The organism is Rhizobium sp. 57MFTsu3.2 (assembly GCF_012932765.1).
GTDB classification, from domain to species: Bacteria; Pseudomonadota; Alphaproteobacteria; order Rhizobiales; family Rhizobiaceae; genus Rhizobium; species Rhizobium altiplani.
This window is the reverse complement of the sequence record NZ_JDWI01000035.1, coordinates 1-55,623: the sequence shown is the minus strand read 5'-3', so window position 1 is coordinate 55,623 and position 55,623 is coordinate 1. Positions and strand designations below refer to the sequence as shown.

58 protein-coding genes and 1 pseudogene (1 of these 59 only partly in view) are annotated in these 55,623 nt (G+C 59.9%); 37 read left to right on the top strand and 22 right to left on the bottom strand.

Annotated elements, in window-relative coordinates; translation table 11 throughout:
• Positions 1–1,883 carry the 3' portion of a carbamoyl-phosphate synthase large subunit gene (gene carB, locus AF71_RS27105; RefSeq protein ID WP_018857191.1) on the top strand. The gene continues 1,603 nt to the left of window position 1, outside the view, so the window shows 1,883 of its 3,486 coding nt (coding positions 1,604–3,486); the start codon falls outside the window, past its left edge; it ends in the stop codon at positions 1,881–1,883.
• 57 nt (positions 1,884–1,940) lie between these two features.
• Here carB and AF71_RS31940 read toward each other — a convergent pair whose 3' ends face one another.
• Positions 1,941–2,390, bottom strand: coding sequence for a hypothetical protein (locus AF71_RS31940; protein ID WP_246733833.1), 450 nt, complete (start codon positions 2,388–2,390; stop codon positions 1,941–1,943).
• 771 nt (positions 2,391–3,161) lie between these two features.
• Here AF71_RS31940 and greA point away from each other — a divergent pair.
• A complete protein-coding gene (greA, locus tag AF71_RS27095) occupies positions 3,162–3,638 on the top strand; it encodes a transcription elongation factor GreA (RefSeq protein ID WP_018857193.1) in 477 nt (158 codons plus the stop codon).
• A gap of 31 nt (positions 3,639–3,669) precedes the next feature.
• Entirely contained in the window at positions 3,670–4,719 is a 1,050-nt protein-coding gene (locus AF71_RS27090; protein WP_162763450.1) for a glycosyltransferase family 4 protein, read from the top strand.
• 9 nt (positions 4,720–4,728) lie between these two features.
• Here the strand turns inward: AF71_RS27090 and AF71_RS27085 are convergent, their stop codons facing one another.
• The 3 genes from AF71_RS27085 to AF71_RS27075 form a co-directional block, all read right to left on the bottom strand.
• On the bottom strand, positions 4,729–5,754 hold the full coding sequence (locus AF71_RS27085) for a glycosyltransferase (protein ID WP_018857195.1): 1,026 nt from the start codon (positions 5,752–5,754) through the stop codon (positions 4,729–4,731).
• 17 nt (positions 5,755–5,771) lie between these two features.
• Entirely contained in the window at positions 5,772–6,581 is an 810-nt protein-coding gene (locus tag AF71_RS27080) for a glycosyltransferase family 2 protein (protein WP_018857196.1), read from the bottom strand.
• Between the two features lie 102 nt (positions 6,582–6,683).
• Positions 6,684–7,151: an Lrp/AsnC family transcriptional regulator gene (locus AF71_RS27075; RefSeq protein WP_018857197.1), complete on the bottom strand. Its 468-nt coding sequence runs from the start codon at positions 7,149–7,151 to the stop codon at positions 6,684–6,686.
• 234 nt (positions 7,152–7,385) lie between these two features.
• Between AF71_RS27075 and trxB the strand changes: the two genes are divergently transcribed.
• The 5 genes from trxB to AF71_RS27050 all read left to right on the top strand — a co-directional run bounded on the left by trxB (position 7,386) and on the right by AF71_RS27050 (position 12,213).
• Positions 7,386–8,360 carry a thioredoxin-disulfide reductase gene (trxB, locus tag AF71_RS27070; protein WP_018857198.1) on the top strand — a complete coding sequence of 325 codons (975 nt, stop codon included), beginning with the start codon at positions 7,386–7,388 and terminating at the stop codon, positions 8,358–8,360.
• A gap of 23 nt (positions 8,361–8,383) precedes the next feature.
• On the top strand, positions 8,384–9,280 hold the full coding sequence (locus tag AF71_RS27065; RefSeq protein WP_018857199.1) for a LysR family transcriptional regulator VtlR: 897 nt from the start codon (positions 8,384–8,386) through the stop codon (positions 9,278–9,280).
• 541 nt (positions 9,281–9,821) lie between these two features.
• Entirely contained in the window at positions 9,822–10,115 is a 294-nt protein-coding gene (locus AF71_RS27060) for a metalloregulator ArsR/SmtB family transcription factor (protein WP_018857200.1), read from the top strand.
• Positions 10,116–10,212: 97 nt separating this feature from the next.
• Entirely contained in the window at positions 10,213–11,337 is a 1,125-nt protein-coding gene (locus AF71_RS27055) for an alkene reductase (RefSeq protein ID WP_018857201.1), read from the top strand.
• Positions 11,338–11,409: 72 nt separating this feature from the next.
• Positions 11,410–12,213, top strand: coding sequence for an aminoglycoside phosphotransferase family protein (locus tag AF71_RS27050; RefSeq protein WP_169683857.1), 804 nt, complete (start codon positions 11,410–11,412; stop codon positions 12,211–12,213).
• A gap of 40 nt (positions 12,214–12,253) precedes the next feature.
• On the opposite strand, the gene AF71_RS27045 is transcribed toward AF71_RS27050, so the two are convergent.
• Entirely contained in the window at positions 12,254–13,264 is a 1,011-nt protein-coding gene (locus AF71_RS27045; protein ID WP_062372892.1) for an NAD(P)H-binding protein, read from the bottom strand.
• A gap of 93 nt (positions 13,265–13,357) precedes the next feature.
• Here AF71_RS27045 and AF71_RS27040 point away from each other — a divergent pair, with 93 nt between their 5' ends.
• Positions 13,358–14,269, top strand: coding sequence for a LysR family transcriptional regulator (locus tag AF71_RS27040; protein ID WP_113471211.1), 912 nt, complete (start codon positions 13,358–13,360; stop codon positions 14,267–14,269).
• Positions 14,270–14,296: 27 nt separating this feature from the next.
• Here AF71_RS27040 and AF71_RS27035 read toward each other — a convergent pair whose 3' ends face one another.
• On the bottom strand, positions 14,297–14,578 hold the full coding sequence (locus tag AF71_RS27035; RefSeq protein WP_007534149.1) for a DUF2188 domain-containing protein: 282 nt from the start codon (positions 14,576–14,578) through the stop codon (positions 14,297–14,299).
• 230 nt (positions 14,579–14,808) lie between these two features.
• Between AF71_RS27035 and AF71_RS27030 the strand changes: the two genes are divergently transcribed.
• Complete coding sequence (locus tag AF71_RS27030; protein ID WP_026371794.1) at positions 14,809–15,903, top strand: calcium:proton antiporter; 1,095 nt, start codon at positions 14,809–14,811, stop codon at positions 15,901–15,903.
• 87 nt (positions 15,904–15,990) lie between these two features.
• Here the strand turns inward: AF71_RS27030 and AF71_RS27025 are convergent, their stop codons facing one another.
• Both AF71_RS27025 and AF71_RS27020 read right to left on the bottom strand, forming a co-directional pair.
• Positions 15,991–17,193: a pyridoxal phosphate-dependent aminotransferase gene (locus AF71_RS27025; RefSeq protein WP_025661730.1), complete on the bottom strand. Its 1,203-nt coding sequence runs from the start codon at positions 17,191–17,193 to the stop codon at positions 15,991–15,993.
• A 126-nt stretch (positions 17,194–17,319) separates the two neighbouring features.
• The gene (locus AF71_RS27020; protein WP_162763449.1) at positions 17,320–17,550 is read right to left on the bottom strand and encodes a hypothetical protein; all 231 of its coding nucleotides are present in this window, start codon (positions 17,548–17,550) and stop codon (positions 17,320–17,322) included.
• Between the two features lie 20 nt (positions 17,551–17,570).
• On the opposite strand from AF71_RS27020, the gene AF71_RS27015 reads away from it, so the two are divergent.
• The 3 genes and pseudogenes from AF71_RS27015 (at position 17,571) to AF71_RS27005 (ending at position 19,574) form a co-directional block, all read left to right on the top strand.
• Positions 17,571–17,945, top strand: a complete 375-nt coding sequence (locus AF71_RS27015) for a hypothetical protein (protein ID WP_113471212.1) — start codon at positions 17,571–17,573, stop codon at positions 17,943–17,945.
• Positions 17,942–18,259, top strand: a pseudogene (locus AF71_RS27010) (class GN sortase); the annotation flags it as partial. The gene AF71_RS27015 and the pseudogene AF71_RS27010, both read left to right, overlap by 4 nt.
• 166 nt (positions 18,260–18,425) lie before the next feature.
• A complete protein-coding gene (locus AF71_RS27005) occupies positions 18,426–19,574 on the top strand; it encodes a PQQ-dependent sugar dehydrogenase (protein WP_018857208.1) in 1,149 nt (382 codons plus the stop codon).
• Positions 19,575–19,582: 8 nt separating this feature from the next.
• On the opposite strand, the gene AF71_RS27000 is transcribed toward AF71_RS27005, so the two are convergent.
• A complete protein-coding gene (locus tag AF71_RS27000) occupies positions 19,583–20,068 on the bottom strand; it encodes a hypothetical protein (protein WP_018857209.1) in 486 nt (161 codons plus the stop codon).
• Between the two features lie 103 nt (positions 20,069–20,171).
• Between AF71_RS27000 and AF71_RS26995 the strand changes: the two genes are divergently transcribed.
• The 3 genes from AF71_RS26995 (at position 20,172) to AF71_RS26985 (ending at position 22,319) form a co-directional block, all read left to right on the top strand.
• Positions 20,172–21,086, top strand: coding sequence for a DMT family transporter (locus tag AF71_RS26995; protein WP_018857210.1), 915 nt, complete (start codon positions 20,172–20,174; stop codon positions 21,084–21,086).
• A 465-nt stretch (positions 21,087–21,551) separates the two neighbouring features.
• Positions 21,552–21,767 carry a cold-shock protein gene (locus tag AF71_RS26990; RefSeq protein WP_007534130.1) on the top strand — a complete coding sequence of 72 codons (216 nt, stop codon included), beginning with the start codon at positions 21,552–21,554 and terminating at the stop codon, positions 21,765–21,767.
• A gap of 141 nt (positions 21,768–21,908) precedes the next feature.
• Positions 21,909–22,319: a BA14K family protein gene (locus AF71_RS26985; RefSeq protein ID WP_018857211.1), complete on the top strand. Its 411-nt coding sequence runs from the start codon at positions 21,909–21,911 to the stop codon at positions 22,317–22,319.
• A gap of 62 nt (positions 22,320–22,381) precedes the next feature.
• Here AF71_RS26985 and AF71_RS26980 read toward each other — a convergent pair whose 3' ends face one another.
• Positions 22,382–23,029 carry an MBL fold metallo-hydrolase gene (locus AF71_RS26980; protein ID WP_018857212.1) on the bottom strand — a complete coding sequence of 216 codons (648 nt, stop codon included), beginning with the start codon at positions 23,027–23,029 and terminating at the stop codon, positions 22,382–22,384.
• 217 nt (positions 23,030–23,246) lie between these two features.
• Between AF71_RS26980 and AF71_RS26975 the strand changes: the two genes are divergently transcribed.
• The 6 genes from AF71_RS26975 (at position 23,247) to AF71_RS26950 (ending at position 28,080) form a co-directional block, all read left to right on the top strand.
• Positions 23,247–23,855: a DUF1236 domain-containing protein gene (locus AF71_RS26975; protein WP_169683856.1), complete on the top strand. Its 609-nt coding sequence runs from the start codon at positions 23,247–23,249 to the stop codon at positions 23,853–23,855.
• A 238-nt stretch (positions 23,856–24,093) separates the two neighbouring features.
• On the top strand, positions 24,094–24,360 hold the full coding sequence (locus AF71_RS26970; RefSeq protein WP_018857214.1) for a hypothetical protein: 267 nt from the start codon (positions 24,094–24,096) through the stop codon (positions 24,358–24,360).
• A 523-nt stretch (positions 24,361–24,883) separates the two neighbouring features.
• Complete coding sequence (locus tag AF71_RS26965; protein ID WP_018857215.1) at positions 24,884–25,381, top strand: MarR family transcriptional regulator; 498 nt, start codon at positions 24,884–24,886, stop codon at positions 25,379–25,381.
• On the top strand, positions 25,382–26,083 hold the full coding sequence (locus AF71_RS26960) for a response regulator transcription factor (RefSeq protein ID WP_018857216.1): 702 nt from the start codon (positions 25,382–25,384) through the stop codon (positions 26,081–26,083).
• Between the two features lie 28 nt (positions 26,084–26,111).
• Positions 26,112–27,491, top strand: a complete 1,380-nt coding sequence (locus AF71_RS26955) for an ATP-binding protein (RefSeq protein WP_018857217.1) — start codon at positions 26,112–26,114, stop codon at positions 27,489–27,491.
• A 7-nt stretch (positions 27,492–27,498) separates the two neighbouring features.
• Positions 27,499–28,080 carry a DUF1349 domain-containing protein gene (locus AF71_RS26950; protein ID WP_169683855.1) on the top strand — a complete coding sequence of 194 codons (582 nt, stop codon included), beginning with the start codon at positions 27,499–27,501 and terminating at the stop codon, positions 28,078–28,080.
• Here the strand turns inward: AF71_RS26950 and AF71_RS26945 are convergent, their stop codons facing one another.
• The 4 genes from AF71_RS26945 to AF71_RS26930 form a co-directional block, all read right to left on the bottom strand.
• Positions 28,081–28,422: a tRNA-binding protein gene (locus AF71_RS26945; RefSeq protein WP_018857219.1), complete on the bottom strand. Its 342-nt coding sequence runs from the start codon at positions 28,420–28,422 to the stop codon at positions 28,081–28,083.
• Between the two features lie 11 nt (positions 28,423–28,433).
• The gene (gene proC, locus AF71_RS26940; RefSeq protein WP_018857220.1) at positions 28,434–29,252 is read right to left on the bottom strand and encodes a pyrroline-5-carboxylate reductase; all 819 of its coding nucleotides are present in this window, start codon (positions 29,250–29,252) and stop codon (positions 28,434–28,436) included.
• Positions 29,253–29,753, bottom strand: coding sequence for a YbjN domain-containing protein (locus AF71_RS26935; protein WP_018857221.1), 501 nt, complete (start codon positions 29,751–29,753; stop codon positions 29,253–29,255). It lies immediately after the preceding gene.
• A 392-nt stretch (positions 29,754–30,145) separates the two neighbouring features.
• Positions 30,146–30,406: an accessory factor UbiK family protein gene (locus AF71_RS26930; protein WP_007534115.1), complete on the bottom strand. Its 261-nt coding sequence runs from the start codon at positions 30,404–30,406 to the stop codon at positions 30,146–30,148.
• A gap of 280 nt (positions 30,407–30,686) precedes the next feature.
• Between AF71_RS26930 and lgt the strand changes: the two genes are divergently transcribed.
• The 7 genes from lgt (at position 30,687) to AF71_RS26895 (ending at position 37,391) form a co-directional block, all read left to right on the top strand.
• Positions 30,687–31,568: a prolipoprotein diacylglyceryl transferase gene (gene lgt / locus AF71_RS26925; protein ID WP_192241936.1), complete on the top strand. Its 882-nt coding sequence runs from the start codon at positions 30,687–30,689 to the stop codon at positions 31,566–31,568.
• A gap of 25 nt (positions 31,569–31,593) precedes the next feature.
• Positions 31,594–32,694 (top strand): class I SAM-dependent methyltransferase, encoded by a 1,101-nt coding sequence (locus AF71_RS26920; protein WP_018857224.1) that lies wholly within the window; start codon positions 31,594–31,596, stop codon positions 32,692–32,694.
• A gap of 95 nt (positions 32,695–32,789) precedes the next feature.
• Complete coding sequence (gene pgeF / locus AF71_RS26915; RefSeq protein WP_018857225.1) at positions 32,790–33,584, top strand: peptidoglycan editing factor PgeF; 795 nt, start codon at positions 32,790–32,792, stop codon at positions 33,582–33,584.
• Between the two features lie 5 nt (positions 33,585–33,589).
• The gene (locus tag AF71_RS26910; RefSeq protein ID WP_113471216.1) at positions 33,590–34,741 is read left to right on the top strand and encodes a Xaa-Pro peptidase family protein; all 1,152 of its coding nucleotides are present in this window, start codon (positions 33,590–33,592) and stop codon (positions 34,739–34,741) included.
• Positions 34,742–34,823: 82 nt separating this feature from the next.
• Positions 34,824–35,654: a hypothetical protein gene (locus tag AF71_RS26905; RefSeq protein ID WP_113471217.1), complete on the top strand. Its 831-nt coding sequence runs from the start codon at positions 34,824–34,826 to the stop codon at positions 35,652–35,654.
• A gap of 106 nt (positions 35,655–35,760) precedes the next feature.
• Positions 35,761–36,693 carry a ribose-phosphate pyrophosphokinase gene (locus tag AF71_RS26900; protein WP_018857228.1) on the top strand — a complete coding sequence of 311 codons (933 nt, stop codon included), beginning with the start codon at positions 35,761–35,763 and terminating at the stop codon, positions 36,691–36,693.
• 47 nt (positions 36,694–36,740) lie between these two features.
• Positions 36,741–37,391 (top strand): Kazal-type serine protease inhibitor domain-containing protein, encoded by a 651-nt coding sequence (locus AF71_RS26895; RefSeq protein WP_312867292.1) that lies wholly within the window; start codon positions 36,741–36,743, stop codon positions 37,389–37,391.
• A gap of 106 nt (positions 37,392–37,497) precedes the next feature.
• Here the strand turns inward: AF71_RS26895 and AF71_RS26890 are convergent, their stop codons facing one another.
• The 4 genes from AF71_RS26890 to AF71_RS26875 form a co-directional block, all read right to left on the bottom strand.
• Positions 37,498–38,175: a peroxiredoxin-like family protein gene (locus AF71_RS26890; protein WP_018857229.1), complete on the bottom strand. Its 678-nt coding sequence runs from the start codon at positions 38,173–38,175 to the stop codon at positions 37,498–37,500.
• Between the two features lie 87 nt (positions 38,176–38,262).
• Positions 38,263–41,520, bottom strand: coding sequence for an adenylate/guanylate cyclase domain-containing protein (locus AF71_RS26885; RefSeq protein ID WP_169683853.1), 3,258 nt, complete (start codon positions 41,518–41,520; stop codon positions 38,263–38,265).
• Positions 41,521–41,642: 122 nt separating this feature from the next.
• Complete coding sequence (locus AF71_RS26880) at positions 41,643–43,094, bottom strand: hypothetical protein (RefSeq protein ID WP_018857231.1); 1,452 nt, start codon at positions 43,092–43,094, stop codon at positions 41,643–41,645.
• An 83-nt stretch (positions 43,095–43,177) separates the two neighbouring features.
• Positions 43,178–45,256 carry an EAL domain-containing protein gene (locus AF71_RS26875; protein WP_169683852.1) on the bottom strand — a complete coding sequence of 693 codons (2,079 nt, stop codon included), beginning with the start codon at positions 45,254–45,256 and terminating at the stop codon, positions 43,178–43,180.
• Between the two features lie 337 nt (positions 45,257–45,593).
• Between AF71_RS26875 and AF71_RS26870 the strand changes: the two genes are divergently transcribed.
• The 5 genes from AF71_RS26870 (at position 45,594) to AF71_RS26850 (ending at position 50,816) form a co-directional block, all read left to right on the top strand.
• Entirely contained in the window at positions 45,594–46,208 is a 615-nt protein-coding gene (locus AF71_RS26870; RefSeq protein WP_018857233.1) for a 50S ribosomal protein L25/general stress protein Ctc, read from the top strand.
• Positions 46,209–46,394: 186 nt separating this feature from the next.
• A complete protein-coding gene (locus AF71_RS26865) occupies positions 46,395–48,755 on the top strand; it encodes an EAL domain-containing protein (RefSeq protein WP_113471221.1) in 2,361 nt (786 codons plus the stop codon).
• Between the two features lie 22 nt (positions 48,756–48,777).
• On the top strand, positions 48,778–49,497 hold the full coding sequence (locus AF71_RS26860; protein ID WP_018857235.1) for a transporter substrate-binding domain-containing protein: 720 nt from the start codon (positions 48,778–48,780) through the stop codon (positions 49,495–49,497).
• A 90-nt stretch (positions 49,498–49,587) separates the two neighbouring features.
• Positions 49,588–50,304 (top strand): aminoacyl-tRNA hydrolase, encoded by a 717-nt coding sequence (gene pth, locus AF71_RS26855; protein ID WP_018857236.1) that lies wholly within the window; start codon positions 49,588–49,590, stop codon positions 50,302–50,304.
• 2 nt (positions 50,305–50,306) lie between these two features.
• Positions 50,307–50,816 (top strand): GNAT family N-acetyltransferase, encoded by a 510-nt coding sequence (locus AF71_RS26850; protein WP_169683851.1) that lies wholly within the window; start codon positions 50,307–50,309, stop codon positions 50,814–50,816.
• On the opposite strand, the gene clpS is transcribed toward AF71_RS26850, so the two are convergent.
• A complete protein-coding gene (gene clpS, locus AF71_RS26845; protein WP_025661709.1) occupies positions 50,762–51,073 on the bottom strand; it encodes an ATP-dependent Clp protease adapter ClpS in 312 nt (103 codons plus the stop codon). The genes AF71_RS26850 and clpS overlap by 55 nt on opposite strands.
• A gap of 181 nt (positions 51,074–51,254) precedes the next feature.
• Here clpS and ychF point away from each other — a divergent pair, with 181 nt between their 5' ends.
• Positions 51,255–52,358: a redox-regulated ATPase YchF gene (ychF, locus tag AF71_RS26840; protein WP_113471223.1), complete on the top strand. Its 1,104-nt coding sequence runs from the start codon at positions 51,255–51,257 to the stop codon at positions 52,356–52,358.
• Between the two features lie 23 nt (positions 52,359–52,381).
• Here the strand turns inward: ychF and AF71_RS26835 are convergent, their stop codons facing one another.
• Positions 52,382–53,461: a hypothetical protein gene (locus AF71_RS26835; protein WP_018857240.1), complete on the bottom strand. Its 1,080-nt coding sequence runs from the start codon at positions 53,459–53,461 to the stop codon at positions 52,382–52,384.
• An 81-nt stretch (positions 53,462–53,542) separates the two neighbouring features.
• Here AF71_RS26835 and AF71_RS26830 point away from each other — a divergent pair, with 81 nt between their 5' ends.
• Positions 53,543–54,013 carry a MaoC family dehydratase gene (locus AF71_RS26830; RefSeq protein WP_026371798.1) on the top strand — a complete coding sequence of 157 codons (471 nt, stop codon included), beginning with the start codon at positions 53,543–53,545 and terminating at the stop codon, positions 54,011–54,013.
• Positions 54,010–54,477 carry a MaoC family dehydratase gene (locus AF71_RS26825; protein WP_018857242.1) on the top strand — a complete coding sequence of 156 codons (468 nt, stop codon included), beginning with the start codon at positions 54,010–54,012 and terminating at the stop codon, positions 54,475–54,477. Before AF71_RS26830 ends, AF71_RS26825 begins: the two co-directional genes overlap by 4 nt.
• A gap of 9 nt (positions 54,478–54,486) precedes the next feature.
• Here the strand turns inward: AF71_RS26825 and AF71_RS26820 are convergent, their stop codons facing one another.
• Together AF71_RS26820 and AF71_RS26815 are read right to left on the bottom strand one after the other, a co-directional pair.
• Positions 54,487–55,029: an adenine phosphoribosyltransferase gene (locus AF71_RS26820; RefSeq protein ID WP_018857243.1), complete on the bottom strand. Its 543-nt coding sequence runs from the start codon at positions 55,027–55,029 to the stop codon at positions 54,487–54,489.
• 116 nt (positions 55,030–55,145) lie between these two features.
• Positions 55,146–55,623: cytochrome c1 (locus tag AF71_RS26815; protein WP_246733831.1), on the bottom strand; the 478-nt coding region annotated here is incomplete at its 5' end.

The following is a 55,623-nucleotide window of genomic DNA, read 5'->3' as shown; positions in this document are numbered from 1 at the left end:
ATGGCCTGCCGACAGACGCCACGAACCTGCGCACGCTGAAGGCAATGGGCTTCTCCGACGCCCGCCTCGCCACGCTGACGGGCAAGCGCCCGAAGGAAGTCGCCGAGCTGCGCAACAGCCTGAACGTCCGCCCGGTCTTCAAGCGCATCGATACCTGCGCTGCCGAGTTCGCCTCGCCGACCGCCTACATGTACTCGACCTACGAAAGGCCTTTTGTCGGTGAACTGCGCTCTGAAGCCGAAGTCTCGGCCGCCAAGAAGGTCGTCATCCTCGGCGGTGGTCCGAACCGTATCGGCCAGGGCATCGAGTTTGACTACTGCTGCTGCCATGCCGCCTTCGCGCTGCGTGACGCCGGCTACGAAGCTATCATGATCAACTGCAACCCGGAAACGGTCTCGACCGACTACGATACGTCGGATCGCCTCTATTTCGAGCCGCTCACGGCTGAAGACGTGATCGAGATCCTCCGCGCGGAGCAGGAAAAGGGCGAAGTCGTCGGCGTCATCGTCCAGTTCGGCGGCCAGACCCCGCTGAAGCTTGCGGAAGCGCTTGAGAAGAACGGCATCCCGATCCTCGGCACTGCGCCCGACATGATCGACCTTGCCGAAGACCGCGACCGCTTCCAGAAGCTCCTGATCAAGCTCGACCTGACCCAGCCGAACAACGGCATCGCCTACTCGGTCGAACAGGCTCGCCTGGTAGCCACCGAGATCGGCTTCCCGCTGGTCGTGCGCCCGTCCTACGTTCTCGGCGGCCGCGCCATGCAGATCCTGCATTCGGAAGGCCAGCTGCAGACCTACCTGCTCGACACCGTGCCGGAACTGGTGCCCGAAGACATCAAGCAGCGCTACCCGAACGACAAGACCGGCCAGATCAACACCCTGCTCGGTAAGAACCCGCTGCTGTTTGACAGCTATCTCTCGAACGCCATCGAAGTCGACGTCGACTGCCTCTCCGACGGCAACGACGCCTTCATCGCCGGCATCATGGAACACATCGAGGAAGCTGGCATCCATTCGGGCGATAGCGCCTGCTCACTGCCGCCGCGCACCCTTTCGAACGAGATGATCGACGAGCTCGAGCGTCAGGCAAAGTCGATGGCCAAGGCGCTGAACGTCGTTGGTCTGATGAACGTACAGTTCGCCATCAAGGACGGCACCGTCTACGTGCTGGAAGTGAACCCGCGCGCCTCACGTACCGTTCCCTTCGTCGCCAAGACCATCGGCGCCCCAATCGCCAAGATCGCCGCCCGCGCCATGGCCGGCGAGAAGCTCGACGCGCTGTTCTCGACCTACGGCCAGAAGCCGGATCCGCGCAACCTCAAGCATATCGCCGTCAAGGAAGCCGTCTTCCCGTTTGCCCGCTTCCCCGGCGTCGACACGCTGCTCGGCCCGGAAATGCGCTCGACCGGCGAAGTCATCGGCCTCGACACCGATTTCGCGCTGGCGTTTGCGAAGTCGCAGCTCGGCGCCGGCGTTGAACTGCCGCGTGACGGAACGGTCTTCGTATCGGTCCGCGACGAGGACAAGCCGCGCGTGCTGCCGGCCATCCGCGTTCTCGTCGGCGAAGGCTTCAAGGTTCTGGCAACCGGGGGCACGCAGCGCTTCCTGGCTGAGAACGGCATCGCGGCTACGAAGATCAACAAGGTCCTGGAAGGTCGCCCACACATCGAAGATGCGATCCGCAACCGCCAGGTCCAGCTCGTGATCAATACGACGGACGGCAACAAGGCGATCTCCGACTCCAAGTCGCTGCGCCGCGCAACGCTGATGCAGAAGGTCCCCTACTACACCACGATGGCCGGCGCCGAGGCGGCCGCCCAGGCGATCAAGGCGCTGCGGGCTGGCAACCTCGAAGTTCGTCCGCTGCAAAGCTACTTCTAATAAAGAATTGGACCGGCGCGCCATCCGCGCCGGTCCGCTCTCGAGGCGTCGGAGCCGTTAGATTCGCGCCCTTGCATCCTGCGCGTCCGCCTTGACGTTCCAGGCATTCTGAAAGGCCGGTCGCCGCCGATCCTGCAAAATCAGCTTTCCGCCTTCTTCACGCCGCGTCGGAATGGCGTGACGATCGATAGCGCCTTCCAGAGTCATCGCAAGGTCGTGGGCGAAAACCCGATTGCCGATATGCCATGAGTGGGTCCATGAACCAATCTGGGGCTGCGAAGCTGGATCGACCGTATTGAAATACTCACCGCAATTGACGTCGACCGCTTTAGCGTTGACCAACGCCGGCAGCCCAACGCGACCGACACGCGGCGCAACGCCGAGCCTCTTCGCGTTGGATACGGCAAGGACGGAATCGAAAGGATTGGAGTAGTTGGTGAGCCGCATGATCCGGCGGAACATCGGCTGATTCCAGTCGCTCGCAAGCGACAGGCTATCCGTGGACACATCGCCGCCAATGAACGCAACTGCCTGATGCGCTTTAGAACGGTCGGAATGTCATTGTTGTAGCCATGCACAAAAATAAGCACATCGCCCCGCGGACCGATCGAATTCGGATTCTCGTCGCCATCCGCGAGCCCCTGCACCTCGGCGACCCAATCCTTCGCACTGGATACTGCCTGGCGCGCATCGTAGCTGTCGAGCACATCAGGCACCTTCAGGAACTTGATCGGCCCGGGTTCCGCGATCAATGCATCACCCGTTCGCTTTCTGGCACTGATGATGTAGTTGTCGCCCATCTTCCCCTCCTGCGCCAACAAGCCCTACGCCCAAGACGATCGTACAGCTTACAGATTCAACCCAAAGACGCCAATGCAGCGCCGATGCGGGCAGTATCTCGGCCGGCGTTCTTCCTGACGGCGATAGAGCCAACAAAGACGCCTCAGCCCATTGGAGCCTGTACCAACGGTCGAATCACGCTTTGCGATCCCGAGGGAACGGCGAAATATGCATCATTTTTTGCGCCATCGAGAGAATTGCCAGTCAGTCCTTCAGAGGCGTTCTCAGCGAACCGTCCACCTCAAAGTCAATATTGCTCAGGTTTGCGGTCGTAACGGAGCGCCTCCGGGTAGCGATACGAATTTTATGGAAATCAGCGGTGGCGATCTGCTATAACCACAACAGTTAGGATTGTTACACGGTTCCGAAGTTCCCCTTCGGGACCTGTTTTCTTTTGTGTCTGCGGCTAAGCGGACACGGGGAGTGAAGGACAGAAAAATGGTTGATAAGGTACCGATGACGCAGGGTGGTTTCGTCAAGCTGCAGGAAGAACTGCGCTGGCGTCAGCAGGAGGAGCGCCCCCGCATCATCGAGGCAATCGCCGAAGCCCGTGCCCATGGTGACCTCTCGGAAAACGCCGAATACCATGCGGCCAAGGAAGCGCAGAGCCACAACGAAGGCCGCATCAGCGAGCTTGAAGACCTGACCGCACGCGCGGAGGTCATCGACCTGTCGAAGATGTCCGGTGACAAGATCAAGTTCGGCGCGAAGGTGAAGCTCGTCGACGAGGACACCGAAGAAGAAAAGACCTATCAGATCGTCGGCGATCAGGAAGCCGATGTTAAGGCCGGCCGGATCTCCATCTCGTCGCCGATCGCTCGCGCGCTGATCGGCAAGGAAGTCGGCGACTCGATCGAAGTCAACGCACCCGGCGGCTCCAAGGCCTACGAAGTCCTTTCCATTTCCTGGGGCTGATTGATCCGTGGAAGGTCGCGGCCAACCGGCTATCGTCAATGTTAGTGACGTCGAGATTATTGCGCCGAACTTCAAAAAACGGCTCTCCGGCGTCACCTCCACCATCATTCAGCTGATCCCGGTCCAGCGCGTACTCGGCGAGAAGATTGCGACCCTCGGCCCGGGCCTTCCAGCATCTCTGCCGCACATTCGCTTTCGCGACCTGCCGAAGCTTTGGCGCGCGCCGCGCTGTCGGCCCTTCCGCATATGGCACGCCCGCCGCAACATCGAGATGCTGCCGGCCATTCTCATGCGCGATGTCCTGCGCATGCCCCTGAAGATTGTCTTCACGTCGGCCTCTCAGCGCCGCCACACCGGCTGGACGAAATGGCTGATCTCCAGAATGGACGCCGTGATCGCGACCAGCGGCAAGACGGCAAACTATCTGGAAGTGCCGAACACCGTTGTTCTGCACGGAATAGACACGGCCCGCTTCTCTCCGGCGGAAGACAAGGCGACAGCCAAACAGCTGCTTGGTCTTGACGCCACGAAGAGGATCGCCGGCTGTTTCGGTCGCGTTCGTCACCAGAAGGGCACGGATCTTTTTGTCGACAGCATGATCCGCCTGCTGCCGACCCGACCGGACTGGATCGCCGTTATTGCCGGACGTGCAACATCCCAGCACGTCGAGTTCGAGAAGGAGCTGAAGGCGCGCGCTGCAGCCGCAGGCCTGGCCGATCGCATTCTATTCGTCGGCGAGCACACCAATATCAATGACTGGTATCGGACGCTCGACCTCTTCATTGCTCCACAGCGCTGGGAAGGCTTTGGTCTGACACCGCTCGAAGCGATGGCAACGGCGGTCCCCGTGGTCGCTACCGACGTCGGTGCGTTTCCTGAACTGCTGGTAACGGGCGCCAACGAAACCGGCCTCATCGTCCCGCGCGACGATCTCGGTACAATGGTTCAAGCGTCCAGTCTCTTCATGGATGACGAAAGCCGCCGACAGCAGGCATCGGCCCGCTCCCGAACTCATGCGATGAATACCTTCAGTATCGAAGGCGAAGCACGGAAGCTTGGCGCCATTTATCGGTCGCTTTAAGCGACGACATCAAGGCTTGCGCTTGAAAAGCTCGAGATAGGCGTTGGCAACTGCGTCTTCGGAGAACTGCTTCATCAGCGTCTCCCGCCCCCCCGCAGCAACCTTCGCGGCCAGTACCGGATCGTTGATCAGCCGTTCGATGGCGTGCGAGAAACCATCGGCATCGCCGATGTCAACCAGTAGCCCATTGTCACAGTCACGCATGAACCACGAGGGTCCCTCGGAGCGGCTGGAGACAACAGGCTTGCCCTGCGCCCAGGCCTCTAGAATGACATTGCCAAGCGGCTCGTGCTTTGACGGCATCACGAAAATATCGGCAGCGGCGACGAACGGCCGCGTATCCTTCTGCCAACCGAGAAAACGTACGCGGTCCATAACGCCAAGGTCCGCTGCGACCTTCTTGACGTTCTCCAATTCTTCGCCTTCGCCCGCAAGCCACAAATAGACATCAGGCAGCTTCGCCACCGCCGCCGTCAGCAAGGCAAATTCCTTGCGTGGTACGAAACGGCCCATCGACATCACGACGGGCGCATCAACCGGCGTGTTCAGCGACGCGCGATCGACGGGCGCCACTTGTTCAGTATTCGTGAAGTTCGAGATCACCTCGACGCCGCGTGTCCAGCCCAGCTTATTACGCACATGCTCGCCGATACCAGGCGTATTGCAAACGAGAATGTCGGAGTTTTTAAAGTAGCTGAGGTTTGTCGGGTAATCCCCAAGACGGGAGAGCTTGATACATCCCTTATAGTTCGGCATCAGTCGGCTGCCACGGGTCGCCCAAGAAAACAGCGCATCGGGCTTCTCCATACGCGCCATGTGTTTGACCCGCAAAGGCAATAGGATCCTGTCGGGTGAGAGATTTCGAAACTTGCTTTCGATGATGCGCGACGACTGCTCGATGTCCTTCCGCCATAGCCGGTTCGGACGGATGACCGCGGTTTGCTCGACGCCCCGGCGTGCCAGGGCGTTGACCAGATGAACAAAGAAACGCTCAGCACCGCCATCCTTGCCGAAATGATAATGCATCACTTTCATGATTGAACCTTTGGACCTTAGTGCCTTCCCGCATCATCAAAATTCGGATGCCGCTCGGCTGCCTTACGCTGATACAGCTTCGCCTGCGTCAGAAAGGCGTACACAGCACCTGTCATAGCTTCTATGAAGCCCGACGGCCCGCAACGCCATAGACCGTTATGAAAATAAAGGCGCCAGAAATAGAGCACCGGGCTGAAAATCAGTCTGAGGAAGGTCGTCCCCTCGCCTAAGGCGAAGTGCTGATCGGCCTTCAGGGTCGAATACTTGTTTTCCTTGAGGATCTGATCATCGATGATCAGTGGCCGGTAATGAAGAAGGCTGCCGGACTTTGCGTCCTCGACACGCCCCGTCGGCACTATGCCTTCATGAACAGCTTGCGTGAGATCATATGCGCCCCTGCCCTTGCGGATCAGCCGCAGGTTCCTGCGCTCGTGCACATGCACAGGGGTGTAGCCGTAACCGACCAGATAGGGGCGACGCGCCAGCCGCCACCCGACAATATCCTCGGAAGCGGCAATGAGCTCCGGCAAAAGCTTCCGCAGGGGTGCATCGAGCCGTTCATCGGAATCGATATTCAAGCGCCAAGGCTGCGTACACTGATCGAGTGCGAATTGCTTCTGCCCTGCGTAACCGCGCCAATTCTCGTGAAACACCCGGATCGGCCAGCCATTCTCGATATAGGACTCCAGCAGAGCAATCGTCCCGTCCGTCGAACCGGAGTCAACGACCACAATCTCCGCGCACTTATCCAGGCTCTCGATGCAATTGCCGAGATACGCTTCTTCGTTCAAGCAAATGATGAACGCGGAAATGGGCAATTTGGTCATTGGAATGATCTTCGTGTCTTTTTCCGCGGCAGAGCTAGCAAAGCGCCTTCACTACGGCATAAGCCGTTTCATTCATAGAGCAATGCTGCTTCTCTTGGCCGCTCAGACTTCGACCAGGCCCACCCGCTTGACCTGTCGGATCGTCAGCATCGTCCGCACGGTATCCACATGCTCATTCGCCGTCAGTACCTCGATAACGAAATCCTGGAAGCGCGTCAGGTTCTCTGCAACACAGTGCAGAAGGAAATCGCTATCCCCGGAAACCATCCAGGCCTGCCGCACGAGAGGCCACTGCGTAGTGGCGGCGGCAAAAGCCTTGAGGTTGGCTTCCGACTGATGCTTGAGGCCGACCATGCAGAAGGCGACAAGGTCGAAGCCGAGCTTCGGGCTGTTCAACATCGCGTGATAGCCTTCGATGACGCCAGTCTCTTCGAGCTTCCGCACGCGACGCAGGCACGGGGGCGCCGAAATCCCGACGCGGTCGGCGAGCTCGACATTGGTCATACGTCCGTCTGCCTGCAGCTCACGCAGTATCTTTATATCGATGGCATCGAGTTCGGCGCGAAGCACAATCCTGCCCTTCCTTTAATTCCTGGTCGCCAGCTTCTATATAAAGCGACGGAATTCGCAAGAAAGTTTCAACACGGCGATGGATTGTTGCACAGCGCGCCGAGAAAGCCTTGTTGGTAACGCAGGGCTGCCCTTGAATAAAAGCACTGGACGTTCATAAATGGCGAATGGATCGCGAAACGGCCTCATTCGCCTCTTAGCCGCCGCTCTCCCGACAGTCGAAAGGAAATACCCATGTCCGCCCGCCACACCAAGGTGCTCATTATCGGCTCCGGCCCTGCCGGCTACACGGCTGCCGTCTATGCAGCCCGTGCAATGCTGAAGCCAGTGCTGATCGCCGGCATGGAGCAAGGCGGACAGCTGATGATCACCACGGATGTGGAGAATTATCCGGGCTTTGCCGATCCCATCCAGGGACCTTGGCTGATGGATCAGATGCTGCAGCAGGCAAAGCATGTCGGCGCCGAAATCGTCAACGACATCGTCACCGAAGTCGAGATGAACCAGCGCCCGTTCGTGGCCCGCACCGACAGCGGCCAAGTCTGGACCGCCGATACCCTGATCATCGCGACCGGCGCCAAGGCAAAGTGGCTGGGCATCGAGAGCGAGCAGCATTTCCAGGGCTTCGGCGTCTCGGCCTGCGCGACCTGCGACGGTTTCTTCTACCGAAACAAGGACGTCATCGTCGTCGGCGGCGGCAACAGTGCCGTGGAGGAAGCGCTATACCTCTCCAACATCGCGAAGTCGGTGACGGTCGTTCACCGCCGCGACAGCTTCCGTTCGGAGAAAATCCTCGAGGAACGGCTGTTCTCGAAGGAGAACATCAAGGTCCTCTGGAACACCGAGGTCGCTGAAATCACCGGCACGCCGGCCAAGCCGCCGATGCCGCCGTCCGTTACGGGCGCTCGCCTGCGCGACACGCGCACGGGTGCGATCACCGAGGTTGCGGTCGACGGCGTCTTTGTTGCTATTGGACACGCCCCGGCAACCGAGCTCTTCAAGGGCAAGCTGAAGCTGAAGGATAATGGCTATCTCTGGACCGCACCGGATTCGACGGCGACCAGCCTCGAAGGCGTTTATGCCGCTGGTGACGTGACCGACGACACGTTCCGCCAGGCGATCACCGCCGCCGGCTTGGGATGCATGGCAGCTCTCGAAGCCGAACGATATCTGACGGGCCATATGCCCGTCGCCGTGGCCGCAGAGTAGGACCGGCTATGAGGGGTGGGGGAATGCCATTGGATTGGGACAAGCTGCGTATCTTTCACGCAGCTGCCGAAGCGGGTTCGTTCACGCATGCGGCGGATAAACTGCATCTGTCCCAGTCCGCGATCAGCCGTCAGGTCAGCGCACTCGAGCAGGATGTCGGCACAAAGCTCTTTCACCGCCATGCGCGCGGTCTGATTCTGACGGAACAGGGCGAACTGCTTTATCGCACCGCCCACGACGTGCTCCTGAAGCTCGAAACCGTGAAGATGCAGCTAACCGAGACGACGGAAACGCCGACCGGAAAGCTGCGCGTAACGACGACGGTCGGCCTTGGCCAGGGTTGGCTGACCGACAAGATCCAGGAGTTCATGCAGCTCTACCCGGATGTCCAGATCCAGTTGATCCTCGACAACGAGGAAGTGGATGTGAACATGCGCTACGCGGATTGCGCCATCCGCCTGCGCCAGCCGGTGCAATCCGACTTGATCCAGCGCAAGCTGTTCACCGTTCACATGCACGTCTATGCGGCCCCCTCCTACATCAACCGCCATGGCGAGCCGCAGACGGTCGAGGACCTCGACAACCATCGTATCATTACCTTTGGCGAGCCCGCGCCGAGCTACCTGCTCGATGTCAACTGGCTTGAGGTCGCTGGACGCTCGTCCGACAACAAGCGCATCCCGCATCTGCAGATCAACAGCCAGACCTCGATCAAGCGCGCATGCCTGCTCGGCATGGGCGTTGCCTGTATGCCCGACTACATCGTCGGACGAGATCCTGGCCTCATCCAGCTGCCGATTAACGCTGACGTTCCGTCGTTTGATACGTACTTCTGCTATCCTGACGAAATGAAAAATGCCGCCAAGCTGAAGGCTTTCCGCGACTTCATCGTCAGCAAGGCACGCAACTGGAACTTCTAGTTGCTCACCCTAGAAATACAAGCTGTGCAATATGCGCATGTCTGGCATGCATAAACTGGGGTTGCCGTTTGCTCATTAAAGCACCATATCGCACACAGCTGATGCACACGGTGGCTTTTCCTCCCAGTTCCACCGCATTAGCTGTTCCCCTCTGGAGGTTTTGACCTTCACACCTATAAGGGCCCCGATCTTTCGGCGGCCCTCTTTTTTTGCCCGATTTTTTCGCATTGCAGCAGAAAATTGTGCAGCGCATAGCAGGCATGCGCAAACATGCATTGCAATCTGCCTCTTGAAGCAGCATATCCCACTCAGCTGATGCATTTCGTGGCTTCTCTCCCAGTGCCACCGCGTTAGCTGTTCCCCTCTGGAGGTTTATTGACCTTCACACCTTTAAAGGGCCCCGATTTTTCGGCGGCCCTCTTTTTTTGCCCAGAATTTAGCCAGATCCGAAAGAGCAGCAAATCACGCCGTCGTGTCTTGCATATCGAGTGTTGCCGATCCATATATCGTCTACGGACGATTTATAATTCGAAGAACGACGATGGAAAAAGACGAGATCCTGAAGGCGATCGCCCATCCGACCCGGATGGAAATTCTGAACTGGCTGAAGAAACCTGAGGAGCATTTCTCCACACAGGAACATCCGTTTGAGATGGGCGTCTGCGCCAGCCAGTTTGAGCGCTGCGGCCTGTCTCAGTCGACCGTATCAGCGCATCTCGCGACCCTGAACAGAGCAGGGCTTGTGACGACGAGACGCGTTGGCCAGTGGATCTTCTACAAGCGCAATGAGGAGACCATCGCGGCTTTCCTCAAGCAACTTTCGAAGGATCTGTAGCGTATGCGGCTGCGGCCCTAATTGGGCTCGCATCGTAACCTCCTCCCCCATCTTCGGCCTCGGCCGAGTGATCCTCCCGCACCAAGAAAGGACTCTCATGAGCAAGCTTTTCGAACCGACAAAGGTTGGCGACATTGCCATCAAGAACCATATCGTGATGGCGCCGCTGACGCGCAACCGCTCGCCGGGTGCCGTTCCGAACGACCTGAACGTCGAATACTACCGCCAGCGTGCGACGGCCGGCCTCATCATCACCGAGGCAACGGCCATCACACATCAGGGTCAGGGTTACGCGGACGTTCCCGGGCTTTACAAGAAGGAAGCGCTCGACGGCTGGAAGCGAGTGACGGATGCCGTCCACGCAGCAGGAGGCAAGATCGTCGTGCAGATGTGGCATGTCGGCCGTATCTCGCATACGACGCTGCAGCCGAACGGCGGCAAGCCCGTCTCTTCGACGAACCGCATCGCCAAGGCCAAGACGTACCTCGTCAATGACGATGGCACTGGCGCCTTTGCCGATACCTCCGAGCCGCGCGCCCTTCAAACCTCGGAAATCCCGGGCATCATCGAGGATTACCGCAAAGCTGCGCGCGCCGCGATCGACGCTGGCTTTGACGGTGTGGAAATTCACGGTGCAAATGGCTACCTGCTCGACCAGTTCCTGCGCGACGGCGTCAACGACCGCACCGATCAGTATGGTGGCTCGATCGAAAACCGCGCCCGCTTCACTTTCGAAGTGGTAGACGCCGTGACCAAGGAAATCGGCGCAGGCCGTACAGCCATTCGCATTTCGCCTGTCACGCCTTCGGGCGAGAGCTACGACTCCAACCCGCAAGCGCTCTTCACCCATGTCATCGAAGGCCTGGCGAAATATGATCTTGCCTATATTCACGTCATCGAAGGCCAGACCGGCGGCGACCGCGACTTCAAGCAGGGCACCAACGCCGCCTTCGACTATAAGGCTCTGCGCCAGGCCTATGAAAAGGCTGGCGGCAAGGCGAAGTGGATGGTCAACAACGGCTACGACCGGGACCTGGCGATTGATGCCGTCGAGAGCGGCCGCGCCGATCTCGTCGCTTTCGGAAAGCCATTCATCGCCAATCCGGATCTCGTGGGACGTCTGGAAAAGAACCTGCCACTGAATACGCCCGTGCAGGCCACCTTCTACGGCGGCGGACCAAAGGGTTACATCGACTATCCCGTGATCGAAAAGGCCGCCTGAACCATCAAGTGCCAACGGAATCCCGCCATTCGGCGGGATTTTCTTCTTCTAGCGCCTAGCTAACATGGCGCCATGTTCGAGTCGTACATCAAGCGCTGGCGACTGACCGTCGACGGCGAACCGATCATCACTCATTCCAGCCACCTCCTGCCCGTTCTCCGGGACGGCAAACCCGCCATGTTGAAAATCTCCAATGACGAGGCCGAGCAGGCTGGCGGCGCTTTGATGCAATGGTGGGGTGGCATCGGGGCAGCGAAAGTCTACGCCCACGACAACGAGGCAGTTCTGCTCGAGCGTGCAATGGGCCATCGCTCGCTGTTGGGAATGGCAATGGACGGCGCGGACGATACGGCGACCCGCATCATGTGCCGCACCGTCGCAGAACTTCACGCCCCACGCGAACAGCCTTTGCCGGACCTCATTCCACTGGCCCGCTGGTTTCGTGACCTGGAGCCGGCAGCACGTGCCCATGACGGCATTCTGGCCGAGTGCAACCACATCGCTGGAATACTGCTTGGAAATATCAGCGATCCCGTGGTCCTGCACGGCGACATTCACCACAGCAACATCCTCGATTTCGGCGAGGACTGCTGGCTGGCAATCGACCCCAAAGGCCTCATCGGCGAGCGTGGCTTCGACTACGCCAACATCTTCGCCAACCCAGATCTTCCGACAGTCACTTCCCCGGGCCGTCTGCAGAGGCAACTCCGGATCGTCGCGACCGAAACTGGCCTAGAGCCGAAACGGCTGCTGCAATGGATAGTCGCCTATTCCGGCTTGTCGGCGGCCTGGTTTCTGGGCGGCGGATCGACGGAACTGGCCCAAAGCCCCCTCGCAGTCGCGCGCATTGCGCTTGCCGAACTACAGCAGGGATAGGCACGCCGTAGGAGCCTCGCCGAGGCAGGCAAAAACAACACTAATACACCGCCTGCGCGGACGCGCGAGCCTCGAGTTCGTTCGGCTCAGCCGCCAGACACCCGAGTGCGACCAGGGAGCTACGAACAGCGTCGTCGATCGGGGTATGAGGCTCGCTGCCGAGTTCGGCAACCAACCGTTCGTTCGACATCCGCAGCGGCTCGCGCCAAAGGTACCGCATTTCCTTCAACTCGCGCATGAAGGTGACGAACGGGGCGGCCAGAGGCACGATCCACCACGGGAAGGCCCGCGTCTTTATCCTACTGCCGACAACCCGCTTGATTGCAGCGGCCATCTGGCTGCCATCGGCATCCCAGAAGCCATCCATGTGATACACGGCGAAGGGCGGAAGGCGATCACCACGCTCGACCAGACGGATCATCGTCTCAGCAACATCGGGCAGGTACGCCCACTGGTGTCCGACACCCGGCCGGGCCGGGTTCTTGACGGCCTCGACCGACTTTCCCGGCGTGACCATGCCTTGCGAAAACCAGCTGTTGGCAGCCCCCGGCCCGAAGTAGTCGCCGGCCCGAACGATGATGACGCGCGCGCCACTGCGCGAGGCAATCTCCAGTCGCCGTTCCATTTCGGCGCGGATCGCTCCCTTCATCGTCACGGGCTGCTGTGGACTATCCTCCCGAAGAACCGGAAAGGCATCCGGTCCGAAATTATAGACCGTGCCCGGCAGAACGATGCGCGCACCAACCGAATGTGCAGCGGCGATGGTGTTGTCGAGCATCGGGAGAACGAGCTTTTCCCAATCGCGGTAGCCCGGCGGATTGACAGCATGAATGATAAGGCTGACGCCGCGCGCCCCGGTCACGAGATCCTCGGCGTTCATCGCGTCGCCTTGGACCCACTCGAAGTCGGGCGCTTTCGCGCGAGCCTTCGCTGCATCGCGGTTCAGCGCCCTCACATGCCAACCGCACGCGGCGAGCTTCCGAGCGACCTCCCCTCCGATCCCGCCTGTTGCACCCAGTACCAGAGCAACCTGTCCGTTCTGCCCAGTCATGATGATCTCCGTCAATTTGAACTGAGCCAATCATGCGGGCATTTTCGGATAAACGAAATTGACGAATCTCGTGTCGCAGATATACATAAATGCATGAAGAGAGAACCGGACTGGCATTTCTACCGGACGCTATTGGCTGTGCTGGAACACGGGTCGCTTTCTGCGGCGGCACGTGACCTCGGCCTGACGCAGCCGACCGTCGGACGGCACATCGATGCGCTCGAGAATTCAATCGGCTCGCAACTCTTCGTCCGCTCGCCGAACGGTCTGTTGCCAACCGATGCAGCCCTTGAACTGAAACCCTATGCCCAAACGCTCGCAGCGACATCCGCCGCCCTGCTGCGAACTGCCTCGGGACATCGAGAGCAGGTTGCCGGCACCGTCCGGATAAGCGCCAGCGAGGTCATCGGCGTCGAGGTACTGCCTCCCATCCTTGCACCGCTGATGGCTGCCCATCCCGATCTCAACATCGAGCTTTCGGCGTCCGACGCGATCGAGGACCTTCTCAATCGGGAGGCGGATATTGCCGTCCGGATGGCAGAGCCGACCCAGGATCAACTTATCGGCCGCCGCATCGGAGAGATACCGCTCGGCTTTCACGCCCACCGGCGCTACCTGGCGCAACACGGCGCACCACTGGGGATGGCCGACCTCGCACGACATCGCCTCGTCGGCTTCGACCGGCAGACAGCCTATATCAGGACCATGATGGCGCGCTTTCCATTGCCAGACAATCTCGTCTTTGCGTTCAAGAGCGACAACCCGCTCGCGCAAATCTCGGCCATTCGTGCGGGTCTGGGGATTGGAATCTGCCAGATGGGCATCGCCGCGCAGGACCCAGATCTGTTGCCGGTTCTGCCCGAACTTTTCCGGATACCCCTCGACACGTGGGTCGTCATGCACGAAGGGATCAAAACGGCACGCCGCTACCGCGTCACGTTCGACGCGCTGGTAGACGGCCTGTTGAATTACACCAAGGGAACTGCGCATAAACGCCGGGGTTGATCATCACATGGATGATGACCCCTGTGCTCATGCGCGCGGCGAGGCTTCGCTGGAATGGCTTTTCCAGGTGCCGTCGACAACCTCAGTCTCCGGCCGGTCTCCGCCTTCGGCATACTCCTCATGCCATTTACCTTTGTCATCCTGCCAGCTGATCTCGGCGGAATCACCGCCAACCTGCTGTTCAGCTGCAACGATACGGGCTGCCTCAAGCGCTTCGGAGTGTGTCGGGAATGCTTCGGAGTAGACACCGCCCAACCGGTAGGCCCAGCCTCCGTCGTGAGGAACGACCTCGTAGACCACCTTGACCATGCCTCTCACTCCTCTTCTTCTTGTTTCGCGCTCGAATACTGACCGGATGGCATCCAGTGCGCGGGCCGCGTTGGAGGAAACGAGAGGGCGCCGCGATATGCTTCCGGCTGACCGATGCGTTAGTATTCCATTAAATTCTCAAGACTGCAAACTTACTCCCTCCGCTCACTAGCTTGCCATGCAAAATCATCGTTTTAGACTTGTCGGATGAATCGAACTCGGAGCTTTCCGTGAAAATCGCGTCGCGGCTGAAAGACGAAACGTTCCTGGTGTTGGCGATAGGCGTCGCGGCTATCGCCTATGTGTCGGAACATGCATTTCTTGAAATGGGGCGTGAGATATCGCTGATCGCCGCTGCTGGGCTCGTCGCCACCATCGTCCTTGCCTCAATCCGTGTCGCCCACCATGCGGAGATTCTCGCGATCAAGGTCGGCGACCCCTACGGCACGATGATCCTGACGCTGTCGGCAGTTGCAGTGGAAGTGATCATCCTCGCGATCATGATGACCGGCGAAAGCTCTCCGACGCTCGTGCGCGACACGATCTATTCAGCCCTGATGCTCGACATCAACGGCATACTCGGCCTCGCCGCGCTGCTCGGCGGCTTGAAGCACGGCGAGCAGCCGTACAACGACAACTCGGGCAAGACCTACGGCGTGATGATCCTGACCGCCATGGGTATCTCGATGATCGTTCCGGAATTCGTGCCGGCGGAAAAGTGGCACTACTACTCCGCCTTCACCATCCTGGCGATGATCGCCCTCTACGCACTCTTCCTGCGCATGCAGGTCGGTCAGCACAGTTACTTCTTCAGCTACGCCTATCCTCGCAGCGAGCGGAAAGGCGATCCGGATGAGCACTCGATCGAAGACTCCACGACCGCGTCGATCACCACCATCCTGGTTGGGGTCGTCATCATCGGCCTGCTCGCGGAATTCATGTCGACCTTCATGACGGAAGGCCTGCGGAATTCTGGCGCTCCCGTTGTCCTGACCGCCATCGTTGTCGCAGCGATCTCGGCGTCGCCCGAGATCTTGACGGCCCTTCGCGCGGCGCTGCGAAACCGCATGCAAGCGACCGTGAACATCGCCATGGGCGCGTCGCTATCGACCGTCATCCTCACGGTTCCGGTCATGGAGGCCATTGCCCTTTACACCGGCCAACCGTTCATCATGGCGATGACGCCGGTGCAGACCGTGATGGTGGCGATTACGCTGATTGCGGCGGCCATCAACCTCAACGACGGTGAGACCAACGCCATCGAAGGCATGACGCACTTCATCCTTTTTGTAACGTTCCTGATGCTGTCGGCGCTGGATCTCTGACACCGCCAACTCCAATCCTGCAAACAAAAAGCCCGCCGTCTCCGGCGCCGCCGTCTCCGGCGGGCTTTTGTTTCGAGATAGTTCTGACTATTTGCAGGCGCCGCAGAAGCGCTGGATGCGCTTGCAGGCTTCCTCGAGCAACGCTTCCGACGTCGCGTAGGAGATGCGGAAGTTCGGGCCGAGGCCGAATGCCGAGCCATGAACGACGGCAACGCCTTCGCTCTCCAACAGTTCAGAAACGAAGTCTTCGTCGGTCTCGATCACCTTGCCCGACGGCGCGGTCTTGCCGATCAGGCCGGCGCAGGACGGATAGACGTAGAAGGCGCCTTCCGGCGACGGGCACGTGATGCCCTTTGCCTGGTTCAGCATCGACACGACGAGGTCGCGGCGGCCTTCGAAGATCTTCTTGTTCGCGGGAATGAAATCCTGCGTACCGTTCAGCGCTTCGACGGCAGCCCACTGGGCGATCGAGGTCGCACCTGAGGTCTGCTGGCCCTGAATCATATCCATGGCCTTGATCAGCTGGATCGGGCCTGCTGCGTAGCCGATACGCCAGCCGGTCATCGCGTAAGCCTTCGAAACACCGTTCATGGTCAGCGTGCGGTCGTAGAGCTTCGGCTCGACTTCGACAGGCGTGACGAACTTGAAGTCGCCATAGGTCAGGTGCTCGTACATGTCGTCCGTCAGCACCCAGACATGCGGATGCTTCAGCAGCACGTCCGTCAGGGCCTTCAGTTCGTCATGCGTATAGGCAGCACCCGACGGGTTGGACGGCGAGTTGAAGATGAACCACTTCGTCTTCGGCGTGATCGCCTTGTCGAGGTCGGCGGCCTGGAGCTTGAAGTTGTTTTCCTGCGTCGCCGAAACGATGACGGGCGTACCGCCGCACAGCGAGACCATTTCCGGATAGGATACCCAGTACGGCGCCGGGATGACGACTTCATCACCCGGGTTCAGCGTCGCCATGAAGGCGTTGAAAAGGATCTGCTTGCCGCCGGTGCCGACGATCGTCTGCTCCCACGAATATTCCAGGCCGTTCTCGCGCTTGAACTTCGCGGCGATCGCCTTGCGGAGTTCAGGGATACCGGAGACCGGCGTGTACTTCGTCTCGCCGCGGTTGATCGCGTCGATGGCAGCCTTCTTGATATTATCAGGCGTATCGAAATCCGGCTCGCCGGCGCCGAGGCCGATCACATCGCGTCCTTTTGCTTTCAGCTCGCGCGCTTTCTGGGAAACGGCGATGGTGGCTGAAGGCTTCACACGGGAAAGAGCATCGGCAAGAAAGGCCATGATATCGGTCCTATACGGTTGATTTGGGCAGAAAAGCCGGGACCGGAATTCTGCGCTAAGCTCTATGTCCAATGTAGGCAGGCATTTCAAGCGCAAAGGCGTGATGGTGCCAATGATTCTTCGTGATCAATCGCCTGACCCAGCGTCCTGATTCGCGAGCTCGCGCGTTTGGCTGGCTGAATCATTTTGCGAAGTGCTTGAATCAGTTTCTGAAGAGAGTTGCGATTTACGCCCGGAAATCAAAATCCTCGGCACTTTTGGCCCTTGCCACGAATTGGTCGCAACAAATGCCGCGGCCTGCCGCAATTCGGTCGCGAGCACGCCGAGATCGAAGCCCCATTTTGTTGCATCCGGCATTGGTTATTGAGGGCATACCCATGTTTCTGGAAGACGAGTTTGTCATCAGGCGCCTTCGCGCCCGTCGCGTATCCATCTCACTACTGGTTGCAGTTGTGGCTTTCGCTGCGTCGATCCTTATGACCTTCGGGCTGGTAACGACGGTCTACGCCGAAGAAAGCCAGCAGGTGTCCGCACAGTCAGCCACATCGCAAATGGCAGCCGCGCCAACGGTAAAGGCAGTGGGGCTTGGCGCACAGAACTCCGTGTCGGTAAAGCTGCCGCAAAGGGCGACAGGCGCTGACGAACGGATCACCCGCGGCAGCCTTATGCTTCTAGCCGCACTGGTCGCGACATGCGGGCTGGCCATCTGGCGCCGGCGACTACACGGCGTCTTTGCCGGAGCCAGCCAATGACGCCCGTGAATTCGGGACCCAGAGTTCGAAACCACGAGGCGGACGAATTCGGCCCGCTTCCGACCTATATCGAGCTCGCCATGGCGACGGCGGCGGCAACCGCTTACGACGCGAATACAGCGCAGGAAAACCGTATGCGCCTGCCCCGTCTCTCCGTCATCGAGAAGGCAATTGTCGTTAGCATCGCCGCTCTTGCGCTTTACGGAACGGTGCTGATCGCCGGCGGGCTCTATATCAAGGCCAAGGCCGAACTGTCGCAAATTCTCTCGCAGCACTCCTTTGCCGCCGAACTTCGTAGCGAAGACACCAGGCCTTGACCGTGGGCGGATCTCGCCACCGAAGCAGAGGTCCCCACTCGTCTACCCGCGACCGATCGTCGCCTCGCCATCGGCAAACACAAAGCCGTTATCCCACGCGAATGAGGTTGAAGCCGGTGGACGACGCTCCACGTTGACCAGACGACAGGCATTGGGACAGACCATGACGACACTTGCACGGCTTCCATTCGGCTTCTTTCTCGCAACCGCGGCATTGGCCGCCTCCCCAAGCTTTTCTGCCGACATCGTCAAGACGAAGACGGTCGAGGTTCAAGTCGACACCATTGCAACAGGCCTCGAGCACCCCTGGGCCGTGGAGGTGCTCCCTGATGGTTCCTATCTCGTTACCGAACGACCGGGACGGCTGCGCATCATACGCGACGGCAAGCTCTCTGCCCCCATCGCCGGCGTCCCTGAAGTCAGCGCCCGGGGGCAAGGTGGTCTGATGGACGTTGCGATCGCGCCTGATTTTGCAACAAGCCGCCAGATATTCCTCACGGCCGCGACCAGGGCCAGGGGCGGCTCCGGCACCGAGGTATTCAGCGCCACGCTGTCAAATGACGGAACAAGGCTGAACGACGTCAAATCCATCTTCACGATGAAGCGCTTCACCGGCGGCAACATCCAGTACGGCTCCCGCATAGCGTTCGGCAAGGACGGCTCGCTGTTCATCAGTGTCGGTGACCGTGGTGACAGGGATCGTGCCCAGGATTGGAAGGACGATGCCGGCTCCATCATCCACATCAACGCCGATGGCAGCATTCCCACCGACAATCCCTTCAAGGACGGCGGCAAGGCGCTTCCGGAGGTCTGGTCGAAGGGCCATCGCAATCCGCAGGGCATCGCCTTCGATGCCGCAGACGGCAAGCTCTACACGGCGGAGCACGGCGCCCGCGGCGGTGACGAAATCAACTACATCGAGCCCGGCAAAAACTACGGCTGGCCGATCATAACCTACGGACGCGACTATTCGGGCGCCGAGATCGGCGAAGGCACAGCCAAGGAAGGGCTTGAGCAACCGCTTTATTATTGGGACCCGTCGATCGCGCCGGGAGCATTGGCCATTTATCGCGGCAAGATGTTTCCCGAATGGGACGGCAACTTTCTCGTTGCTGCGCTGAAGTTCCAGCTGCTGTCGCGAATGCAGCGCGATGAAGGCGGAGCTTTCGTCGCCGAGGAGCGGATTTTCGACGGCTCCTATGGCCGCATGCGTGATGTGATCGTCGCACCCGACGGCGCCCTGCTGCTCCTCACGGATGAAGACGATGGTGCCTTGCTAAGAGTGTCGCGGGCGCCGGTAAACAATGGTTGACACTAAGCCTAGAGGCCGGCGCGCAGTTCCTTTCGAAACATAAACTTCAGGGCGGACCATGTCTCATCGACAGCGCAGACTTTGACGTCAACCAGCCCCAAAGGCACGAATATCGATCGCAGAACGTCTTCGGTGACTGTGGTCGGCACCCGCGCCGCCTTCTTGGGCCAGGAAATCCAAAGCATCCCGTCGGGCTTGAGAGCGCCCGATACAGCCCGGGCAATACCTTCCAGGACTACCCGGCGGGCTTCGAAAACATGCACGTAGTCGAAGCGACGCTCAATCATTGATGGCAAAGCTTTCGTAACGGAGGAGAAATGCTCAAAGGATTGTATCTCGGCGATCTCGGGTACACCGATCAGCAGCGCCGCCTGCCCTTCCCTCAGGCCGAGCTTTCGCGTGAGCGAGTTGCCGCAATACCCCGCTGGCGCATCATGGCGCTGTTGTCGCGGCGCAGCCTTTTCGTCCGCCGATGAAACCGTTTTCGTTGCCATCCGTTTGCTCTCAGGCGCTTACCCAGTGGCGACATTCTTCACCCTTGCCCAAACCAAAGGCAACTGCTAACGCTCGCCCATACTCTCCCGCACCGAGGACGACATGACGCGCATTCAGGCGAACCTCCTTCTATTGCTTGCAGCTGCCATCTGGGGCGGCGGCTTTGTCGCGCAGTCGACGGCAATGAAGGCAATCGGTCCGTTCTGGTTCATTGGCCTGCGCTTCGTGATTGCCGCAGTCGCGGTCCTGCCGTTCATGCTCTTCGAAGCCCGCAAGGCGCGGGTAAAGACCGCGCCGCGCCATCTCAAGCTCTATCTGCTGACGGGTCTTGCGCTATTCGGTGGCGCCGCCACCCAGCAGATCGGCCTGCAGACGACGACCGTGACGAATTCGAGCTTCATCACCGGCCTCTACGTCGTGATCGTCCCCCTGATCGCTGTCGTCTTCCTGCGCCGCTCCCCGCACTGGATCATCTGGCCCGGCGCGATCATGGCCGTTTCCGGCATCTACATGTTGTCCGGTGGCCAACTCTCGGCACTGACGACCGGTGATCTGCTCACGGTCGTCTGCGCGGTCTTCTGGGCCGGGCAGATCACCCTGGCCGGCATCACAGTGTCCGAAACCGGGCGCCCGCTTACCCTTTCGACCGCCCAGTTTGCGGTGACCGGGGCCTGCGCGCTCGTCGTTGCCATCGTCGCGGAACCGATCAGTTGGGCAGCGGTCTGGGCGGCAGCCCCCGAGATCCTCTACGTCGGGATATTCTCGTCCGGTGTCGCCTTCTCGCTGCAGGTCATCGGCCAGCGCTACACGACCTCGTCGCAGGCAGCGATCTTCCTGTCATCTGAAGCACTCTTCGGCGCCTCGCTCGGCGCTCTGCTGCTGGGCGAAACCATGCCGCCGCTCGGCTACGCCGGCTGCGCGCTAATGTTCACCGCCATGCTTCTGGTTGAGGTGGTGCCCGAAATTACGCGCCGTCGAGCTTCGGAGAGGTTGAAACCGAGCCCAAACTTGGGTTGAACGCCCGGAAAAGAAAAAAACTTTAGCCTTTGCGTAGTCGCGTTAGCGTTGCATTTTTGGCAAAATCTGCTCCCAAACTATATTGCCAACGATATAAAGCGTTGCTCGGCGGCGGCTAACGACCAAAATTTTGCTCTGGGCGTGCAAAAATGCCTCCTATAGGTGCCTTTCAGCACAGACGCGTTAAAAAACTTTTGCTTGCCAAAATTTAATAATCGCAGCACTCTCACCGTGTTCGGGCATTTTGCGAGCATGGGAAGTCCTTGAGAATGTGCGCGCCGGAGACGCTAAAATTCCGGTCAACCAATTCCGAGAAAGCGGGCGTCAGTCCCGTGGTGAGTTTGGTTGTGCTAGAGGGGACCTTTTTCTCACATTTCAATAATTGCCTGCTAACGTCTCCGTGAGGAGGCAATATCAGTGATGCTGCCCGTGTGGATGGCGGGCAGAGATAAAAGGACCTGACGCATGGCCGAGACTGGCACAGTAAAATTCTTCAACACCGACAAAGGTTTTGGCTTTATCAAGCCGGACAAGGGCGGCGCGGACATCTTTGTACACATTTCTGCCGTTCAGGCTTCTGGCTTGGCCGGACTGACGGAGAATCAGAAGGTTAGCTTCGACACGGAGCCGGACCGCCGCGGCAAGGGCCCCAAGGCTGTCAACCTGCAGATCGCAGGCTGAGCCTCTAGCCAACGCTGTCAATTCGAGTTGAAGCCCGGCAGCGATGCCGGGTTTTGTCATTCAGCCTGCATTCAGATCGCGGCCCTTACCTTGCCATCATCAAGGTGCAGAACCGGTATCGGTTAAAACAGGGAAATACAAATGAACAGGCTTGCGAAGACGCTCCTTATGACGGCAACCGCTGCTGCCCTCGCAGTATCATCGATCGGGGTCGCGTCGGCTGGTGACTGGCACCGTCACCACCATGGCGATGATGCGCTTGTCGGTGGCGCCGTCGGCCTTGCAACGGGTCTGATTGTGGGTTCAGCCATTGCAAGCGCGCCGCGTTATGATGAGCCGCGCTACATCGACCCGCCCTACGACCCGGAATACGAAGCCGTTCCGGTCTATCGCGCTCCCCCGCCCCGCTACTATCGTCCGGTTGCCGCCGACATCGAGCCCTGGACTCCGCAGTGGGAACGCTACTGCTCCTATCGCTACCGGTCGTTTGACCCGCGCAGCGGCACATTTATCGGCAACGATGGCCGCAGCCACTTCTGCAACGCCGGCTAATCGCCTGAACGCGCAATCAAACACGAAGCGCCGCCTCTCAGCGGCGCTTTTGTTTTGGGTGCTCAGATCCCTTGCAGGAAGGGATTGCTCCGTCGCTCGTCGCCGATCCGGCTGCCCGGCCCGTGTCCGCAAATGAAGCCGACGTCATCGCCCAGCGGCAAGACCTTGTCGCGGATCGAATCGAGCAGTTGCTGGTGATTGCCCCCGGGTAGATCCGTCCGACCGATCGAGCCGTTGAAAAGCACATCGCCCAGATGGGCAAAATTCTGTGCGCGATTGAAGTAGATGACATGGCCGGGCGCGTGGCCTGGTGTGTGGTACACCTCGAACTCGTGCGTGCCAAACGAGACCTTGTCGCCATCCTTCAGCCAACGATCCGGAACGACATTCTGCATGCCCGACGGGATGCCATACTTTTGCGCCTGGGTCTCGATCCGCTGCAGCAAGGGAAGATCGTCCTCGTGCGGACCGACGATATCGATGTTAAGGGCTTCCTTGAGCTCCCTAGCTCCACCTGCGTGGTCGAGATGGCCATGTGTCAGCCAGATTTCCTTGATGTCGAACCCGTTCGCCGTGATGGCCTCGAGGATCGCCGGGACATCGCCGCCGGGATCGACAACGACGCCTTCCTTGGTCTCCGGGTCGAAGAGGATCGTGCAGTTCTGCTGAAATGGTGTCACCGGAATAATGCCGGCCTGGAGCATGCCCATGAGTGCCTCGCTTGTCTTTGTCCCGGGTTCCTATAGTCCGAAATCACACCGTGCGCAGCCCGCGATTTAGTGAACACAGTCTGGCTTCAGGGTTCGATCACCAGCCACGTTCGAATTTAACACGTCGATACAATCGTTTACCGGCGAAAGCGAAGGCGGCGGAACATCGTCTGCACCCCAAACGTTACTTGCCTGTATTAAGACAAGGAGAAACGAGATGACCTTGAAGCGAAATCTGTTCCTGGCTGGCGCGATCGTCGTGGGAAGCGCCGGTCTTGCCCAGGCGGACATGGTTGCCACGGCCATCAACGATCTGAACGTTCGCGCAGGCCCCGGTCCGCAATATCCCTCAATCGGAATCGCGACGCGCGGCTCGCAGGCAATGCTGGATGGTTGCATCCAGGGAAGCCGCTGGTGCCGTGTTGACGTCAACGTCGTGCGTGGCTGGGTCTATGCTCAGTATCTGCAGGTCGAACAGGGTGGCAGCACCGTCGTCGTCGAGCAGCACCAGTCCGATCTAGGCGTTCCCGTCGTGACCTATGAGACGACGGCAAGCGTCGCTCCTGAGCCGGCACCGGGCGACGAGTTGCTTGGACCGGTTGGCTCCGTCGACGCCGTTACCCCACCTGAAACCGTCACGACCTATGTCCAGACCAATCCGGCACAGACCGTGCGCCTCGGTGGCGATGTCGTCGTGGGTGCTTCCGTGCCGGCTGATGTGACGTTCCAGGAAATTCCGGACTATCAGTATCGGTATGTCCGAATCAACGATCGACCGGTCCTTGTGGACCCCGGCAGCCGCCGCATCGTTTACGTCTACAACTGATTGTAACGCACAACATGGAAAAGGCGCCCCGCGGGCGCCTTTTTTTGCGCAGACAGCGTGGAAAACTTTCACGCGTGGGTTGCTCTCCATTCCACTAAATATTCAATCATGATAAAATACTGAAATTCAGACGATATCCCCTGCTCCCGGTCGGAGGTCGGATCGCCTGTAGGGCTGGCTATCCTTTCGGATCGCGCAGCCGGCAGTGGCGTTTGAGGAAACGCGAAGGAGGGAAATCGTGGAAGCCTTATTGCCCATCATCACACAGGTAATAGCGGGTGCAGTCGGCGGCAATGTCGCAAGCGGCGCGTTGAAGCAGGTTGCAATCAATACCGTCGCCCGGACGATCGCCGGCGCGATCGGTGGCATCGGCGGTGGCATGCTGCTCAGCATGGTCGGCGGCGAAGCTGCAATGACCGGTTTGATTGCCGACGGTATCGGCGGCCTGATCGGCGGCGGCATCCTGTCGACGATCGTAGGAGCGGTAGCCGCCCGCGCACGATAGATAGCCCATCGAGAAGCGGCCGAGGCTCCCTGGGAACCCGGTCGCTGTCCTTTGCTGGAGGATAGTCGGCGGCAGCGGCCACGCGATCTATCTCTCTTACATAGTCGCTCATCAGTGTTTCGCTGATCGTCGCCGGCATAAACCGGTGTGGCCCGATTTCCGTCACAGCCCAGCCGTGTTCTCCCATGAACACCAGGTTTGCGGCGTGAAACCCATAGGTCGACACGTGGATCTTTGCGTTTTTCCACTGAACGAACGCACCGCAGCCGTTCGCTCTCCTCCGCTGCCCGTACGCCATTGTTGTTGATTGTTATCCCCGATACGTTTTATCCACTGACAAAGGGGAAAATTACGCATTGTGGTGAAGTTTGCGAAGTGGGGCCAAATTTCCGGTGGAAACGGCATCCCCTTCCGGCTTCGCGACGCGTGGGGGAAGCAAGCAACGGCGCAAAGATACGTCAAATGCTGGCATATTTTTATCTGAGCTTCCCGCGAGGTGCGCAACAAGAAAGGAAATGCCAAATTGGCACGCCAGACGAGCCCAAAGGCGGGCAAGCCCGAACTGCTGAAAATGCCGATGGAAAACACAGAAACCATCGATTTTGAGATCATCGAGCTTCTGTTCTTCTCCTATCGTGACTTCGTTTCGGATCCTGACGCCATCCTGGCAGAGATCGGCTTCGGGCGCGCGCACCACCGTGTCGTTCACTTTGTTAACCGCAACCCGGGCATGACGGTTGCCGATCTGCTGGATACGTTGAAGATAACCAAGCAGAGTCTTGCAAGAGTGCTCAAACAACTCATTGATTCGGGGTATATTCGACAGATTGCGGGGCCTGAAGACAGGCGGCAGCGCAAGCTCTATCCTACCAAGATGGGGCGCGAGCTTGCTCTTGCTCTGGCGGAGCCGCAATCGCGCCGTATTGAGAGAGCATTCGACGGGGCTTCTCCGGAGGTACGGGAAGGCATAAAGGCCTTCCTCAGAGGTATGCGGAATAGACCAAACTCGAGAGCGGATTGAATGGCGACAAAGACAGTGATTTCGGACGACGCTGCGCACTTGCTTGTTGTGGATGACGACACGCGTATCCGCGCCCTGCTCAACCGCTATTTGACCGAGAACGGCTTCCGGGTGACCGTGGCCGCGGATGGCGCGGAAGCTCAACGCAAGCTTGCCGGCTTGGATTTCGACCTCATCATCATGGACGTCATGATGCCGGGTGAGTCCGGGATCGAAGTGACCAGGGGTCTGCGCACGATCAAGAACGTGCCAATCATCATGCTCACGGCGCTGGCGGAGTCAGGCAGCCGCATTGAGGGCCTCGAGGCAGGCGCCGACGATTATCTGGCCAAGCCCTTCGACCCACGCGAGCTCGTGCTGCGCGTCAACAACATCCTGCGCCGCAATGTCTCGAACGATGCGCCGAAAATCGAACAGGTGATGTTCGGACCATATACCTTCTCGCTCACACGCAAGGAGCTGAAGAAGGCGTCCGAAGTCGTCCGGCTGACGGATCGCGAGCAGGAAATCATGCTGCTGTTCGCCAAACGCGCCGGCGATACCATTCCGCGACACGAGCTTATCGGCAACGATGTTGATGTCGGTGAGCGCACCATCGATGTGCAGATCAATCGCCTGAGACGCAAGATCGAGGACGATCCCGCAAATCCGGTCTGGCTGCAGACGGTTCGTGGTATAGGATACCGATTGAGCATCGATTGACAGTCGCAACCCCAGGACCAGCGGCCAAATGGTGACATTCGACTCTCTTCGGCGCGACGACCGCTCGCCCGCCCGCGGCTGGCGGTGGATGCTGCGCAGATTTCGGCTCTATCTGCCGACGGGCCTGTACGTCCGCTCGCTGCTGATCATCATTATCCCCATGGTGCTCCTGCAGTCTGTTGTCGCCGCCGTATTCATGGAGCGCCACTGGCAGATGGTGACCCAACGCCTTTCAGCTGCCGTCACGCGCGACATAGCGGCCATCATCCAGATCATCGAGACTTATCCGCAAGATACGGACTTTAGCGAAGTCACCCGTATCGCACGCGATCAGATGAACTTGCAGATCTCGATCGAACCGGACGGCGATCTGCCATCGCCACGCACAAAGCCCTTCTTCTCCATCCTGGACGGTATCCTGAGCGACGAGATCAGCGATCAGATCAAGCGCCCCTTCTGGATCGACACGCTCGGCGACTCCAGCCTCGTCGAGATCCGCATCAAGCTGGAAGACAAGATCCTTCGCGTATTGGCACGGCGCAGCTCGACCTATGCCTCCAACACTCACATCTTCATTGTGTGGATGGTTGGCGCCTCGCTGGTCCTGATTGGCATATCGATCCTCTTCCTGCGCGGGCAGATCCGCCCGATCCTAGCGCTGGCCAACGCCGCCGAAAACTTCGGCAAGGGGCAGAAGGCCGACAACTTCCACCCGCGTGGCGCAGATGAGGTTCGTCGTGCGGGCCTTGCCTTCATTCTGATGCGCGAGCGCATCGAGCGACAGATCGAGCAACGCACGGCGATGCTGACCGGAGTGAGCCACGATCTGCGCACGATCCTGACCCGCTTCAAGCTGCAGCTGGCACTGGCCGGCGAAAATCCGGAGCTTCACGGCCTGAACGACGACGTCAACGATATGCAGTCGATGCTCGAGGCCTACATGGCGTTTGCCCGAAGCGAGGTCGAAGAGGACGTTGGCGACCTGAAGCTCAGCGAGCTCTTCGCACGAGTGGCGGCAGACTTCGAACTTCACGACGGCAAGAAGCTTACATACTCGATCGACGGAGACGACGAGATCTTGGTGCGCCCGAACGCCTTCACGCGCCTTGTGACCAACCTAGCCTCAAATGCCCGCCGCTACGCCAACACGCTCGACATCAACGCCAGGCACAGCGCCAAGTGGCTGACGATCACCTTTGACGATGACGGCCCGGGGATTCCAGAAAGGAACCGCGAGGACGTCTTCAAGCCGTTCTTCCGGCTCGACGAAGCCCGAAATCTCGATGCCTCGGGCACCGGCCTGGGCCTCGCAATCGCTCGCGACATCGCACGAAGCCACGGCGGCAACGTCACGCTTGGCGACAGCCCTCTGGGTGGCCTTCGGGCGACCGTCCGCCTGCCCGCGTGAGGAAAAGATGACGATGGACACGAGCTCAATGACATGGCTGAACCCGCCGCCTCGCTTCGAGATGCGCGGCGGGGATTTGCATGTCTGGTCGGGACCCAAGACCGATTTCTGGCAGGGGACATATTACGGCTTCCACCGCGACGACGGACATTTCCTGCACCGGTCGCGACAAGGCGACTTCACCGCCGAGGTTTCCTTCTCGGGACGCTACCAGGAACTCTACGATCAGGCTGGCCTCATGGTACGGGCTAATGCCACGCATTGGATGAAATGCGGGATCGAATATACCGATGGCGCCATGCATTTCAGCGTCGTCGTGACCAACGGCAATTCCGATTGGTCAGCCTTTCGGCTCGACCACACATTCGAGCGCATGGGCGTGCGGGTGACACGCAATGGCGATGCGCTGTTCATTCAATACAGAACGGACCGCATGGAAGATTGGCGCATGGCACGCCTTGCGTGGTTCGATCCGGCGTATGCAGAGGTTGCCGTCGGGCCGGTATTCTGCTCGCCGCAACGCGCCGGCTTCGAAGCCGTATTCCACGATTTCTCGCTGACCGATCCGCTGTCGCGCGAGATCCACTGATCACATCAGCTTCTTGCCGTTCGGTACGGGCTTGTCGGTTCCTGCAAGAACGATCGCTCCCGCCTCATCCTCGAAGCCCAAGGTCAGGACTTCCGAGCGGACCGGGCCGATCTGCCGTGGCGGAAAGTTCACCACGCCGAGAACCTGCCGACCGACAAGGCTCTCGGGCGTATAGTGAACCGTAATCTGTGCCGACGACTTCTTGAGACCGATCTCTGGCCCGAAGTCGATCAGCAGCTTGAAGGCCGGCTTTCGCGCCTCCGGAAACGGACTTGCCTCGACGATCGTACCGACACGAATGTCGACACGCTCGAAGTCGGCATAGGTGATTTCGTCAGCCATACAGGTTGTCCTCAGCCGGCAAGCTCTTCGGCGCGCCTGCGCGCTGCCGCGAGGGCCTTGTCGAAAAGAGGCTGCATCGCGTCCTCGGCCATCAGGACCGAAAGCGCGGCGGCGGTCGTGCCGCCCGGCGATGTCACGTTCTGCCGCAGCCGCGAGGCGTCGTCGGGGGACTGGTGCAAAAGCTCACCAGCCCCCGCGACCGTTTCCCGTGCAAGACGCATGGCAAGGTCCGCCTGCAAGCCAAGTTTACGGCCTGCCTCTGCCATACACTCGACGAGATAAAACACATAAGCCGGTCCGCTTCCCGACAGCGCCGTAACGGCATCGATGTCGGCTTCGGTTGGAACCCATTCTACCGGACCGGATACACGCAAGAGAGAATGGACGTGCTCACGCTGCGCATCGGTGACGCGGGCATTGGCAAACGCACCCGTAACACCACGACCGACCATGGCCGGGGTGTTCGGCATAGCGCGCACCATCGCAGCCTCACCGAGATGCTTTTCAAGAAACAACAGCGTCTTTCCGGCGGCGACCGACACAACGACGGTTTCTGATCCCACCGTTCCCTTGACCGGAGGCAGCACGGCATCCATCACCTGTGGCTTGACCGCCAGAAAGAGAACGCCTGCCGTCAGCCCGGCAGGAGCCGAGGTAACGTGCGTTACGCCGGCATCGTTGATTGTTTTCATCATCTGCTCGGACGGACCGGGATCGATGACGACGATGGAAGAACCGGCCACTCCGCTCTTCAGCCAGCCAGAGAGCATTGCGCCCCCCATATTGCCGGCACCGATAAGAACGATAGGACCTGAAGATGCGGATGACATTTACGCCTCGCCGACGGTTTCGAAGAGAACCGCTTCCATGGCGCGGTTCGCCTCCATGCCCGACCAGATCACGAACTGGAACGCTTGATAGTACGCCTCACAGGTATCGAGCGCACTAGCGAGCAAAACCTCGACCTGTCGATTGGTCGGCTCCGCACCGCCGGCAAGCAGCAGCGACTGACGGAAGATGATGACATCTTCCTGGCGCCAAAGATCGAAGTGTCCCATCAGGACCTGGCCGTTGATCGCGGCCAAGAGCTTGGTGACCTCGTTAACGCGCTGTTCGGGAACCTTGACGTCGAAGGCGCAGCCAAGGTGCAGCGCCTCGAACTCTTCCATCCAGGAAAAGGAAACGTGGTAGTCGGCCCACTTCCCTTCAACCGTCATCGCAATTTCGTCGTCACCCGACCGCTCGAAAGACCAGTCGTTATTGGCGGCGACGTACTCGATCATATCGACCGGGTTCGACTGACGCTCGACTTCCAATTCCATGAGGCTCATGCAGCACCTTCTTGACCGGAGTGAATGCGAACCAACTTCGTCAACGAGACACAAGGAGAACACACGCAACAGCCGGAACCACCAACCGTGATGACCGTTGAACCACTACCAGACTTAACGCAGTCAAACCTGCCTGGAGCTTACCAACCGCTTCGAATCATCATTTAAAATCAGTGTATAACGGGCTCGGCGACACGCCAGCCCCTGAAGGCCGTTTTAGGGAACGGCACTGTGGAAAGCTTTTCGGGTTTAGATTCAGAAGGAGGGTTTAAATGACTCTGCCCATTGATCTTTTTGGCAGTGTCCACAGGTGGATAACCGCACCTGGTTTTTAGGCCGCAGCCGCGGTGTGTCTCATAAAGGTCACACCACGGCCTGTCTCACAACGGGAATTACTTGCCCTTGGCCGCAAGCTTCTCTTCAAGGGCGGCGATCCGCGCAAGCAGCGCATCATTTTCATCGCGCGCCTTGATCGCCATTTCGCGTACGACCTCGAATTCCTCGCGCTTCACGATGTCGAGCGTATTGAGCCAGCGCTCCGCCTGCGCATTGAAGGCTGTCTCGATTTCCTTGCGCACACCCTGGGCAGCGCCGGCCGCATCCGTCATCAGCTTGGCGAACTCGTCCATGATGCGGTTTGCTCCAGTCGTCATGGCGATTTTCTCCCTTTGCTATAGACCAGTTAGGGCCACTTCGGCCCCTCAAGAATGAGGTAGGGCTTCGCCGCGGAGGATGCAAGCGGTTTGCTCTGGATAAGCCAGCCGGCGGCCTCCGATCGCCAACAATCGACTTGACCGCTCTTGATCGCAGCGCCATCTTCCGCCCACATCAAGCTTGGCGCGCCTTCAGAAAGTCGCAAAGGACGCCTTGAACTGAACCGCGTCAGACGCCCGATTCCATATTCCGGGCTTTGCGCCACCGAATGGGACAACCTTGCCGACAGCAGCCAATTTCATGGCGATCATGCCGTTCCCCGAGATCGACCCGATCGCCTTTTCGCTCGGCCCCCTCTCAATTCACTGGTACGGACTTGCCTATGTCGCCGGCATCATGCTCGGCTGGTACTATGCGCGTCAGATCGCCGGGAACAACAAGCTGTGGCCGGGCGACGTGTCCCCGATCACCAAGGTGCAACTGGACGATTTCATCATCTGGGTCGCGCTCGGCATCGTCCTCGGCGGCCGCATCGGCTACATCCTCTTCTACGACATGCCTGCTGTCATCGAGAGCCCGATCCGGGCGATACAGATATGGAATGGCGGCATGTCCTTCCACGGCGGCCTGACGGGCACCACCATCGCGATGATCGTCTTCGCGCGGCGCAACAGCATACCGATCTGGAGCCTGTTCGATATTGTCGCAGCAGTCGTCCCGATCGGCCTGTTCTGCGGCCGCGTCGCCAACTTCATCAATGGTGAGCTTTGGGGGCGCTTGACCGATGTGCCTTGGGGCATGGTTTTCTGTAACCAATATATCGAGCGGGCCGACGGTTACTGCCCCGGCGGCGACTTTGTTCGCCACCCCAGCCAGCTCTACGAGGCAGGTCTGGAGGGCATCGTGCTCCTCCTGGTTCTCGCCATGCTGATCTACGGCTTCCGCGCACTGAAGACCCCTGGCTTCGTCACCGGCGTTTTCGTCTGCGGCTACGCGCTTTCCCGCATTTTCGTCGAATTCTTCCGCGAACCGGATGCCCAGCTGGGCTACCTGCTGGGCACCAATTGGCTCACCATGGGCATGGTGCTTTCCACGCCGATGGTATTGCTGGGAATCTGGGCCATGCTTCGCGCTCGCCGTCAGGCTGCCCTGCAGCACTGATCGCAGCCTGACAGGAGGGGCATTCATGAGCACCGCGCTCGGTGAGAAGATCAAGGCTATCATTCAGGCGAACGGCCCGATCAGCGTCACGGACTTTTTTTCGCTGTGCCTCGCCGACCCCGAACATGGCTACTACAGGACCCGCGAGCCTTTTGGCCGCACAGGTGACTTCGTGACTGCACCCGAGGTAAGCCAGCTTTTTGGCGAGATGATCGGCGTCTTCATCGTCCATGCCTGGCAGCGACACGGGACGCCCAAAGGTGTCCGTCTCATCGAAATCGGTCCCGGTCGCGGCACGATGATGTCGGATATGCTGCGCGTCATTTCCCGTATCGCGCCGCCGCTTTTCGGAGACATGACCGTGCACCTCGTCGAGACAAGCGAGCGGCTGCGCGACATCCAGCAGGAGACGCTGGCGTCCCACGGCGACAAGGTCAGCTGGCATCAGGGCTTCGATGAAGTCCCGCCGGGATTCTCGCTCGTCGCGGCAAATGAGTTGTTCGATGCGATTCCGATCCGTCAGTTCGTGCGGACGCCGGCGGGCTTCCGCGAGCGGATGGTGGGCGTCGACGCAGCAGGCGAACTGACATTCGGCGCCGGCGTGGCCGGGATCGATTCAAGCCTCCTCCCCTGGCCGGAAGAGGACGTACTCCCGGGAACGATCTTCGAAGTCTCGCCGGCGCGCCAGTCGGTGATGCTATCGATCTGCGATCGCCTGAAAGAACATGGCGGGACGCTTGTCGCCATTGACTATGGGCACGTTGTGAGTGGCTACGGCGACACGCTGCAGGCGGTGCGCATGCATGAGTATGATCCGCCTCTGGCGCATCCCGGTGAAGCGGACCTGACGAGCCACGTCGATTTCCAGGCATTGGCACAGACCGCCACTGCGGCCGGGGTCCACGTCAACGGCATGCTTCACCAAGGCGATTTTCTCGTCGGCCTCGGCATTCTCGATCGCGCTGCCGTGCTTGGCCGGGATCGAGCACCACATACGCAGCAAATCATCCAGACCGCAGTCGACCGACTGGCCGCCGAAGGTGAAGGGCGTATGGGCGAACTCTTCAAGGTGCTGGCGGTCTCGCACCCGACGGTGGATTTGATGCCCTTCCGTTCGGTGGATTGACAGCGCGAGCGCCGCTGGGCCAACATCCGCGGCAATCGACCAGGCATTGCCATCCAGTAAGGCGCACAAGCATTCAAGCAATTTTGGAAGTTCTAATGACGCAAGCAGCATCTCCGGCACCGATCCAAAGCGCGCTGCTGAAAGAGGCAACCGGTGACGCAATTCTCCATGGCTACTTCACCCGGCAAGGCGGCGTTTCGGACGGCATTTATCGCGGCCTGAATGTCGGCCTCGGCTCGCACGATGAGCGCGAGAAGGTTCAGGAGAATCGCCGCCGCGTGGCTAGCTGGTTTGAATTGCCTGTCGAGCGTCTCGCTACTGTGCACCAGGTACACTCTCCCGATGTGGTCGTCGTCGACAGGAACTATAACGGCTCCCGCCCCTCAGCGGATGCGTTGGTAACGGCAACTCCGGGCATAGCGCTCGGGGTGCTGGCTGCCGATTGTGGGCCAATCCTCTTCGCCGATTCGGAAAACGGTGTCATTGGCGCCGCTCATGCAGGTTGGAAGGGTGCCCTCACCGGTGTTTTGGAAAACACGATCGACACGATGGTCCAGCTTGGCGCGAAGCGCGAAGCCATCGTTGCCTGCCTCGGCCCATCGATCAGCCAGGCGAGCTACGAGGTTGGGCCGGAATTTGTGGAACGCTTTGTCGCTCAGGATCCATCTTACGAGCGCTATTTCGTGCCATCAGGAAAGCCTGAACACGCGATGTTCGACCTCCCTGCCCTGACGATCGACCGGCTGCGCGCCGCCGGCATCCGCGCAGAAAGCCTTGGGCTCTGCACCTATCCCGATGCCGAGCGTTTCTTCTCGTACCGCCGGACCACACATAACAAAGAGCCGGACTACGGTCGGCAGATTTCTGCAATCGCAATCAGGGAGATTTGAGCGGTATGGCCTTGCACTTCGACCGACCCGAATTCGCCGTCCGCCTCGCGCGTCTGACAGACAAGATGCGCGAAGAGAAGCTGGATGCCCTGCTGCTGTTTGCCCAGGAAAGCATGTACTGGCTGACCGGCTACGACACCTTCGGCTACTGCTTCTTCCAAACGCTTGTCGTCAAGGCCGACGGGACGATGGCGCTGATCACACGCTCTGCCGACCTGCGTCAGGCGAAACACACCTCCATTCTGGAAAACGTGCAAGTCTGGGTCGACCGCGTAAATGCCGATCCGACCGTCGACCTTCGGAACCTGCTGGTCGAGATGGATCTGCTCGGAGCCAGGATCGGCGTCGAATACGACACCCATGGCATGACGGGCCGCGTAGCCCGGATGCTCGACGCGCAGTTGACGTCCTTCGGCCAGATCGTCGACGCGTCCTATCTCGTCAGCCGCCTGAGACTGATCAAGAGCCCAGCCGAAGTCGCCTATGTTGAACGCGCTGCTGTATTGGCCGACGATGCGCTTGATGCGGCACTCGCGCTGACCAATCCCGGCGCAGACGAAGCGGATATTCTGGCCGCGATGCAGGGCGCCGTTTTTGCCGGTGGTGGCGACTATTCCGCGAACGAATTCATCATCGGCTCTGCCGAGGACGCCCTGCTTTGCCGCTACAAGGCCGGCCGCCGCAAGCTCGATACCAACGACCAGTTGACGCTCGAATGGGCAGGCGCTTACGCGCACTACCATGCGGGAATGATGCGTACCGTCGTCATCGGCGAACCGAGCTATCGCCATCGCGAACTCTACAACGCCTGCTTCGAAACCATCCAGGCAATCGAAACGGTATTGAGGCCGGGCCACAGCTTCGGCGACGTCTTCGATATGCATGCGAAAATCATGGACGAGCGCGGCCTGTCGCGCCATCGCCTCAATGCCTGCGGCTACTCGCTGGGCGCCCGTTTCTCGCCATCCTGGATGGAGCATCAGATGTTCCATGTCGGTAATCCGCAAGCAATCGAACCGAACATGTCGCTCTTCGTGCACATGATCATCATGGATTCCGACACGGGAACTGCGATGACCCTCGGGCAGACTTATCTCACGACGGACAACACACCCCGCGCGCTTTCCCGCCACTCTCTGGATTTCATCAACGTCTGAGACAAGAATCCGGAATTGACACAGACCCGCACCGGCCTTCATAAAGTGCATGGGGCCGGCACTGGGAAGGATGTAACGAGGGATGACGCGAGTCGCGACTGCGCCAGTGCTCCTTGCCTGCTTTGCCCTAACCGCCTGCAACACCACCGACGCCTTGGTCCCGCTGGTCGACATCGGCGATTCCTCACCAAACATGCGCTCATCGCCGGTAACGCAGGGCGACGTGGAACGCATGGCAGGAACCCAGCCCCGCCAGCAGGCCTTTGCCGCTCAGCAGCGGTCGAACGGATATCATCCCGCCTACAGCCAGGCGAGCTATCGTCAAGGTTCAGGCGCACCGCCTACCACGATGGAAGCCCAGGCGATGGCCTTGGAAAGCGATATGCGCTCGCCGGCAGCCTCCGTGCCAATCAAGGCGCAGACCCTGCCGGAGCCAATATCCAACGCCCAGGCCGAGGAAGAAGACATGGTGGAAGCGCCCGCTCGCGAACCGCCTAGACAGCAAACCCAGACTGCCATGCTGAATACGAGTTCGTCCTCGGCAGGTGGGACGACCGTCCGCTTCCTTCCGATCATCGGGGCACCGGTTCAGGCGGTTACACCGCTTTCGCGCCAACTCGGAGCGGAGGCCCGCTCGCACGGCCTTTCCATCAAGAGCTCGAACGACAGCTCAAGCGCCTACATTCTGAAGGGATACCTCTCCGCCTTTTCCGACAGCGGCAAGGTCACCGTGGTCTATGTCTGGGATATTCTCGATGGCAGCGGCGCGCGCCTGCACCGCATCCAGGGACAGGAAAGCGTACCCTCGGAGGCGCTGGATCCCTGGGCCGGCGTTCCCGCCTCGGTTATGCAGCAAATCGCCTCGAAAACCATCACCGACTTCTCAACGTGGCGCGATGCTCGCGGCGGTTAAGCCACAAGGTTTTTAGAAATATGAGCGCAGATGACGCCTTAGCCCTTGCATTCAGGAGCAAGCTGGCTAAAAAGCGCGGCTATCAGCAGGAAATAGGCGGACCAAGATGAAGGTTTTCGCAGGCAATTCGAACCGGCATCTCGCCGAAGCGATCTGCAGCTATCTCAATGTGCCTTTGGGCAAAGCCAGCGTCAGAAGATTTGCCGATCAGGAAATCTTCGTGGAAATTCAGGAAAACGTTCGCGGTGAAGACGTGTTCGTCGTCCAGTCCACGTCTTTTCCGACGAACGACCATCTCATGGAACTGCTCATCATGATCGATGCGATGCGCCGCTCGTCCGCGCGCCGCATAACTGCGGTTCTTCCCTATTTCGGCTATGCCCGCCAGGATCGCCGTGCCTCGGGGCGCACGCCGATCTCCGCCAAGCTCGTCGCCAACCTCATAACGGAAGCCGGCGCCGATCGCGTGCTAACCCTCGATCTGCATGCAGGCCAGATCCAGGGCTTCTTCGATATTCCGACGGACAATCTCTACGCCATCCCGGTCCTGACCCGTGATATCAAGGCCAACTACGACATCAGCAACGTCATGGTGGTTTCGCCTGATGTCGGCGGCGTTGTTCGTGCCCGCGCGCTCGCCAAACGTCTCGACTGTCTGCTGGCGATCGTGGACAAGCGCCGCGACCGCCCGGGTGAATCCGAAGTCATGAACATCATCGGCGAAGTTGAAGGCAAGGACTGCCTGCTGATCGACGACATCGTCGATTCCGGCGGCACGCTCTGCAACGCAGCCGATGCGCTGCTTGCCAAAGGGGCGGCAAGCGTCACCGCCTATATTACCCACGGCGTTCTCTCGGGGGGCGCGGTCACCCGCATCACTTCGTCGAAGCTTCGCGAGCTCGTCATCACCGACTCGATCCAGCCGACGACGGCTGTCCAGTCAGCTCACAACATCCGCGTTGTGAGCACGGCGAGCTTGATCGGTGAAGCGATCAACCGCACCAGCCAGGAAGAGTCGGTTTCCAGCCTGTTCGACTGAAGCGTTTCAAAACTTTCAACACCGCAGACGTTTGATCTTCCCCGGAAATGCAACTTGAGCTAGGATTTGAAAAGAAATCTAGCTGCAGGGGAAGAGTCATGACGCTCGCCGGTTTCCTGTTGCCTCGGAAGATCGCCCTGTTTGGGCTCATTTCGCTTCTGTCTGCCTGCACTGCCGACGTAGGACCCAATTATTGGCGCCCGCCACCTCGCGCGCCCAGTCCGCAGATATGCACTCTGGAATACAATCCCGTCTGTGGCCAACGCGGCGGACGTGTCCAGACCTTCGCCAATGCATGCCAGGCGCGTGCAAATAACTTTACAATCATCAGCCGTGGCCAGTGCCGCCGGCCGCCTCCGATGACATCGCGTCCGACACCTCTTCCGTCGAGGCCGCAGGTGTGTACCATGGAGTACGCTCCGGTCTGCGGCCAACGCAGCGGACGTGTTCAGACCTTCTCTAACGCGTGCCAGGCTCAAGCAGCCAACTTTACGGTCATCAGCCGCGGCCAGTGCCGCCGCCAGCCCGGCATAACAGTGCGCCCGCAGCGTCCGCCACCGCCGCGGCCCGGTGGCATATGCACGCGTGAGTACCGCCCAGTCTGCGGCCAACGAGGTTCACAACTGCGCACCTTCTCGAATACCTGTGAAGCTAACAACAGCGGCTTCCGCATCATACGCCAGGGCGCATGCAGGTAATGAAGTGGCGACCCTGACAAGTCGGCTTCCGCTTATGCGGGAGCCGAACTCCGTTTTTCGAAAACGAGTAAAAGCGCGACAAGCGGATCTGACTGACCGCAGTCGCTTAGGCAGCAATGTTTGACGCGGCCGACATGACCTCCTCGGGAGCCGGTACGCCGAACATACGTCGGCCATCGTCGGCCACCTCGGTAAAGCACCATCTGACGACGCCGTCGCGGTCAAGAAGGAACTCGCCGACCAGTTGGCCCTCACCCGTCGCAATCATCCGCTTGTCGTCGTCCGTGAACTCGTAACCATCGGCATTGTCGAGGTATTCAACAGCCGCCAGCGGGGCCATCGGCTCAGGCAGGTCAGGCATATCGACGCGCATCGACGTTAGCGTGTCGAGGCTAACCTTGTAGGGCCACGCTGTTTCCGATTGCGTGAACTCGATGTTGGGAAGCCCGAAGGCGCGATGCGATACCCTGTCGGGATCGGAGGCCGCCAGCAGATTGGGCAAGGGATGATACCGGAAATAGAGGCGTGCCCGATCGATAGGCGTATTGACCACCGTCAGACTTTCGATGCCCTTTTGCTGGAGGTCGCCCGCCAGGCTCGCCATCGCGGCGATTTGCCGCCTGCAGAATGGACAGTGGAGCCCGCGAAACAGGCCGACCAAAACCGGCTTCTGTCCTCGGAAGTCATCGATCGATATCTTGCCCTGACGCGTGATCGCATCGAGAATGACGTTCGGCGCGCGGTCACCGGGCTGCAGCGGTCTCTCGCTTTGATTTTCGGGCATGGCACCCTCCTTCATTTGCGCGTCGGCGAGCAAGCCGAGCAGAAGAAAAAATAGCGAAAACTCAGCACCTTACCTGCCGGCATTGAATCAATCCAGGAAGGGCAGCACGACGAGCGCGTCGGGATCCAGCCCATGCCTGACGCAAACATCCTGCGCGAGCGAAAAGTAGCGCTCCGCCTCGGCCATATCGTCCTTTTCCAAGTTCAACGTCGCAAGCCCATCATAGCATGGAAAGAGAAGCTGTGGCTCGCCGATTTCACGCGCGAGCTGAAGCGCTTCCTCGTAGTAGTTCCGAGCCAGGTCCGGTTCCCCGTGACACTGATGGATCTGTCCGAGCACGATGAGGGGCACCGCCAGGTGATCGCGCTGATCCAGCGCCCGGTCGATCTCGATCGCTCTTTCAGCCGCCGGCACTCCCTCCTTGGCACAGTTGTCGGTGAAGGTGCAGCAGGCGACCGCGAGGTTGGCGAAAAGCCGGGCTTGAAAACCGAGGTCGGAGATGCGCTTGGCAACATCGAGGCCCTGGCGACACACATCGATGGCACGCCGCGGATCGACGATCGTATAGAGAACGCCGAGATTGGAATAGGCGCGACAGGCCGCGCCGAGAAGCCCCGCCGTTTCGGCAACCTCCAGACTTCGCTCGACTTCGCGCACCGCCTCGCGGTGCCGCCCCAGCCGCGCCAGCGCCACCCCCTTTGTATTCAGCGCCTCCGCTCGCACCTGCGCAGCCTCCGAGGCCACGGAGCCTTCCCCATCCAATGTTGCAGTGTTGAGGCAGGACAGTGCATCATCGGCCCAACGCGCGGCAGCGGTCTGATCGCCCTTGCGGAAGGCGAGATGCCCACGCTCCTGAAGCAGATGGGCAAGTTCGATGGGTGCATTGCTCACGCTCAACAGCGAGGCGGCCTGCGCATAGTCGGCGTCCGCAAGATCACTTCTGCCCGCAGCAAGATTGAGGCGGCCGAGCTTGCGCAGGATCCGCGCCGCACCCGGCTGATCACCAGCTTCCTTTAAGGTCGTCAGTGCGCGGCCATAGTGTTCGCGGGCCGTCTCCCGCTCTCCCGCCGGCCCGCAGAGATCAGCGAACCGTTCATAGAGAGCAAGCAACTCCGAACCGGCTTGCGGGTTATCCGAAATTGCCGCAAGCGCCTCGCGGTAGAGGCGCATCGCATCGTCGTTTGCGTAGGTCTTGCGGGCCAAATCACCCGCGGCCATGAGGTATCGGACGCCCTTGCTCACCTCGTCGGCCCGGCAGTAGTGACGGCCGAGTTGTGCGATATCCTCGAGTCGAGCGGGTATGCCGTAATGTATTCTCTCGATCGCGGCCCCGATACGCGCATGCAGCTCCTTGCGGCGCTGTAGCAAGAGATTGCCATAGATGGCATCGTGCAATAGCTGCTGCGGGAAGCAATAAGAGATCGCCTTTGCCGAAGCAGCACCAGGCGTTTCCTCAACGACCTCGGCCTCGCAGAGAAAATCCAGCCCACGCTCGACACACTCTGCATCCGATGCGACGGCGCGAAGCAATGCCAGATCGAAGCGTGGACCTATAACGGCAGCTTCCTGCGCCAAACGCTTGACGTCGGGCGGCAGGCGGTCGACGCGCGCCAGCAGCATCGCCTGCAGGCTCATCGGCACCTCGGTTCCCATTTCGCCACCCGCCATGCGCCAGCATCCGTTCTCGAAATGAAGTGCCTCGGTCTCGATCAGCGCCCGTACGATCTCCTCGATAAACAGCGGATTGCCGCCCGCTCGCGCGAGAATTCGTGAGCGCGTCTTCGCAGGCACGGAACTGTCCACGCCAAAGAATTGCGTCAGCAGAGCCTCGCCATCCTTACTCGAAAGCGGCGCGAGCCGCATGACGGTGCGGTTGATCCGGCTTGACTCCAGGCCTTCGCCCTCGGCAACCGACCGTCCTGTCGTCAGCATCATCAGGCGCGTACGTTCGAGCCGGTCCAGGACGAAGCGTAGCGCCTCGATCGAAGCGGCATCCGCCCAATGGAGATCCTCCACCACCAGCAGCAGTGGGCTTAGCGACAGCCGCCGTTCAAAGATCGTACGCGTGGCGTAAAAGATCTGCCGCCGCAACTGCTCTGGCTCGACATACCGCAGCGCTCCATCCGGATCGCCGAGGCCCAAGACATGAGAAAGGAGCGGCGTCAGACCCGCGACCTCGCTCTCGCTAAAACCAAGGTCGACCAATCCCGTTGCCAGCAGTTCGGCCGTCCGGGCTGCGGTTTCCCGCTCAGCTATCCCGTAGGCGCTGCGTAGAACCGATGCTAGCGTCCCATAAGATTGCTCCCCGAGGGGTGAGCAGACGGCACGCCGTACCACCACCTGCCCGAACCGCTCGGCTTCGGCGACGTTCTGCAGAAACTCCTTGACCAATCTTGACTTGCCGATGCCAGCCTCACCGACGAGCTGGACGAGTTGCGCATTGCCGCCACTGGCGCGATCCAGGCAATTGGACATCCGCGACAGTTCCGAGTCACGCCCGATGAGTTCGGCGTGCAGGCCTAGGCTTTCCAAACCGCGCGCGGCGTGAGGCGTCTCCATCCGTCCGAGGAGACGATGTACCTGTACATTTCCCGTCTTCCCGCGAAGGGCAAGCGAACCGAGATTGTCGAACGCGAACGCATGCCGCGTCAGACGGTAGGTTACCGGGCCTACCAGTATCTCGCCTGGACCCGCCATCGTTTGCAGTCGTTGGGCCGTATTCACTGTATCGCCGGTCACCGAGTAGGATCGCGCAGCCGCCGCTCCGAAACCACCGCTGACCACCGGCCCTGTGTTGATGCCGACATGCAGCTGCAGCGGATCTCCACCGGCCAGATCCAGCCATTTGGCGCCAAGGCGGTCAGCACCCGCAATCATGTCGAGTGCTGCGCAAAGGGCACGATCGGGATCGTCCTCATGTGCTGTCGGGGCCCCGAACAGCGCAAGCAACGCGTCACCGACAAACTTGTCAACATAGCCGCCATAAGCCTCCACGGCCCGCGTCAACTCCTCGAACAGTTCGTTCTGCAGCGAGCGCATCAGTTCCGGGTCAGTTCTCTCGCTGAGCGCAGTAAAGCCGCAGAGATCGGCAAACAGAACGGTCAGCGGACGCCGGTCGGCGGCATCGTCAGGCATGGATGTAGGCGGGACTGCACGCGGCGGCGGTTCGGCAGGAACTGCACGACCTTCGGCCGGGCCAAGAGGTGTTCCACATTTTGGGCAAAACGCAAAATCGGGCTGGCATGTCTCGCCACAGGAGGCGCAGACGATCGGTTGTCTTGCGCCGCACTTCGGGCAGAACGCAAAACGACTTTCGATCGCAAAACCACAGGCGGCACAATTCATCGGCCTGCCTCTCTGAGCGCGCCGGCCTCACCTAGAGAGCTGACACTGGCAACACAGCATGGACCTGCCGGGGGCGCCCCGCAAGGCCCCTCGCCTTGAGCTGCAAGGCTAACGTAGCAGGCTCAATCCGCGCCCTTGATGACCTGGCCGTTGATCGTGACGGAGCCGTTTTGCGCGACGCTGATATCCCAGCGTTGACGCCCGTCGGGATCAGTCTTCGCAAAGCCCTTGGCCATCATCAGGCCGAACGACACCTGATTGAGCTCGGCGTTGGTCTTCGCAAGCTCCTGAACGGCGGCGATCGTCTTGTCGAGATCACGCGCCAGAACCGTCGCTTCCATGGAATAATCCTTGGAAGTATCGACCCGTCCGCGGACCTTTGCGGAAATCTCGGCATCGTAAACGCTCGAGACCGCGCTGATCTTCGGGAACTCCATGACCAATTCGCCGCCCTTGAAGAGCCGCTCGACCGCCTTCTTGCCGCTGTCTTCTGACGATGCGCCGCTGAAATCGACCTTGAGAAACTCATCGCCGAACGCCGCAAAATCCATGTTGGGTATCGCCAACTGCAGCTGCAATTGCCGGGGCACGAAGTCTGAATAGGCCGCAGGAACGATCGCGCTCGCGAAACTGATTTGATCCGCCGTCACACCCACTCCAAAGCGCGTCGCGTCGGTCGCGCCGTCGAGTGCAACCTCATAATTGAGGTTCTTGGCGCCACCGTTACCCGCGGCACTCGACACTGTGAGATTGTTGAAGTCGATCGTTTCGTTGAAGCTCGTCAGCAACGGAAACGCGTCACGAAGCATTTCCTTCAACTTCTCGCCGTCCGCCACAGCAAGTTTCTTCTCGTCGGCGTGGTCGGCCACGAACATGATGATGTCGCGAACCTTGTTCACGGGCAGGCCGTTTACCGCCGCTGCGAAATCGATTGTGTCAGCGCGGATTTCGACCGGAGGCACTTCGCGACTGCTGATCTTCTCTAGGAATCCCGCGGCCGAGCCGCTGGTGGCAAAATTCGTCGTGCCGGCCGCAGCACCCTCCGACGACGTCAGTTTGTATTTCATGCTATCAAAGCCGGCGCTTACTTCCTCGGCTTCGGTCTTGGATGAGAAATTCACGGCCTTCGTAGAGAAGTCGCCCGAGCGGAGATAGCTGATCGCCGGGTCGAAAACGCCACTGAAAATGAAGGTCTCGATGATGTAGGCAAATTCCGTCTTTGGCTGTCCCGACGCCTTGAAGCTGCCAGACACATTGAGGGAATTGTTCCCCTCCACGCTCCACAGACCGGTATCCAATCGCGTTGCGAACATCGACCACGGCGTCAAGCCGGTGACTGTAAAGCTGCCCGGATCGATGCTCTTCAGAAGCTTCGCAAAATCATAGATGATCTCGTAGCGTGTCCCAGCCGGATTGACGGTCACGAAACCGTCTTTCGCCACTCTCTTCGGCAGCAGTCTCGTCAGGCTTTCTTGAACCTGCCTGGCCCCAGCCTGGTTGATGTCAGCGGCATAGGCCGCAGATGCCAAGGCGAGCGCGATCGTACTCGTTGCCGCAATAAGATTGAGCCGCATATCCGAACTCCTCCGCCGCTTGTGTTTTGCGAGCATGTGAGGTTTCCGCGCGGCGGATGTCAAGCCGTGTTGCAGTGCGGTGGTCAGGCCGCCGCATCGGCCCTCGAAGCAACGACCTGGCGATCTGTCGCGCCTGTTCCATCGCCATTGACGAGGGCCTCGATGTCTGGACGTGGCATCGGCTTTCCGAAGAGGAAGCCCTGCACCTGAAGGCAACCTTCGCGGCGGAGGAAATCGACGTGCTCTTCGCGTTCTACGCCTTCGGCGAGAACCGGAATATCAAGGCTCTGCGCAAGAATGAGCGTTGAGCGAACGATCGCTGCCGACTGCTTGTTGGTGACGACGCCATCGACAAAAGCACGGTCGATCTTGATCTTGTCGAACGGGAAGCTTTGCAGCGTGGAGAGAGACGAATAGCCGGTGCCGTAGTCGTCCATTGCCACCTTGACGCCGAGCTCCTTCAGCCGGCGGATGGCGTTCAACGCGTGCCCGTGGTCGGCAATGATGCCGGTCTCCGTAATCTCGAGTTCGAGGCGTGGCGGTACCAGACCCGTTTCGGCGAGAATCTGCTGTACAATCTGCGGCAGGCGGCTGTCTGCGAGCTGTTGGGCCGCGACATTAACCGCTATGCTCAAGGGGTTCTTCCAGCTGGCCGCTTCCACGCAGGCGTTACGCAACACCCATTCGCCGAGCTCCATGATGAAACCCGTTTTCTCGGCGATCGGGATGAATTCGACCGGCGAGATGTAGCCGCGCGTCGGGTGTTTCCAGCGCAGCAACACCTCGAAACCCAACACCGCACGCGTCATGGTATCGTTCTGCTGCTGATAAAAGAGTTCGAATTCGCCCCTCTTCAGCCCTTCGCGCATCTCGATCGCCAGCGCACTTCGTTCCCGCGCTGCTTCGTCCATCGAGGGATCGTAGAAGCAGATACTGCTCCCCGCCGTCGTCTTGGCACGATACATGGCAACGTCAGCCTGCGAAAGCAGGTCATCGACGGTGCGCGCCTTGTCCGGAAAGCTGGAGATGCCGATGCTGGACCCGACGCTAAGCGACTGGCCATTCCACTCGACCGGTCGCTCGATCTCGTCGAGCAGGCGCTGCGCAACACTTCTGGCCTCGGAGCGGCCAACGTGATCGCGCATGACGACCACAAATTCATCGCCGCCGATCCGGGCCACGAACTGTCCCTTTTGCATGACCTTCACCAGCCGCTCGCCGATCGCCCGCAGCACGGCGTCGCCAGCCGCGTGACCATGCACATCGTTGATCTCCTTGAACCGATCGAGGTCGAAGCAGAGAGCGGCGACATTCCAGCCGATTTCATGGGTCCGTTTGGTCACGGTGGCGAGATGTTCGTTCAGCGCCGCGCGGTTTGCGAGGTTCGTCAGTGGATCGTGAAGCGAGAGATGACGATAGCGAGCGACGGCCGCTTCCGTCGACTGCATGTCGATAATGTAGGTGGATGCGCCGAGGAGCAGGATGATGACCATGACGGTACCGACCAAGCTGGTCATCACGCCCACCGAGAGAATTTCGCGAGGAACTGCGACCGTCACATCCGGGACGATCGTCATGCCCGCCATGCCGAGGAAATGCGTGGAAACGATCGCAAGGATCAGCGGCAAGGCCGCCCCAACCGGGCTGAAGCGCGCCGTCGGCCGCACAACCCGGCGCGCCATGAGCGCGCCAAAACCGGCCGCCGCAATCAGCGAGGTAACGACATAGGCAGTATTCCATTGGACCTCGCCGGCCACCTTGTAGCCGGCAATACCGACGTAATGCATCGCTGCGACACCAAGGCCGACGATTGCGCCCCCGGCCTCGACAAGCGCGTCCTGGCTTCGCATCGAGGCGACCGAAAAGCCGATCATGGCGGAGGCGATGCCGATGAAAAGCGACAGCAGCGTCAGATCCGACTCATAACCGCTGAGCGTCGGCGCTCGGAAGCCAAGCATGGCGATGAAATGGGTCGTCCAAATTGTCGCGCCGCCGACGAACCCTGACAGGAACAGCCAATTGAATTTCTGGAACCCATGGGTGCGCCGAACCCGCGAAAAAAGCCGTACCGTGAGTAGCGAGCCAAGCAGGCAGATCACGGTTGCAAAGGTCAGGTGCGGCCAGTTGTGTTCGGCTGCAATGCAGGTAAGGAGACGTGGCATCGGAGAGACCAGGTTGCGTTTTGGCCTTCATAACCGCGCCGACATTTTGTATTACTTAATCTCTGGGGGAAATCCGGCCGTATAGTTAAGCCTTCGCGATCCGCTTCAACTTCCGCAACCGTTGCCTGGTGCCACTCGCCAAGTGCTTGTCCCGCACCATGATCCCCGCCACCTGTAAGGCACCAGCTTGCGTTTCCGTCACATCTATACTATAGCGCACGCGTCCGCGCAGACACCCTTGGAGGCAACGCGGATGAGGATGGGGTAACCCGCCTCCAGTTCCGCGGCAAGCATAGGCCTCCGCGGGGCTCTCCAAATAACCTCGGAAGGAAAAGTCATGAGCCACGAAAGCTACGAGCTCAAGGCCGAGGCGCGCGAACGGGTTGGTAAGGGGTCCGCCCGTGAACTTCGCCGCAACGGTTTGATTCCCGCTGTCATCTATGGTGACAAGCAGGCCCCCATTTCTATCGCTCTCAACACCAATGAGGTGACGAAGCGCATTCATGCCGGTGGTTTCATGACCACGATCGCGACCATCGAGGTCGACGGCAAGAAGTACAAGGTTCTGCCGAAGGACTACCAGCTGGATCCCGTCCGTGACTTCACGATGCACGTGGACTTCCTGCGCGTTTCCGGCAACACCCAGGTCACGGTTGAAATCCCGGTTCACTTCATCAACGAAGAGAAGTCCCAGGGTCTCAAGGCTGGCGGCGTTCTGAACATCGTTCGTCACGAAATCGAAGTTCACTGCCCGGCTGATGCGATCCCGGAATTCTTCAACGTTGACCTGAACGGCAAGAAGATCGGCGACAGCATCCACATTTCCGACCTTACCCTGCCCAAGGGTGTAACGCCGACCATTTCCGATCGCGACTTCACGATTGCGACGGTTATCGCCCCGGCTGGCGGCGTTGACGAAACGGTTGCAGAAGAAGGCGAAGCAGAAGCCTGATCGCTTCCATGATTTGTAAAGCATAGGGCCCGCTTTCTCTCGAAGGCGGGCCCTTTTCATTGGTTGCAAGGAGCCTGTTTCAGCAACATTTAATACATTTCATGGAAGCATGCCGGTACGTTTTTGAAAGACCCACGGGCGTCGAAAACCGTGAATGCAAAGTGCGGCTGGGAGCAAAACGGAACAATGCACAATTCCGTTGAAAATCGTTTTTTGGCAATCATTTGCGGAGCTTTGCTGCTCTTCGTTGCTCCACTGTTCGTCCTTTTTCTTTTTCTTTCTTCCGAGCGCGCAGACAAGGAAATACGCGACCACATCTCGGTTCTTCTTGTCGCCAATTCTCAGGCCCTCGCCAAGCCGCTCTGGGACCTTGATGATGACAGCGTGACGCAGATCAGCGCGACGATCGTTTCGCAGGGCGCGATCGTCAAGGTCCAGGTTCGCGACCAGTCCGGCCAGCTGGACGTCACGCAGTCGACCATACCGAAGTCGTTCAACGGCAACCTCGTCCAGGTGTCGCGCGCGATCATATACAACACGATCGACGGCCCGAAGAACCTGGGCACGATCTCCGTGTTCTATCCAGCGCTCGGTCTCTTCTCCGGCCTCAAGCACGAAGAGATCGTCTTCATGTCGATCTTCATCTTCGCGGTGCTGGCCGTCTTCAGCGCCGCCTTGATCGGCAATCGAATCTTCATCATCCGGCCACTGATGCGCCTGACGGCAGCCGTCGAGGCAACCCGCCAGCTGGGCTCGCGTCATCACGTCAACTGGCAATCGAACGACGAGATGGGACGCCTCGCCAGCGGCTTCAATGAGATGCAGTCGAAGCTCGAAAGCGAGGAGCGCGAATTGAAGCTCGCGCATCGCCGTGCCGTCGACATTTACGACCTGACGCCGGCGATGCTGTTCTCGCTCGACGAGGATGACCGCATAACGGCGGTCAGCGACTATTGGCTCGTCGCGACCGGCTATGAGCGGCCGCAGGTGGTCGGCCGCAGGTTTGCAGACCTCGTTACACCAGATACGCGTGAGGCCTTCCTCGGGCGCAAGAATGACCTCGATGGCGGCGCCGCATTCGACGTGACGGTCAAGTTCATATGCGCCAGCGGCAGCATCATGGATGTGCTCATCCTTGAATCGACAGCAGCCACCGCGGGTCATGACCGGCTCTCGCTGTCGGTAATGACCGATGTCACCGAGCTGAAAGCTTCCGAGGCACGCAATCACGAGCAAGCAATCCGCGACCATCTGACCGGCCTGCTGAACCGTCAGGGTTTCGAGTCCGTGCTCGATACCAAAATTCAGCAGGCGGACGCGCTCGGTCAGGAACTTGCCTGCCTGTTCGTCGACCTCGACCGTTTCAAATGGATCAACGACAATCTCGGCCATGCCGAGGGTGACAGGGCTCTTCGGGAGTTTGTCGACCGATTGAGGATGCATCTGGCGCCATCGGACCAGGCGGCACGCCTGGGCGGCGACGAATTCGCAATCCTTCTGCCGGCAAAAGATGCCGCGCGGCGGGCGGGCGCGATGGCCGAGCAGATCGCCTCCATCTTTGTCGAGCCGTTCGGTCCGGACCTGCATTTGAGCGCCAGCGTCGGCATCGCCATCTACCCGCGTCATGCCGCGAACGCTGCCGAGCTGTTGCAGAAGTCTGACATGGCCATGTACGCGAAGAAGCGCGACGGCAAGAACGGTGCGCAGCTCTTCGACAACCGCATGATGGACCACACTAGGGCTCGCGCCGAAATCGAGACCTACATCGAGGCAGGCCTCGCGGAGGATTGGTTCGACGCCTATTTGCAGCCGATTGTCAGCCTCAACGGCCGCGGAGTCGCCGGTTTTGAGGCGCTGATGCGCCTGAACCATCCGCAAAAGGGTTTGATGGCGCCGGCCGAGATCATCAATGTCGCGGAGGAGACGGGCAAGATCATTCGCGTCGGTAATGTCATTATGGAGAAGGCGATCGCCCACCTTGCAGCCATTTCCAGGCTGCCGGGCATGCAGGACAGCTATCTCGCCATCAACTTCTCTCCTTTGCAGTTCGAAGCCGCCCTGCCCGCGCGCCTTGCCGCATTGCTTGGCCGCCACGGCATCCTCCCGCAGCGCATCGTCGTCGAAATCACGGAGGCAGTGTTGATGCATAACAATCCGCTGATCCGCACTATCGTTACCGAGATGCGCCGCTTCGGCTGCCGGATTGCCCTCGACGACTTCGGCACGGGCTATTCGTCGCTGAGCTATCTCAATCGCTTCCCGGTCGACATCATCAAGATCGACCAGTCGTTCACCCGGTCAATAAACGACGCCAACGACGACGTTCGCCAAAAGAGCCGCACGCTGGTGGAGAGCATCACGACGCTGTCCCACAGGATGGGCTGCACCGTTATCGCCGAGGGTATCGAGACCGAGGACGAATGCCACACGCTGCACGATATGGGCCTCGACTTCGGTCAGGGATACCTATTCCATCGTCCGCAGCATGCCGCCGCTCTGATCGAGCGCCTGTCAGCGTCGGGCCAGCTCATCGCACGAGCTTCGTGAACCGGGGAAGAAGAGCAACACGATGAAGAGACTGCTGCTTTCTATTCTGTTGAGCCTCGGTGCCTCGACACATGCCATTGCCGCCGGCGTCACACTCGCCACGGAGGAATACCCCCCCTTCAGCTACCGCGACGGAAAGACCGTAAAAGGCGCGTCGGTCGAGCAGGTCGAAAAAGTGATGAAGGACGCCGGGATCGACTACACGATCGAGATGATGCCTTGGGCCAGGGCCTACAATCTTGCCCAGACCACCCCTATGAGCTGCGTCTTTACGACCGCTCACAATGCGAAGCGCGACCCGATGTTCAAATGGGTCGAACCCTTGCTGGTCGATCGCAACATCCTCATCACCAGAACGGGCTCCGGCGTGGCAGCCAAGGATCTAGAGGAAGCCAAGAAGTATACGGTCGGTACCCAGCGCGAAGACTATACGGAGATGACACTGAAGGAGAGCGGCTTCACGAAGCTCGACGTCACCACTGACTTCAATTCGACGCTGCGCAAGCTGCTCAATGGCCGCATCGACATGATGCCTATCACCGAAATCTACTTCGAGAAGCTCAAGGCAGAACAACCCTTGGAGAAGGTCACGGTGCTTTCCACGCAACAAATGGGGATCGCCTGCGAAAAGGACTTCCCTGGCGACCTGCTGGCCAAGATGCAGGCGGCGCTGGACAAGCTGATTGCCGACGGCACGCAGAAGTCCATCTTCATCACGTATGGCCTGAGCCCCGCAGACTGATTTTTCAACGTTTGCGGTCTCGCCGTCTTGACTTTGACGCCGTTTCGCGGTGGTGAACGCATAAAGCACATTGCAAGGAATGAACGAGCCATGCTTGTTATCGCGGGTCTCGGCAATCCCGGTGGCAAATACGCCGGAAACCGCCACAACATCGGCTTCATGGCCGTCGATGCCATCTACCGCCGCCATAGTTTTTCGCCCTGGTCGAAGAAGTTCAAGGCCGAGATCGCCGAAGGCGAAATTGCAGGCGAGAAGGTGCTGCTCATCAAGCCGCAGACCTATATGAACCTCTCGGGCGAAGCCGTCGGCGAGGCCATGCGCTTCTACAAGCTGCAGCCGGCCGACCTCGTCGCAATCTATGATGAACTCGACCTGCCGTCAGGCAAGGCACGCCTCAAGACGGGCGGCGGCCATGGCGGTCACAACGGCATCAAATCGCTCGACGCTCATTGTGGCAAGGAATATCGCCGCCTGCGGCTCGGCATCGGCCACCCTGGTGTCAAGGAATTGGTGCAGCATCACGTGCTCGGCGACTTCGCCAAGGCCGATCAGGCTTGGCTCGAGCCGTTGCTGGATGCACTTGCCGATAACGCCGACATGCTGGTTCGCAAGGAAGACTCCCAGCTGATGAACAAGCTGGCACTTGCACTCGGCGGCAAGGCCGAAGAAGAAACGCCGAAGCCAGAGAAAAAGCCGGTGGCGAAGTCTCATATCCGCGCGGCCCGCAACAACAACCAGCCGAAGTTGCCCACAACAGGACCAATGGCCGAAATGCTGAAGAAGATGTTCGGCAACAAGGGTGATTGAGTATGTCAATCGACGAACTCGTCATTCGTTCCGCCGAGGCCGCCGACCTTCCGAGCCTGCTTGCTCTCTACCATGACCTAAACCCTGCTGATCCGGTCATCGACCGCGAGCGTGCCGAAGAGCGGTTCGAAGCGATCCTCGCGCAACCGGGAATGACTGTCTTCGTCGGCATCGCAGGTCGGGCCGCCGCTTCGTCCGTGACGCTGATCGTCGTCCCCAACCTGACCAGGAATGGTGCATCCTATGCGCTGATCGAAAACGTCGTCACGGCGGCCCGCTACAGGCAGCGGGGCTACGGACGGGTGCTGATCCAGCACGCCATCGAAACCGCATGGAAAGCAGGTTGTTACAAGGTGATGCTGCTAACCGGCTCGAAGGATCCTGCGACGCTGCGCTTCTACGAGAACTGCGGCTTCACGCAGGACAAGACAGGCTATCAGGTCCGGCGCGCCGACAACTACTCCTCCGGCTCCGCCGTCAACATCAGCGGAAAACCGGCCTCCTTGGCATAATCCATCGCCTCCTTGACCTTCGTCTCGGCGATATCCTTCGTGCAGACCACAACAACGCTTGATCCCATCTTGTGCGCCGTCATCATCACACGGTAGCCGGTCTCCTCACTCATTCGGAAGACGACCTTGAGGATCATCACCACGAATTCGCGCGGCGTGTAATCGTCATTGAAAAGGATCACCTTATAGAGCTTCGGCCGGTCCAGCTTCGGCTTCGACTTTGTCTTCGGTTTAAGGGCAATATCGTTGTCACTCATCGGAAACCCACCCGTTGATGACATGGAGAGGCGAGAACGTTCGCCGATGTCTATATTGCGCTGCAAGGGCGGGCGTTCAACCCCTCAGAATGCAAGAGACTTGCGCTAAAAGCTTGACCGCAAGGCGCGTTTTATCCCATAGCCAGCACCAACGAATTCAAGAACAGCAGGTTTTCAGGCCATGGGCTTCAAATGCGGTATCGTCGGTCTGCCGAATGTCGGCAAATCGACACTCTTCAACGCGCTCACCAAAACGGCAGCAGCGCAAGCGGCAAACTATCCCTTCTGCACGATCGAGCCGAACACCGGCGAAGTCGCCGTTCCAGATCCCCGCATGCAGAAGCTGGCGGCAATCGCCGGCTCCAAGGAAATCATCCCGACCCGCATCTCCTTCGTCGACATCGCCGGCTTGGTGCGCGGCGCGTCGAAGGGTGAAGGTCTCGGCAACAAGTTCCTCGCCAACATCCGGGAAGTCGATGCCGTCGTGCATGTGCTGCGCTGCTTCGAGGACGACGACATCACCCACGTCGAGGGCCGCATCAACCCGGTCGGCGATGCCGACACGATCGAGACCGAGCTGATGCTCGCCGACCTCGAAAGCCTTGAGCGCCGCGTCGAGCAGACCCGCAAGCGCGCCACCGGCAAAGACAAGGACTCGATGGCACAGCTGCCGGTCATGGAATCCGTGATCAAGCTGCTGAACGAAGGCAAGCCCGCACGCCTGCTCTTGAAGACGCTGGCGGCCGAGGAGATCGAGATCCTCAAGGGCCTCAACCTCCTGACGTCGCATCCGGTCCTTTATGTCTGCAACGTCGCGGAAGCCGACGCTTCGACCGGCAACGAACACACAAAGGCAGTCGCCGCCATGGCCGAGAAGCAGGGCGCCGAATGCGTCATCATCTCGGCCGCGATCGAGTCCGAAGTGGCCCAGCTTCCCGAAGAAGAAGCAACCGAGTTCCTATCGGCGCTCGGCCTCGAGGAAGCCGGGCTCGACCGGCTGATCCGTGCCGGTTACCATCTGCTCGACCTGATCACCTATTTCACCGTCGGCCCCAAGGAAACCCGCGCCTGGACGATCGTTCGCGGCACCAAGGCGCCACAGGCTGCCGGCGTCATCCACACCGACTTCGAACGCGGCTTCATCCGCGCCTTCACCATCTCCTACGACGACTACATCAACTTCAAGGGTGAAGTCGGCGCCAAGGAAGCAGGCAAGGGCCGTGACGAAGGCAAGGAATATGTCGTCCAGGACGGCGACGTGATCCACTTCCGCTTCAACACCTAAAGCGGAACCGAGGCGACTGCCGCCTATGCCGGCGGCAGTTTCTCCTGGATCGCTACCGGCAGCCGGCGCATCACGAACCGCCGAAGCGGCATCCATCCGGTCCCAATGACGAGCACGATCACGCCAACGGTCAGAAGCGTGATGTAAATATAGGTATCGACGCGCGCGTCCCCCTGGCGGAAGATGCCGTAGACAGCAAAGCCCAGCGATACCAATCCCGATGTCACGAAGGCACGCCGGTCGATGACAAGCCCGATCAGCATGAGCGCGATGACGGTCGCGATGACCACCGGCGTGCGAAACGACACGGTCTGCAACGCGGCAAGCGTACCGCCGCTGAGCCCCGCAAGCGAAATGACGCTATAGAGCAAAGCCGGCGCGGCACCCAAATGAAGCCAGAAGGCAACGTCGGAATTGACTGTACGACGCAGCGGGTCCCGCAGGTCGAATGTCATGGCCAAGGCAAAAAGACCGACCGCACACGCGATCGCGATGATCGACAACACGAGCGGATGATTGACCTCGAACAGAGGATCGCCGGTCAGCCAGCCAAGCGCGCGCAGGACCAACTGCAGAAAGACCACAGCCGCCCCCATGATCGTCAGGGCAAGCGCGAGCGGTACGCGATAAAGCAGATAGAAGAGCCCCAGCACGACTGGAAAGGCAAGGGTGTACTGCAGCGCAACGTTGCCACCTATCGCAACGAAGGAAAGTGAGTCGTCCAGCCACTGCGCGGCCGCACTTGCCGTCCAGACGGCAAGTGCGATCGTTAGCGCAACGGCCGGCAGCGCCAGCCTTTGACGCCGAACAAGGATCTCGGCAAGGACAACGATTGCCGGCAGCACGGCATAGATCGAAGCGATGCCCCAAAGGCCGGCCAAAGCTACGATGATGCCGATGGTTATCAGGACGTCGTGAAAGCCGCGCACGAAGCTCGGCGTTTCGGTATCCGAAAAAGGCGCCAACGGTCTGTGCAATTCGGGCGAAGGCTGATCGACCTTGACGCCGCGCGCAATCAGGAACGGCAGTAGCCGGTCAGCAGCCTGGCGCGCAATGATGCCTTCACGCTCAGCCTCATCGAGGATCAACTTCAGTTCTGGCATGTTCAAAATCTCGTGGGAATCGTTGAGTCGCGTCGAATGCTATTGTAGTCGTTCTGAAACTCCTACGAGGTGAAGAAGAATTTGTCCGATCAGAAACTCGCCTTTGAAGATTTTCAGCCGGGTCGGCGTTTTGCGCTCGGCCCGAGAGCAGTAACGGCAGAGGAGATCATCGAGTTCGCGCGCGAATTCGACCCGCAGCCGATGCATGTCGACGAGGCAGCGGGCCGCGCCAGCATTCTCGGTGGACTGGCGGCATCCGGCTGGCACACGTCTGCGCTGTTCATGCGCATGATGGCGGAGAGCTTTCTCGTCAATTCGTTCTCCCAAGGTGCGCCCGGTGTCGATTTCATGGAATGGCGAAAGCCTGTCCTTGCCGGCGATACGCTCTCCGGCCATTCGACGGTCATCGAGTCGCGCGCGCTGCGCTCGAGACCGGGCATCGGTATGGTGAAATTTTGCCACGAGGTCGAAAACCAGAAGGGCGAACTCGTCTGCCTCTCAGCGAACTCGATCATGTTCGCCCTGCGTGACATGCTGGAGAAGACCGCATGATCATGGCTGAACGCTACGCCAGTGGCGAAAAGACAGAAATCGGCAGCTACCTGTTCACGGCCGAGCGCATCGTACACTTCGCGGAGCGCTTCGACCCGCAGCGGTTCCATTTGGATGCCGAGGCAGCGAAGTCTTCGCTCTTTGGCGGCCTTTGCGCGTCGGGATGGCACACCTGCGCGGCATGGATGAAAACCTTCGTTGCCTACTGGAGCGCGGAATGCGCGCGACTGGCAAGCGAGGGTATCAAGCCGCCCAAGCTTGGCCCCTCTCCCGGTTTCACGAAACTTCAATGGCTCCGGCCGGTCTTCGCCGACGAGGAAGTGACCTATTCCGTCACGCTGCTTTCGAGCCGCCCGCTGGTGTCCCGCCCGGGGCGTCGCTTGAACACCATTTTTTGCGAGGGGGTGCTCGCTGACGGCACGCCGGTGGTCCGGTTCGAAAGCACCGTCATCGAATTTGAATAGTCGCGGGCCTCAGTGGCCCGCGAATTCCACCAGCGTGCGAACGTCCACGCCAAGCTCTTCCAGTTTTCGGCGACCGCCAAGGTCCGGCAGGTCGATGACGAAGCAGGCAGAAACAACCTCCGCCCCCATCTGCCGTAGAAGCTGCGTGGCGGCGACGGCCGTTCCTCCGGTCGCAATCAGGTCGTCGACGAGGATAACCTTCTCGCCCGGCTGAACCGCATCCAGGTGCATTTCCATCTCGTCCACGCCATATTCAAGGCTGTAAGCAACGCGCACCGTATCGCGTGGCAGTTTGCCTTTCTTCCGGATCGGCACAAACCCGGCGGAGAGCTGGTGTGCGACGGCGCCGCCCAGGATGAAGCCCCGCGCTTCGGTTCCGGCAATCTTGTCGATCTTCAGGCCCGCATAGGGTTGGACCAGTTCATCAACGGCGCGGCGGAAGGCACGCGGATTGCCGAGAAGCGTGGTAATGTCGCGAAAAATGATACCGGGCTTGGGGTAATCCGGGATGGAGCGGATGCTGGCTGCTAGCTCCGAAATCGTATCACTCATGGAATGTCCGTATTCTGCAGGGCTTCAATTCGGCTGCACCCTATCAACTGCCAGTGCCGGAACCAACAAAAAAGGCGGCCCGAAGGCCGCCTTTCCCTAAACTCTGGGCAAATCCCTCAGTGTTCCTTGTTTGCGTAGACGGAGCGCTTGGTCAGGTAGATCAGTCCGGAGAAGATGACCAGGAAGACCATGACCATGAAGCCGGTGCGCTTGCGCTCCTCGAGATGCGGCTCGGCGGCCCACATCAGGAAGGAGGAGACGTCCTTGGCGTACTGGTCGACCGTCGCCGGCGAGCCGTCGTCATAGGTCACCTGGCCGTCGGAGAGCGGCTTTGGCATGGCGAGCGCGGCAGCACCGGCGAAGTACGGGTTGTAGTGCGTGCCCTCGGCCACCTGGACGCCGGCCGGCGGCTGCTGGTCGTANCCGGTCAGCAGCGAGTAGATGTAGTCCGGACCGCCTTCCTGATAGCCGCCGACGAACGGGATCATGTCGATCAGGAACTGCGGGAAGCCGCGCTCGATGCCGCGCGCCTTGGCGATCAGCGAGAAGTCCGGCGGCGCCGCACCATTGTTGGCGGCAGCCGCCGCCTCGTGG

Excerpts from the sequence above, each read along its gene's own strand:
- AF71_RS26960 (WP_018857216.1), top strand. The coding sequence starts at position 25,382 with ATGGCGACAAAGACAGTGATTTCGGACGACGCTGCGCACTTGCTTGTT.
- AF71_RS26985 (WP_018857211.1), top strand. The coding sequence starts at position 21,909 with ATGAACAGGCTTGCGAAGACGCTCCTTATGACGGCAACCGCTGCTGCC.
- AF71_RS26980 (WP_018857212.1), bottom strand. The coding sequence starts at position 23,029 with ATGGGCATGCTCCAGGCCGGCATTATTCCGGTGACACCATTTCAGCAG.
- AF71_RS26870 (WP_018857233.1), top strand. The coding sequence starts at position 45,594 with ATGAGCCACGAAAGCTACGAGCTCAAGGCCGAGGCGCGCGAACGGGTT.
- greA (WP_018857193.1), top strand. The coding sequence starts at position 3,162 with ATGGTTGATAAGGTACCGATGACGCAGGGTGGTTTCGTCAAGCTGCAG.
- AF71_RS26885 (WP_169683853.1), bottom strand. The coding sequence starts at position 41,520 with ATGAATTGTGCCGCCTGTGGTTTTGCGATCGAAAGTCGTTTTGCGTTC.
- AF71_RS26895 (WP_312867292.1), top strand. The coding sequence starts at position 36,741 with ATGCAACTTGAGCTAGGATTTGAAAAGAAATCTAGCTGCAGGGGAAGA.
- AF71_RS26850 (WP_169683851.1), top strand. The coding sequence starts at position 50,307 with ATGTCAATCGACGAACTCGTCATTCGTTCCGCCGAGGCCGCCGACCTT.
- AF71_RS27085 (WP_018857195.1), bottom strand. The coding sequence starts at position 5,754 with ATGAAAGTGATGCATTATCATTTCGGCAAGGATGGCGGTGCTGAGCGT.
- ychF (WP_113471223.1), top strand. The coding sequence starts at position 51,255 with ATGGGCTTCAAATGCGGTATCGTCGGTCTGCCGAATGTCGGCAAATCG.
- trxB (WP_018857198.1), top strand. The coding sequence starts at position 7,386 with ATGTCCGCCCGCCACACCAAGGTGCTCATTATCGGCTCCGGCCCTGCC.
- AF71_RS26875 (WP_169683852.1), bottom strand. The coding sequence starts at position 45,256 with ATGCCACGTCTCCTTACCTGCATTGCAGCCGAACACAACTGGCCGCAC.
- AF71_RS27065 (WP_018857199.1), top strand. The coding sequence starts at position 8,384 with ATGCCATTGGATTGGGACAAGCTGCGTATCTTTCACGCAGCTGCCGAA.
- AF71_RS26950 (WP_169683855.1), top strand. The coding sequence starts at position 27,499 with ATGACGATGGACACGAGCTCAATGACATGGCTGAACCCGCCGCCTCGC.
- AF71_RS26930 (WP_007534115.1), bottom strand. The coding sequence starts at position 30,406 with ATGACGACTGGAGCAAACCGCATCATGGACGAGTTCGCCAAGCTGATG.
- AF71_RS27005 (WP_018857208.1), top strand. The coding sequence starts at position 18,426 with ATGACGACACTTGCACGGCTTCCATTCGGCTTCTTTCTCGCAACCGCG.
- AF71_RS26955 (WP_018857217.1), top strand. The coding sequence starts at position 26,112 with ATGGTGACATTCGACTCTCTTCGGCGCGACGACCGCTCGCCCGCCCGC.
- clpS (WP_025661709.1), bottom strand. The coding sequence starts at position 51,073 with ATGAGTGACAACGATATTGCCCTTAAACCGAAGACAAAGTCGAAGCCG.
- AF71_RS26900 (WP_018857228.1), top strand. The coding sequence starts at position 35,761 with ATGAAGGTTTTCGCAGGCAATTCGAACCGGCATCTCGCCGAAGCGATC.
- AF71_RS27060 (WP_018857200.1), top strand. The coding sequence starts at position 9,822 with ATGGAAAAAGACGAGATCCTGAAGGCGATCGCCCATCCGACCCGGATG.
- AF71_RS27045 (WP_062372892.1), bottom strand. The coding sequence starts at position 13,264 with ATGACTGGGCAGAACGGACAGGTTGCTCTGGTACTGGGTGCAACAGGC.
- AF71_RS26860 (WP_018857235.1), top strand. The coding sequence starts at position 48,778 with ATGAAGAGACTGCTGCTTTCTATTCTGTTGAGCCTCGGTGCCTCGACA.
- AF71_RS27050 (WP_169683857.1), top strand. The coding sequence starts at position 11,410 with ATGTTCGAGTCGTACATCAAGCGCTGGCGACTGACCGTCGACGGCGAA.
- AF71_RS26865 (WP_113471221.1), top strand. The coding sequence starts at position 46,395 with ATGCACAATTCCGTTGAAAATCGTTTTTTGGCAATCATTTGCGGAGCT.
- AF71_RS27020 (WP_162763449.1), bottom strand. The coding sequence starts at position 17,550 with ATGCCGGATGCAACAAAATGGGGCTTCGATCTCGGCGTGCTCGCGACC.
- AF71_RS26920 (WP_018857224.1), top strand. The coding sequence starts at position 31,594 with ATGAGCACCGCGCTCGGTGAGAAGATCAAGGCTATCATTCAGGCGAAC.
- AF71_RS27025 (WP_025661730.1), bottom strand. The coding sequence starts at position 17,193 with ATGGCCTTTCTTGCCGATGCTCTTTCCCGTGTGAAGCCTTCAGCCACC.
- AF71_RS26905 (WP_113471217.1), top strand. The coding sequence starts at position 34,824 with ATGACGCGAGTCGCGACTGCGCCAGTGCTCCTTGCCTGCTTTGCCCTA.
- AF71_RS26880 (WP_018857231.1), bottom strand. The coding sequence starts at position 43,094 with ATGCGGCTCAATCTTATTGCGGCAACGAGTACGATCGCGCTCGCCTTG.
- AF71_RS27040 (WP_113471211.1), top strand. The coding sequence starts at position 13,358 with ATGAAGAGAGAACCGGACTGGCATTTCTACCGGACGCTATTGGCTGTG.
- AF71_RS27055 (WP_018857201.1), top strand. The coding sequence starts at position 10,213 with ATGAGCAAGCTTTTCGAACCGACAAAGGTTGGCGACATTGCCATCAAG.
- proC (WP_018857220.1), bottom strand. The coding sequence starts at position 29,252 with ATGTCATCCGCATCTTCAGGTCCTATCGTTCTTATCGGTGCCGGCAAT.
- AF71_RS26935 (WP_018857221.1), bottom strand. The coding sequence starts at position 29,753 with ATGAGCCTCATGGAATTGGAAGTCGAGCGTCAGTCGAACCCGGTCGAT.
- pgeF (WP_018857225.1), top strand. The coding sequence starts at position 32,790 with ATGACGCAAGCAGCATCTCCGGCACCGATCCAAAGCGCGCTGCTGAAA.
- AF71_RS26890 (WP_018857229.1), bottom strand. The coding sequence starts at position 38,175 with ATGCCCGAAAATCAAAGCGAGAGACCGCTGCAGCCCGGTGACCGCGCG.
- AF71_RS26910 (WP_113471216.1), top strand. The coding sequence starts at position 33,590 with ATGGCCTTGCACTTCGACCGACCCGAATTCGCCGTCCGCCTCGCGCGT.
- AF71_RS27035 (WP_007534149.1), bottom strand. The coding sequence starts at position 14,578 with ATGGTCAAGGTGGTCTACGAGGTCGTTCCTCACGACGGAGGCTGGGCC.
- AF71_RS26825 (WP_018857242.1), top strand. The coding sequence starts at position 54,010 with ATGATCATGGCTGAACGCTACGCCAGTGGCGAAAAGACAGAAATCGGC.
- AF71_RS27000 (WP_018857209.1), bottom strand. The coding sequence starts at position 20,068 with ATGGCAACGAAAACGGTTTCATCGGCGGACGAAAAGGCTGCGCCGCGA.
- pth (WP_018857236.1), top strand. The coding sequence starts at position 49,588 with ATGCTTGTTATCGCGGGTCTCGGCAATCCCGGTGGCAAATACGCCGGA.
- AF71_RS27080 (WP_018857196.1), bottom strand. The coding sequence starts at position 6,581 with ATGACCAAATTGCCCATTTCCGCGTTCATCATTTGCTTGAACGAAGAA.
- AF71_RS26835 (WP_018857240.1), bottom strand. The coding sequence starts at position 53,461 with ATGCCAGAACTGAAGTTGATCCTCGATGAGGCTGAGCGTGAAGGCATC.
- AF71_RS27015 (WP_113471212.1), top strand. The coding sequence starts at position 17,571 with ATGTTTCTGGAAGACGAGTTTGTCATCAGGCGCCTTCGCGCCCGTCGC.
- AF71_RS26995 (WP_018857210.1), top strand. The coding sequence starts at position 20,172 with ATGACGCGCATTCAGGCGAACCTCCTTCTATTGCTTGCAGCTGCCATC.
- AF71_RS26945 (WP_018857219.1), bottom strand. The coding sequence starts at position 28,422 with ATGGCTGACGAAATCACCTATGCCGACTTCGAGCGTGTCGACATTCGT.
- AF71_RS26975 (WP_169683856.1), top strand. The coding sequence starts at position 23,247 with ATGACCTTGAAGCGAAATCTGTTCCTGGCTGGCGCGATCGTCGTGGGA.
- AF71_RS26990 (WP_007534130.1), top strand. The coding sequence starts at position 21,552 with ATGGCCGAGACTGGCACAGTAAAATTCTTCAACACCGACAAAGGTTTT.
- AF71_RS26820 (WP_018857243.1), bottom strand. The coding sequence starts at position 55,029 with ATGAGTGATACGATTTCGGAGCTAGCAGCCAGCATCCGCTCCATCCCG.